Origin of the sequence: Pseudomonas indica NBRC 103045 (assembly GCF_002091635.1) — a bacterium.
GTDB lineage: Bacteria > Pseudomonadota > Gammaproteobacteria > Pseudomonadales > Pseudomonadaceae > Pseudomonas_M > Pseudomonas_M indica.
In genome coordinates this window covers 1-48,679 of the sequence record NZ_BDAC01000034.1, presented here as the reverse complement: position 1 = coordinate 48,679, position 48,679 = coordinate 1, and the positions used below count along the sequence as shown (strand labels likewise).

The 48,679-nt window shown below is 64.3% G+C and carries 47 protein-coding genes and 1 pseudogene; 28 read left to right on the top strand and 20 right to left on the bottom strand.

Annotated elements, in window-relative coordinates:
* Positions 1-13: 13 nt before the first annotated feature.
* On the bottom strand, positions 14-349 hold the full coding sequence (locus PIN01S_RS25095) for a four-helix bundle copper-binding protein (RefSeq protein ID WP_084339644.1): 336 nt from the start codon (positions 347-349) through the stop codon (positions 14-16).
* A gap of 147 nt (positions 350-496) precedes the next feature.
* On the opposite strand from PIN01S_RS25095, the gene PIN01S_RS25090 reads away from it, so the two are divergent.
* From PIN01S_RS25090 to PIN01S_RS25065, 7 genes are all read left to right on the top strand, one after another.
* Positions 497-910: a MarR family winged helix-turn-helix transcriptional regulator gene (locus PIN01S_RS25090; protein ID WP_084339643.1), complete on the top strand. Its 414-nt coding sequence runs from the start codon at positions 497-499 to the stop codon at positions 908-910.
* Between the two features lie 79 nt (positions 911-989).
* Positions 990-2,198 carry an MFS transporter gene (locus PIN01S_RS25085; RefSeq protein WP_084339642.1) on the top strand — a complete coding sequence of 403 codons (1,209 nt, stop codon included), beginning with the start codon at positions 990-992 and terminating at the stop codon, positions 2,196-2,198.
* Positions 2,195-2,320: a hypothetical protein gene (locus PIN01S_RS27390; protein WP_277225383.1), complete on the top strand. Its 126-nt coding sequence runs from the start codon at positions 2,195-2,197 to the stop codon at positions 2,318-2,320. Before PIN01S_RS25085 ends, PIN01S_RS27390 begins: the two co-directional genes overlap by 4 nt.
* A gap of 104 nt (positions 2,321-2,424) precedes the next feature.
* Entirely contained in the window at positions 2,425-3,456 is a 1,032-nt protein-coding gene (locus tag PIN01S_RS25080) for a DUF2167 domain-containing protein (protein ID WP_084339641.1), read from the top strand.
* 171 nt (positions 3,457-3,627) lie between these two features.
* On the top strand, positions 3,628-4,557 hold the full coding sequence (locus PIN01S_RS25075; protein ID WP_084339640.1) for an esterase/lipase family protein: 930 nt from the start codon (positions 3,628-3,630) through the stop codon (positions 4,555-4,557).
* 43 nt (positions 4,558-4,600) lie between these two features.
* The gene (locus PIN01S_RS25070) at positions 4,601-5,644 is read left to right on the top strand and encodes a lipase secretion chaperone (RefSeq protein WP_084339639.1); all 1,044 of its coding nucleotides are present in this window, start codon (positions 4,601-4,603) and stop codon (positions 5,642-5,644) included.
* Positions 5,645-5,662: 18 nt separating this feature from the next.
* Complete coding sequence (locus PIN01S_RS25065; protein ID WP_084339638.1) at positions 5,663-7,465, top strand: hybrid sensor histidine kinase/response regulator; 1,803 nt, start codon at positions 5,663-5,665, stop codon at positions 7,463-7,465.
* Here PIN01S_RS25065 and PIN01S_RS25060 read toward each other — a convergent pair.
* The 5 genes from PIN01S_RS25060 to PIN01S_RS25040 all read right to left on the bottom strand — a co-directional run bounded on the left by PIN01S_RS25060 (position 7,434) and on the right by PIN01S_RS25040 (position 12,333).
* Positions 7,434-8,051: a response regulator transcription factor gene (locus PIN01S_RS25060; RefSeq protein WP_084339637.1), complete on the bottom strand. Its 618-nt coding sequence runs from the start codon at positions 8,049-8,051 to the stop codon at positions 7,434-7,436. The genes PIN01S_RS25065 and PIN01S_RS25060 overlap by 32 nt on opposite strands.
* A 114-nt stretch (positions 8,052-8,165) precedes the next feature.
* Positions 8,166-9,455 carry an outer membrane protein transport protein gene (locus PIN01S_RS25055; protein WP_084339636.1) on the bottom strand — a complete coding sequence of 430 codons (1,290 nt, stop codon included), beginning with the start codon at positions 9,453-9,455 and terminating at the stop codon, positions 8,166-8,168.
* A 159-nt stretch (positions 9,456-9,614) separates the two neighbouring features.
* A complete protein-coding gene (locus PIN01S_RS25050) occupies positions 9,615-10,094 on the bottom strand; it encodes a hypothetical protein (RefSeq protein ID WP_084339635.1) in 480 nt (159 codons plus the stop codon).
* Positions 10,095-10,346: 252 nt separating this feature from the next.
* Positions 10,347-11,201: a sulfurtransferase gene (locus tag PIN01S_RS25045; RefSeq protein ID WP_084339634.1), complete on the bottom strand. Its 855-nt coding sequence runs from the start codon at positions 11,199-11,201 to the stop codon at positions 10,347-10,349.
* A 70-nt stretch (positions 11,202-11,271) separates the two neighbouring features.
* On the bottom strand, positions 11,272-12,333 hold the full coding sequence (locus tag PIN01S_RS25040) for an SMP-30/gluconolactonase/LRE family protein (RefSeq protein WP_084339633.1): 1,062 nt from the start codon (positions 12,331-12,333) through the stop codon (positions 11,272-11,274).
* A 123-nt stretch (positions 12,334-12,456) separates the two neighbouring features.
* Between PIN01S_RS25040 and rnd the strand changes: the two genes are divergently transcribed.
* From rnd to PIN01S_RS25015, 5 genes are all read left to right on the top strand, one after another.
* Entirely contained in the window at positions 12,457-13,584 is a 1,128-nt protein-coding gene (gene rnd, locus PIN01S_RS25035) for a ribonuclease D (protein WP_084339632.1), read from the top strand.
* The gene (locus PIN01S_RS25030) at positions 13,581-13,874 is read left to right on the top strand and encodes a YcgL domain-containing protein (protein ID WP_084339631.1); all 294 of its coding nucleotides are present in this window, start codon (positions 13,581-13,583) and stop codon (positions 13,872-13,874) included. The genes rnd and PIN01S_RS25030 overlap by 4 nt, the downstream gene beginning before the upstream one ends.
* Before the next feature lie 33 nt (positions 13,875-13,907).
* Positions 13,908-14,840: a D-2-hydroxyacid dehydrogenase gene (locus tag PIN01S_RS25025; RefSeq protein ID WP_084339630.1), complete on the top strand. Its 933-nt coding sequence runs from the start codon at positions 13,908-13,910 to the stop codon at positions 14,838-14,840.
* 110 nt (positions 14,841-14,950) lie between these two features.
* Entirely contained in the window at positions 14,951-15,400 is a 450-nt protein-coding gene (locus PIN01S_RS25020) for a YcgN family cysteine cluster protein (RefSeq protein WP_084339629.1), read from the top strand.
* A gap of 90 nt (positions 15,401-15,490) precedes the next feature.
* A complete protein-coding gene (locus PIN01S_RS25015; protein WP_084339628.1) occupies positions 15,491-16,720 on the top strand; it encodes a hypothetical protein in 1,230 nt (409 codons plus the stop codon).
* A gap of 9 nt (positions 16,721-16,729) precedes the next feature.
* On the opposite strand, the gene PIN01S_RS25010 is transcribed toward PIN01S_RS25015, so the two are convergent.
* Positions 16,730-17,083 (bottom strand): YgaP-like transmembrane domain, encoded by a 354-nt coding sequence (locus PIN01S_RS25010; RefSeq protein ID WP_084339627.1) that lies wholly within the window; start codon positions 17,081-17,083, stop codon positions 16,730-16,732.
* Positions 17,084-17,168: 85 nt separating this feature from the next.
* Positions 17,169-17,681, bottom strand: a complete 513-nt coding sequence (locus PIN01S_RS25005; RefSeq protein ID WP_084339626.1) for a GNAT family N-acetyltransferase — start codon at positions 17,679-17,681, stop codon at positions 17,169-17,171.
* Between the two features lie 110 nt (positions 17,682-17,791).
* Here PIN01S_RS25005 and PIN01S_RS25000 point away from each other — a divergent pair, with 110 nt between their 5' ends.
* Positions 17,792-18,664, top strand: a complete 873-nt coding sequence (locus PIN01S_RS25000; protein WP_084339625.1) for a YihY/virulence factor BrkB family protein — start codon at positions 17,792-17,794, stop codon at positions 18,662-18,664.
* 31 nt (positions 18,665-18,695) lie between these two features.
* Here the strand turns inward: PIN01S_RS25000 and PIN01S_RS24995 are convergent, their stop codons facing one another.
* Positions 18,696-20,726 (bottom strand): S9 family peptidase, encoded by a 2,031-nt coding sequence (locus PIN01S_RS24995; RefSeq protein ID WP_084339624.1) that lies wholly within the window; start codon positions 20,724-20,726, stop codon positions 18,696-18,698.
* 100 nt (positions 20,727-20,826) lie between these two features.
* Here PIN01S_RS24995 and PIN01S_RS24990 point away from each other — a divergent pair, with 100 nt between their 5' ends.
* The 4 genes from PIN01S_RS24990 to PIN01S_RS24975 all read left to right on the top strand — a co-directional run bounded on the left by PIN01S_RS24990 (position 20,827) and on the right by PIN01S_RS24975 (position 23,173).
* The gene (locus tag PIN01S_RS24990; RefSeq protein WP_084339623.1) at positions 20,827-21,300 is read left to right on the top strand and encodes an MFS transporter; all 474 of its coding nucleotides are present in this window, start codon (positions 20,827-20,829) and stop codon (positions 21,298-21,300) included.
* Between the two features lie 86 nt (positions 21,301-21,386).
* Positions 21,387-21,833 (top strand): HIT family protein, encoded by a 447-nt coding sequence (locus PIN01S_RS24985; protein ID WP_084339622.1) that lies wholly within the window; start codon positions 21,387-21,389, stop codon positions 21,831-21,833.
* A gap of 2 nt (positions 21,834-21,835) precedes the next feature.
* Entirely contained in the window at positions 21,836-22,639 is an 804-nt protein-coding gene (locus tag PIN01S_RS24980) for a class II glutamine amidotransferase (protein WP_084339621.1), read from the top strand.
* A 9-nt stretch (positions 22,640-22,648) separates the two neighbouring features.
* A complete protein-coding gene (locus PIN01S_RS24975) occupies positions 22,649-23,173 on the top strand; it encodes a DUF2937 family protein (protein WP_084339620.1) in 525 nt (174 codons plus the stop codon).
* 38 nt (positions 23,174-23,211) lie between these two features.
* Here PIN01S_RS24975 and PIN01S_RS24970 read toward each other — a convergent pair whose 3' ends face one another.
* The gene (locus PIN01S_RS24970; protein WP_084339619.1) at positions 23,212-24,636 is read right to left on the bottom strand and encodes an aminotransferase-like domain-containing protein; all 1,425 of its coding nucleotides are present in this window, start codon (positions 24,634-24,636) and stop codon (positions 23,212-23,214) included.
* 102 nt (positions 24,637-24,738) lie between these two features.
* On the opposite strand from PIN01S_RS24970, the gene PIN01S_RS24965 reads away from it, so the two are divergent.
* The 5 genes and pseudogenes from PIN01S_RS24965 to PIN01S_RS24945 all read left to right on the top strand — a co-directional run bounded on the left by PIN01S_RS24965 (position 24,739) and on the right by PIN01S_RS24945 (position 30,269).
* The gene (locus PIN01S_RS24965) at positions 24,739-25,692 is read left to right on the top strand and encodes a DMT family transporter (RefSeq protein WP_084339618.1); all 954 of its coding nucleotides are present in this window, start codon (positions 24,739-24,741) and stop codon (positions 25,690-25,692) included.
* Positions 25,693-25,694: 2 nt separating this feature from the next.
* A pseudogene (moeB, locus tag PIN01S_RS24960) lies at positions 25,695-27,575 on the top strand (molybdopterin-synthase adenylyltransferase MoeB).
* Positions 27,576-27,593: 18 nt separating this feature from the next.
* The gene (locus PIN01S_RS24955; protein WP_084339617.1) at positions 27,594-28,508 is read left to right on the top strand and encodes a PLP-dependent cysteine synthase family protein; all 915 of its coding nucleotides are present in this window, start codon (positions 27,594-27,596) and stop codon (positions 28,506-28,508) included.
* Between the two features lie 17 nt (positions 28,509-28,525).
* The gene (locus tag PIN01S_RS24950) at positions 28,526-29,524 is read left to right on the top strand and encodes a serine O-acetyltransferase (RefSeq protein WP_084339616.1); all 999 of its coding nucleotides are present in this window, start codon (positions 28,526-28,528) and stop codon (positions 29,522-29,524) included.
* A 1-nt stretch (position 29,525) separates the two neighbouring features.
* Positions 29,526-30,269 (top strand): alanyl-tRNA editing protein, encoded by a 744-nt coding sequence (locus PIN01S_RS24945; RefSeq protein WP_084339615.1) that lies wholly within the window; start codon positions 29,526-29,528, stop codon positions 30,267-30,269.
* Positions 30,270-30,318: 49 nt separating this feature from the next.
* On the opposite strand, the gene PIN01S_RS24940 is transcribed toward PIN01S_RS24945, so the two are convergent.
* The 4 genes from PIN01S_RS24940 to PIN01S_RS24925 form a co-directional block, all read right to left on the bottom strand.
* The gene (locus tag PIN01S_RS24940; RefSeq protein WP_084339614.1) at positions 30,319-31,497 is read right to left on the bottom strand and encodes a vWA domain-containing protein; all 1,179 of its coding nucleotides are present in this window, start codon (positions 31,495-31,497) and stop codon (positions 30,319-30,321) included.
* A gap of 43 nt (positions 31,498-31,540) precedes the next feature.
* Positions 31,541-31,933, bottom strand: a complete 393-nt coding sequence (locus PIN01S_RS24935; protein ID WP_084339613.1) for a GFA family protein — start codon at positions 31,931-31,933, stop codon at positions 31,541-31,543.
* A 51-nt stretch (positions 31,934-31,984) separates the two neighbouring features.
* Positions 31,985-32,830, bottom strand: a complete 846-nt coding sequence (locus PIN01S_RS24930; protein WP_084339612.1) for an AAA family ATPase — start codon at positions 32,828-32,830, stop codon at positions 31,985-31,987.
* A gap of 126 nt (positions 32,831-32,956) precedes the next feature.
* Positions 32,957-34,039, bottom strand: coding sequence for a DUF748 domain-containing protein (locus tag PIN01S_RS24925; protein WP_084339611.1), 1,083 nt, complete (start codon positions 34,037-34,039; stop codon positions 32,957-32,959).
* A 112-nt stretch (positions 34,040-34,151) separates the two neighbouring features.
* Between PIN01S_RS24925 and cysK the strand changes: the two genes are divergently transcribed.
* Positions 34,152-35,126 carry a cysteine synthase A gene (gene cysK / locus PIN01S_RS24920; protein ID WP_084339610.1) on the top strand — a complete coding sequence of 325 codons (975 nt, stop codon included), beginning with the start codon at positions 34,152-34,154 and terminating at the stop codon, positions 35,124-35,126.
* Between the two features lie 347 nt (positions 35,127-35,473).
* Positions 35,474-36,367 carry a DMT family transporter gene (locus tag PIN01S_RS24915; protein WP_084339609.1) on the top strand — a complete coding sequence of 298 codons (894 nt, stop codon included), beginning with the start codon at positions 35,474-35,476 and terminating at the stop codon, positions 36,365-36,367.
* Between the two features lie 46 nt (positions 36,368-36,413).
* On the opposite strand, the gene PIN01S_RS24910 is transcribed toward PIN01S_RS24915, so the two are convergent.
* Positions 36,414-37,352 carry a DMT family transporter gene (locus PIN01S_RS24910; protein ID WP_084339608.1) on the bottom strand — a complete coding sequence of 313 codons (939 nt, stop codon included), beginning with the start codon at positions 37,350-37,352 and terminating at the stop codon, positions 36,414-36,416.
* Between the two features lie 191 nt (positions 37,353-37,543).
* Here PIN01S_RS24910 and aceK point away from each other — a divergent pair, with 191 nt between their 5' ends.
* The 4 genes from aceK (at position 37,544) to PIN01S_RS27395 (ending at position 41,810) form a co-directional block, all read left to right on the top strand.
* Complete coding sequence (gene aceK, locus PIN01S_RS24905; RefSeq protein WP_084339607.1) at positions 37,544-39,268, top strand: bifunctional isocitrate dehydrogenase kinase/phosphatase; 1,725 nt, start codon at positions 37,544-37,546, stop codon at positions 39,266-39,268.
* A 439-nt stretch (positions 39,269-39,707) separates the two neighbouring features.
* The gene (locus PIN01S_RS24900; protein ID WP_084339645.1) at positions 39,708-41,162 is read left to right on the top strand and encodes an NCS1 family nucleobase:cation symporter-1; all 1,455 of its coding nucleotides are present in this window, start codon (positions 39,708-39,710) and stop codon (positions 41,160-41,162) included.
* Positions 41,163-41,304: 142 nt separating this feature from the next.
* Positions 41,305-41,565 carry a hypothetical protein gene (locus PIN01S_RS24895; RefSeq protein ID WP_084339606.1) on the top strand — a complete coding sequence of 87 codons (261 nt, stop codon included), beginning with the start codon at positions 41,305-41,307 and terminating at the stop codon, positions 41,563-41,565.
* Positions 41,566-41,696: 131 nt separating this feature from the next.
* Positions 41,697-41,810 carry a PA1414 family protein gene (locus PIN01S_RS27395; protein WP_303621432.1) on the top strand — a complete coding sequence of 38 codons (114 nt, stop codon included), beginning with the start codon at positions 41,697-41,699 and terminating at the stop codon, positions 41,808-41,810.
* On the opposite strand, the gene PIN01S_RS24890 is transcribed toward PIN01S_RS27395, so the two are convergent.
* The 5 genes from PIN01S_RS24890 to speB form a co-directional block, all read right to left on the bottom strand.
* Positions 41,807-42,535 (bottom strand): MBL fold metallo-hydrolase, encoded by a 729-nt coding sequence (locus tag PIN01S_RS24890; RefSeq protein WP_084339605.1) that lies wholly within the window; start codon positions 42,533-42,535, stop codon positions 41,807-41,809. The genes PIN01S_RS27395 and PIN01S_RS24890 overlap by 4 nt on opposite strands.
* Before the next feature lie 82 nt (positions 42,536-42,617).
* Positions 42,618-43,958 (bottom strand): purine-cytosine permease family protein, encoded by a 1,341-nt coding sequence (locus PIN01S_RS24885; protein ID WP_084339604.1) that lies wholly within the window; start codon positions 43,956-43,958, stop codon positions 42,618-42,620.
* A 227-nt stretch (positions 43,959-44,185) separates the two neighbouring features.
* Positions 44,186-45,787 carry a 5-guanidino-2-oxopentanoate decarboxylase gene (locus tag PIN01S_RS24880; RefSeq protein ID WP_084339603.1) on the bottom strand — a complete coding sequence of 534 codons (1,602 nt, stop codon included), beginning with the start codon at positions 45,785-45,787 and terminating at the stop codon, positions 44,186-44,188.
* An 87-nt stretch (positions 45,788-45,874) separates the two neighbouring features.
* Positions 45,875-47,269: a YjiH family protein gene (locus PIN01S_RS24875; protein WP_084339602.1), complete on the bottom strand. Its 1,395-nt coding sequence runs from the start codon at positions 47,267-47,269 to the stop codon at positions 45,875-45,877.
* An 82-nt stretch (positions 47,270-47,351) separates the two neighbouring features.
* Positions 47,352-48,311, bottom strand: coding sequence for an agmatinase (speB, locus tag PIN01S_RS24870; RefSeq protein WP_084339601.1), 960 nt, complete (start codon positions 48,309-48,311; stop codon positions 47,352-47,354).
* Positions 48,312-48,679 lie beyond the last annotated feature (368 nt).

The window sequence follows — 48,679 nt, the reverse complement described above, 5'->3', positions numbered from 1 at the left end:
TACCTTGCGGGACTCAAGCCGCCTTCGCCATCGACTCGCACTCTTCGGCACAACGTTCGCACGCCTGGGCGCATTGCTGGCAGTGCTCGTGCAAGTGCTTGGCGCATTCCTGGCCGCAGGCGCGGCAGGCGATGGCGCAGAGGCGGCAGATTTCATCGACCAGCGCGCTCTCGCGGCACATCAGGCGCGAGGCGAGGCGGCACATGTCGGCACAGTCGCGATCCAGTCGTATGCAGGTCACCAAGTCCTTGACCATGGCCTCCTGGAGGCAGGCGGCGGCGCAGTGCTCGCAGGCCACCGCACAGGCATTGCAGGTTTGGATGCAGGATGCGTAGCGTTGAGTGCTCATGAATACTCCTTCGTGGATTTCGGGCATAAAGGGTTGACCCGAGTCCGCTGGCGGGGTTCTCGGCAATGGACGGATGGGGAAGGGCAACCCTTGTTCCACTTTGGTCGTGGTTGACGCGTCGACAGATGCGGGTATATACACGCATTCATGTTGCCGACCCAATGCCTCTGTACCAAGCTGCGCCGCGCCGCGCGCAACGTCACCAAACGCTATGACGATGCCCTCGAAGGCGCCGGCCTCAAGGCTGCCCAATATTCGCTGCTGCGCCATCTGGAACGGCTGGACAAACCCTGCATCACCAACCTGGCGGAAGCCATGGGCCTCGACCGCAGCACCCTCGGACGCAACCTGCGGGTACTGGAGAGCGAAGGGCTGATTCGTCTCGGCGCCTGCAGTGACCAGCGCAATCGCGTGGTGCTGATGACCGACGAGGGCAGGGCGCGCCTGCAACGGGCCCGCGAAGCCTGGGAGGTCGTGCAGGCGGAGCTGGCCGAGCGCCTCGGTGCGGAAAAACGTGCGGCACTGATGGCGCTGCTGGAAGAGTTGGAAACCCTGGATTGACTGGAGCGCCGCAGCACGCGGCGCCGTATAAGCCCGTCCTGGTCTGCGGCAGACCGGGAGCGGCAATAAGGAGAGTGCGATGAACGCTGTCTGGCGTGCGAGTGTCTGGGTGCTGCTGGGTGGGTCCCTGATCCTTGCCCTGTCGCTGGGAATCCGCCATGGCTTCGGCTTGTTCCTGCCGCCGATGAGCGCGGAGTTCGGCTGGGGGCGCGAAGTGTTCGCCTTCGCCATTGCCTTGCAGAACCTGATCTGGGGCCTGACCCAGCCTTTCACCGGCGCCCTGGCCGACCGCCTGGGTGCGATGCGTGTCGTGGTGGTCGGCGGGGTGCTCTACGGGCTGGGTCTGCTGCTGATGGGCTTCGCCGATTCGCCCTGGTCGCTGTCGCTGAGTGCCGGGCTGCTGATTGGTTTCGGTCTGTCCGGGACCACCTTCTCGATCATCCTCGGCGCAGTCGGCCGCGCGCTGCCGCCGGAGAAGCGCAGCATGGGCATGGGCATCGCCGCGGCGGCCGGCTCGTTCGGCCAGTTCATCATGCTACCGGGGACCCTGGGGCTGATCGGCTGGCTCGGCTGGTCCTCTGCGCTGATCGCCCTCGGCCTGCTGGTGGCGCTGATCGTTCCCCTGGCGGCCATGCTGCGCGACCGGCCGCTGCCGGTGCAGGCCCATGAACAGAGCCTCGGCGAGGCGCTGCGCGAGGCCTCCAGTCACAGCGGGTTTTGGCTGCTGGCTCTGGGCTTCTTCGTCTGCGGCTTCCAGGTGGTGTTCATCGGCGTCCACCTGCCGGCCTATCTGGTCGACCAGCACCTGCCGGCGCAGGTGGGGACCACGGTCCTGGCACTGGTGGGGCTGTTCAACATCTTCGGCACGTACATCGCCGGCTGGCTCGGCGGACGAATGTCCAAGCCGCGCCTGCTGACCGGCCTCTATCTGGTACGCGCGGTGGTGATCGCGGCATTCATCATGACGCCGCTGACCGTCTGGAGCGCCTATGCCTTCGGTATCGCCATGGGCCTGCTGTGGCTCTCCACGGTCCCACTGACCAACGGCACCGTCGCCACGCTGTTCGGTGTACGCAACCTGTCCATGCTGGGCGGCATCGTCTTCCTGTTCCACCAGATCGGCGCGTTCCTCGGCGGATGGCTGGGCGGCTACCTGTACGACCACACCGGCAGCTACGACTTGGTCTGGCAGCTATCCATCCTGCTCAGCCTGATGGCTGCGGCGCTCAACTGGCCGGTGCGCGAACGGCCGGTGGCGCGCCTGCAGGCGGCGGGTAACGCGGCATGAAAGCCGGCCACCTGTGGTTGGCCAGCGTGCTGTTGCTGGGTGTGGCCCTGCTGGCGCTGGCCTGGTGGGGCTGGCGCCACAGCGGCCTGGCGTTGTTGCAGTTGGGGTTGGGGAGCTGCTGAGGCGTCGCTGATAAAAGCGTGAGCTATTTTGCAAAATGTTTCCGCGCTGACGGGTGGCCTTTTGCTAGACTAGCCGCCTTTATCCCTACCCTTAGGAAGTTCCGATGATCAAGGAATTGATCCTGGCCAGTCTGTTGGCCGTCAGCGTTTCCCCTGCGTTTGCCGATACCGCCGCCGAAGAGCCTCAGGAAAGCCACGAGGAAATCCTCGTCGACGCCGATGAGGCAGCCGCCGAAGAGGCGGAATACCCCAGCCCCGAAGAATTCCTCGCCAGCCTGAAGTTCCAGCAGGGCAAGATCGTCATCGGCGATAACCTGGCGACCCTCAACGTCTCTGACCGCTTCGTATTCCTCGATGGCCCGGATGCCGAGCGCGTGCTGGTCGAGGCCTGGGGCAACCCGCCGAGCGATACGCTGCCGCTGGGCATGATCCTGCCGGCCGGCATTTCCCCGTTCGCCGAGGAATCCTGGGCCGTCACCGTCGAATACGAGGAAAGTGGCTACGTCTCCGACGAAGACGCCGCCGACATCGACTACGACGAAATGCTCGAGGGCATGAAAGAAGACACCGTAGCCGACAACACCTGGCGCAGCGAGAACGGCTACGAAAGCGTCGAGCTGGTCGGTTGGGCCGCCAAGCCGCACTACGATGCCGCCGGCAAGAAACTGCACTGGGCCAAGGAACTCAAGTTCGGCGAGGCCGAGGAAAACACCCTCAACTACAACATCCGCGTGCTCGGCCGCAAAGGCGTGTTGGTGCTGAACTTCATCGCCAACATGAACCAACTGCCGGACATCGAGCGCAACCTGCCGGAAGTCCTGGCCATGACCGAGTTCAACCAGGGCAGCCGCTACGCCGACTTCAACCCCGACCTCGACGAAGTCGCCGCCTACGGCCTGGGCGCGCTGATCGCCGGCAAGGTCGCCGCCAAGACCGGCCTGCTGGCCATGCTCCTGATCCTGCTGAAGAAGTTCTGGATCATCCCCGTCGCCATCGGCGGCTGGGTCATGTCCCGTCTGCGCGGCAAGAAGAGCGAGCCAGCACCGGTCGTGACACCGAAAGAGCCCGAGCCGGTTCAGCCCGTCACACCCGCACAGAGTGTGATGGACTTGAACAAGGATGAGCCGAAGGCTTGAAACTGCCGAGGCTGTCGCTGAAAGGAAAGGCCGGACTTTATGTCCGGCCTTTTCGTTTGTATTCGTTCACCCATCTGGGCGATAGGTCGGGGAAGTATGCTTCCCTAGACTGCCTCCACGCCCGGATGCCGTTCCCCTGGCGTGCCACAACAAAAACAAAGGAGGCACTCCATGCGTCGAGTCATTTCCACTGCTTTGGCCGCCCTGGCCCTGGCGGGCGCCGTCGAAGCGCAAGCCAGCGGTTATACCCAGACCAAATACCCCATCGTGTTGGTGCACGGCATCACCGGTTTCGACACCATCGGTGGCCTGGTCAATTACTTCCACACCATTCCCTGGAACCTGGAGCGCGACGGCGCCAAGGTATATGTCGCCAGCGTGGCCGCGTTCAACGATAGCGAGCAGCGTGGCGCGGCACTTGCGCAGCAGATCGTGCCCTGGGCGACGGCCAATGGCGGCAAGGTCAATCTGATCGGTCACAGCCAGGGCTCGCCGACCTCGCGGGTGGCGGCTTCGCTGCGGCCGGACCTGGTAGCGTCGGTGACTTCCGTCAACGGGGTGAACAAGGGTTCGAAAGTGGCGGATGTGATACGTGGTGCCATTCCTGCGAACGGTGCCATCGAGGGCGGGGCTGCTGCCCTGGCGAATGCGTTGGGAGCGATGATCAATCTGCTCTCCGGCAGCAGCAATCCGCAGAATGCCATCGCTGCGCTGGGAACGCTGACGACTGCGGGTACTGCCGCGCTGAACAGCCGTCATCCGTGGGGCGTGAATACCTCCAGCTACTGTGCGAAGTCCACCGAAGTGCACAACGTGCGTGGTTATGACATCCGCTACTTCTCCTGGACCGGCAATACCTCCTACACCAACGTGCTGGATGCCGTGGACCCGTTCCTGGCGATCACCGGGCTGGCCTTCGGCAGCGAGAAGAACGATGGCCTGGTGGGCGTCTGTTCCACCTACCTGGGGTCGGTGTTGGGTGACACCTACAACATGAACCACGTGGATGCGATCAACCATCTGTTCGGCCTGCGCGGCTGGACCGATCCGGTCTCGCTGTATCGCCAGCATGCCAATCGCCTGAAGAACAAGGGCGTCTGAGAATGACGGAGGGTCCGTGTGGCCCTCCAGTGGAGCGATTCCCATGTTTCCACGAGTCTGGTTTCTGGCCAGCGCCGCCCTGGCCCTGGTTTGTGCCGGTGCGGTGCTGTACTGGCAATGGCCTGCGACGCCGGAAGTCGCGACGCCGAGTCGGATGGTCGCCAGCCCCGCGCCGGCGCCGCTTGGCGTCGTACCGTTGCCATCCCGGGCGCAGGACGCGCCGTCCGTGCAACGACCGACGATACCGGCGACGGCGGACACCGAGGTCGATGGCGAACTGACGATGGACGCCGCCGGCAATCTGGTGCTGAGTCTGCGGGTACGTGATTACCTCGACTATTTCCTCAGCGCTGCCGAGCGGATCGGGCTGGAGGCCGCCGTGGCGGCGATGGTGGACGATGCCGGCCGGCGCCTGCGTGAGCCGGCGCTCGGGCAGTTTTCCCGGCTGCTGGCCGATTACATGGACTACAAGCGCGCCAGCCTGGCGCTCATGCAGCAGCCGCTGGACCCGTCGCAGAGCCAGCCGCAGGCGCTGGAGGACGCTTTCCAGCGTCTTGCCCGGTTGCGCCGGGAGCACATGGATGCGGCAGCGGTGGAGGCTTTCTTCGGCGCCGAGGAAGCCTACGCGCGCTACACCCTGGACAGCCTCGCGCTGCAGGCACGCGATGACCTCTCCGGCGAAGACAAGGCCCGGGCCATCGAGGCGTTGCGCACACAACTGCCGGAGGCCATGCGTGCCAGCGAAGTGCGGCAGAGCGAGGCGCTGGCCGTGCAGGCGGAAAGCGAGCGGCTGTGGCAGGAGGGAGCGGGCGAGGAACAGGTGCGCGATTTCCTCGCCATGACCTATGATCCGCCCACGGTCGAGCGGCTGCTCGCCGAGCAGCAGGCCGAGCGGCTCTGGCAGCAGCGCTATGCGGCGTACCGGAGCGAACTCGCCGGCCTGCGTGGCAACGGACTGAGCGAGGCGGACCGGGAGCGGGAAAGCCGGCTCCTGCGCCAGCGGCTGTTCAGCGCCGATGACCTGCACCGGGTGGAGACCTATGACGCGATTGCCGCCAAACAGGAGCTTGCCGATTCCGGCCGTTGATGCGGATGGCCCTCGGTCATGACGGGCGCTGACGAGGCGCCGACGCCGGAGCAGTTGGAGCGGCTCCTGCTGGCCCAGCAGCGCCGGGGGCATGCCCGGCTGCGTTTCGTGCCGACGCTGGAACGCCTGTTCGTCGAGCACCGGGTACGCCGCCTGCGTCGTCGCCTGCCGCTGATTGCGACGACCGCGGTGCTGTTCCAACTGATCTACACCTTTCTCGATTTCGCCCTGATGCCGCCAGCGGTTGCCGGCTCGGTGCTGCCGCTACGCCTGCTGGCGCTGGGCGGGCTTGCGGTCGGGTTCTTCTACTGCCGGCGCCCGCACGCTCCTCCCAAGGCGACGCACGCTGTCTATGCCACGGTGTACGCGCTGAACGGCGGATGCGTTGCGCTGATCGTCCACTTCTGTTGGGCTCAGGGCGTGCCGATGCCGTACGAAGGGTTGTTTCTGATCCTGCTGTTCGGCTACGTGCTGCTTGGTTTGTCGTTCCGTGCGGCATCCCTCTCGGCTTGGGGATTCTGCGGCCTGTTCCTGTTGCCCGGCCTGTGGTTTTCCGAAACCCGGGCGAGCCTGGCCTATCCGGGGCTGTTCCTGGTCTGCGCCAACCTGATCGGCAGTGTCGGTGCCTACTTGCAGGAGCATGGCCAGCGCAGCGCCTGGCTCAACCTGCGGCTACTGGACTTGGCCCGCCTGCGCGCCGAGGCGGACGATGCGCGCAAGCTGCGTCTGCTCGCTGCCGCCAGCCACGACCTGCGCCAGCCGCTCAATGCCATGGGGCTGTATGCCCAGCACTTGCTCGAGCAGACCCGCGAGCCGCTGACCCGGCAGGTCGGCGAGCGTCTGGTGATCTCGGTGGAGCAGCTCAGCCGCCTGCTGCAATCCTTGCTCGACTTCACCCGCCTGACCCTACCCGGTGGCGTGCAGGCGCGTCCGGAGAACCTGCCGCTGCGCCCATTGCTGGCGCGATTGGTGGACGAGGCGCAGGCCGAGATCGAGCAGAGCGATTGTCAGTTGCGCCTGGAGTGCGGGGAGCTTTGGGTGCGCAGCGATGCGTTGCTGCTGGAGCGCCTGCTGCGCAACCTGCTCAACAATGCGCTACGCCATGCCGGGGCCCGACACGTCTGGCTGCGGGCCGAGGCGCAAGGCGACGAGGTGCTGCTGGAGGTGGGCGACGACGGGCGTGGCCTGTCGGTGGAGGAACAGGAGCTGATCTTCGAAGAGTTCCGTCAGTTGGACAATCCGGGACGCAACGCCGAGCGCGGACTGGGGCTCGGCCTGGCCATCGTCCGGCAACTGGCGGCGTTGCTTGAGCATCCGTTGCGTCTGGATTCCCGTCCGGGTGAGGGTGCCCGGTTCAGTCTGCGTCTGCCCGCGGTGGCGCCGGGCGCCGAGGTTTCGCAAAGCGCCGCGCCGGCCAAGGTGTTGGCCGGGCGGATTCTGTTGCTGGAAGACGACCCAGCGGGTCGCGAGGCGTTGCAAGGGCTGTTGCAGCGTTGGGGATGCGAAGTGGAGGTCTGCGCCGACCTGCCGCAAGCCTTGGGCCGTCAGGCCGCTTTTCGGCCACAGGTGCTGATCAGCGATTACCGGCTGGCCGGGGAAGAGGATGGCCTCAAGGCCATTGAGCGTTTGCGCGAAGCGGCCGGGCAGATGCTGCCGGCACTGCTGATCAGCGCGGACGTCAGCCCCGAGTTGCAGGAGCGCTGTATGCCGGCGCATGTCACCCTACTGGCCAAGCCCTTGTTGCCGGCCCGCCTGCGCCGGGCGCTGGCGTTGTCGCTGCCGGAGGCGGTCACAGCCAGCCGCGCTGCCGCGCCGCACTGACGCAGGCGGTTCGGGTATGCACGTCGAGTTCCTGGAACAAGGCTTTCAGGTGCGTCTTGACGGTGTCTTCGGAGAGCCCCAGGCGACGGCTGATGGCCTTGTTCGGCAGGCCCTCGGCGAGCAGCAGGAGGATTTCCCGTTGCCGGGGCGTCAGATGCGGGCGCTCCGTCGTTTGCGGCATCGGCAGGACTTCGCCGAGGAGGACGCGGGTCACCGCCTGGCGCAGGTCCTCGCTGTCGGCGCTTTTCGGGATGAATCCCAGCGCGCCGGCTGCCAGTGCGGCTTGGGCATCCTGGCTGGAATCGCTGCCACTGAGAATCGCCACCGGCGTCGGCAGGCCCTGGCGCTGCCAGCGTTGCAGCAGCTCCAGGCCGGGCATGTCGGGCAGGCGCAAGTCGAGAAGGATCAGGTCGAAGCTGCCGTGCTGCAGGCACTGCTCGGCTTCGGCGGCGGTCTGTGCGGTCTGGATGCGTAGGTCGGGACAGAGTGGGCCGAGCGCCAGGGCCAGGCCGTCGAGGAATATCCGGTGGTCGTCCACCAGAAGCAATGAAAGTCGCTCGGGAAGAGCGGTGCATAGCGCGGTCATGGGCGTCTCACGCGGCGTTTTTGTTGTGATTATCGCCGCGCGAGTCTAGCGCATTCGTGCACACCAGAACCTGCTAACGGTCTCGCCGACGGGTGGCAGACCGTAAACAGGCTCTTAGAAGCGGTAGGTCACTTGTGTACCGATACCATGGGCGCTGTTGCGGTACTCCGCGTTGTAACCCGGCTGCAGGGTGAACGGGCCGATCTGGCCGGAGCTTTCCTGGTTGACCGACGCCTTGCTTTCACGCAGGTAGGAGTAGGCGACGTCGATGGTCAGGTCTTCGTTCGGCGACCAGCCCGCACCCAGGGAGAACACCTTGCGGTTGCCCACCGGGATGCGCACGGTACGGTCGGCATTGCTGGTGGGGGAGGCGTCCAGGGCGAAACCGGTGCGCAGTACCCACTGGCGATTGAGCTGGTAGGCCGCGCCGATGGCATAGGACCAAGTGTCTTCCCAGTGCATTTCTTCGGTCAGGGTGCTGAACTGGCCGGAAACCAGGGCTGGAATGCCCTCGTTCTCCACCACGATCTTGTCCAGGCGGCTCCAGCGGGTCCAGGTGGCGCCGCCGTAGAGAGTCCAGCGGTCGTCCAGCTTGTAGGTGATGGAAGTATCGACCGACTCCGGCGTGGTGAAGTCCAGCTTGGCGTCGTAGCTGCCGTCGAGGCCGAGCAGCGCGGGAGAGTTGCTGACCTTGGTGCGGCCCTCGAGGGTGTAGTCGACCTTGGAGTGATAGGTCAGGCCCCAGGTGGTGCGGTCGTTGATGTCGACCAGCACACCGATGTTGTAGCCGAGCGCGGTGTCGTCGCCCTTGATGTTCAGCTTGGTGTCACCGTTGCCGCCGTTCAGGGCATTGGTGGCGAGCATGTTGGTGAGCTTGCCGTCGATCCTGTTGATCGTCGGGCCGAAACCGACCGATACGCGGTCGTTGATCTGGTAGCTCAGGGTCGGTTGCAGCGTGACCACCTGCACCTTGCTGTAGAGGCCCTTGTAGCGCCCCTGGAAGCTCTTTTCGTAATCGCTGATGAGGGCGAAAGGCGCGTACACGCCGATACCGAAGTGCCAGTCGTCATTCAGCGGGGTGGCGAAATAGCCGAACGGGACGCTGGCGAAGGGCACCATGTCGCCGTCGTTGGTGCCGCTGGCGCTGCTGGACGCATCGTCGATCTCGACCTTGGCCTTGATCGCCGCCAGGCCGCCGCTGACCTCGCTGCGCTTGAGCTTGGACAGGCCCGCCGGGTTGCCATAGAGGGTGCTGGCGTCCTGCGCGGAAGAGGAGCGCCCGGCAAACGCGGTACCCATGCCGCTGACGCTTTGCTCGTTGATCGCGATGCCGTTGGCCAGGGTCTGGGTGGAAAGGGCAGTAAGGGCCAGGGCGATGGAGGTCTTGAGACAGACTTTTCTCATTGTTGGGGTAACTCCGTGCACGTGGGGCGGGGGACGGCACGCTACCCGATTTGACCAACCTTGCCAAGCTGGAAGCCGCGGAATAGAGCGGTTTGTAGGACAATCTGACACTCTGGCGAGATGCCATTTCCTGATCGTTTGGATGGCTTTTTAAGGCGGTCAGGCGACTTGGCTGAGCGCACCTATCCAGCGGGTCCATGCCGCGATGAAATCGCCGGATTTGCCTTGAGGTTTAAACACTTGCCGCCAGACGCTCGCCAGGCCGGGCAGGTCGTCAGCGGCGGGGAGGTTGCTGATTTCCGCCTCCACCAGCAGCCAAGCGATGGCGGTGGCGTAGCGCAGGTTCACGGTGAGTTCCAGATGAGGGGCCGCGAGGAAGGCATGCTGGCTGGCCAGGCCGCGCACCAGGCTGGCGAGGTCCGGGTCCTTGGCCAGGTACAGGTCCCAGAGCCGCTGGTGGCTGGCCTCGTCGATGCGGTAGAGGCCATGGCCCTGACGATCGTCGAGGGCCGCGCCGAGCGCGGATTGGCTGGCGGCCACTCCCAGCAGCAGGGCTTCGGCGGAGACGGATGGGCGCCCCAGGTAGAGCAGGGTAGGGCGGATGACGTGCTTGCACAGTTCGCTTGCGGCAATACCCATGACAGCCCTCGCGACATCGATGGCCGGCGGGGGCCTGGGCGCTTGGCAGCTTCTCGTTCTGTGAGGGCCCCGCCGGGAGCGAACTTAGCCGCTCGATTTGAAGTGTAGTGCGATAAGTTGGCTGTAAAGGGCTGTTTTTAAATCATTTCCACACATTGGTTATGAGCCATATGTCGTTCGGTAGTAAGCCGTGGCAGGCAGGGTGTCGGGCAACCGGAACGCTAAAGGGCTCGCATCCGATGCGCGAATGGCTCAGTCGCCGGTCGCCACCGGGCGCGCAGGATCGGTGATCCATTCGCTCCAGGACCCGGCATAGAGCGGTGCGAGGGGATAGCCGGCGAGACAGAGGGCGAACAGGTTGTGGCAGGCGGTGACGCCGGAGCCGCAGTAGGCCACCAGCCGTTCCGGGGAGCGGCCCTCGAGCAATGCCGCGAAGCGCTGGCGCAACTGATCGGTCGGAAGGAAGCGGCCATCGCTGCCCAGGTTGTCGGTGAACGCTGCGCAGCGCGCGCCGGGAATATGGCCGGCCACCGGGTCGATCGGCTCCACCTCGCCGCGGAAACGGGGCAGGGCACGGGCGTCCAGCAGGGCCAGTTGCGGGTCGTCCAGGCTCTGCCGAAGGGTCGTGGCATCCACCACCAGGGTCGGGTCGGGCTGTCCTTCGAAATGCCCCTGGCGTACGGCAGGCGTCTCGGTGGTGAGGGGAAGACCGGCCTCGCGCCAGGCTTTGAGTCCGCCATCGAGCAGGAAGACGCCGTCGCGCTTGCCGAGCCAGGCCAGCAGCCACCAAGCCCGTGCGGCAAAGGCGCCGGGGCCGTCGTCGTAGAGCGCCACCTGGCTGTCGCTATCCAGACCGCAATCGCGCAGGCGTTGCAGTAGCTGCGCGGGGTTGGGCAGCGGATGGCGTCCGGTCACGCCTTTTTCCACCGGGCCGGACAGGTCCCGCTCCAGATCGACGAAATAGGCGCCGGGAAGATGCCCTTCGGCATAGCTGCGCTGGCCGTAGGACGGGTCTTCCAGGGCGAAGCGGCAATCCAGGATCACCAGGCCGGGTTGGTCGAGGCGGTCGGCCAGTTGCTGCGGGCTGAGCAGTTGTGCGAGGGGCATGCGGACTCTCCTGTCGTCGGTCGGGCAGTGGACAGCATAGCGACGCCGGCAGCGGGCCGGCGTCGGCGAATCAATGGATCTTCAGCTTGCCGATACGGTCGTTTTCCAGGCTGCCGAGGTAGAGGTAGTCGCCCACCGGCTTGGCCGAGGTGATCAGGCGCAGGTGACTGCCGCTGGTGTCGTGCAGGCTGCGGACGATCTTGCCGTTCTCGTCGAGGGCGATAACCAGTCCGTAGGCGACGGCTTTCGGCCAGAGCGCGCGCGGCAGCTTGGCCAGTTGCGCTTTCAGCCAGGGGTTGCGGTGGAGGAAGTCCGCGTCGCTCTTGCGCGGGCTGGGCAGCGCCACCCAGAAAGTACCGGCGCGATCGCCCTGGAGGTTGTCCGGCAGGCCCGGCAGGTTGTCGATGAACACATCGTGCTGGCCGGCTTTCTCGCCCTTCAGCCAGTAGCGGGTGATGCGGTAGCGGTAGGTTTCGTTGACCAGCACGAAGTCTTCGTTAGCCGAGAGCGCGACGCCATTGGCGAAGTACAGGTCATCGAGCAGGACCTCGGTGACGCCGGTGGCCGGGTCATGGCGCAGCAGGCGGCCGTGGGGGCGGGCTTCGAGCAGGTCCAGCAGGTAGTCGGGTTGCTCGAATTTCGAGGAAGCGTCGGTGAAGTAGATGCGCCCGTCGCTGGCGATGTCGAGATCGTCGGTGAAGCGGAAGGGAACGCCGCCGGCTTCGGTGGCGAGCACCTTGATCTGTCCTTGCGGGTCGATGCTGAGCAGGCCCTTGTAGGCGTCGGCGAGGATCAGGTTGCCGGCGGCGTCGAAATCCATGCCCAGCGGGCGGCCGCCGGTTTCGACGAAGGTCTCCACCGCGCCGTCGGTGCCGATGCGCACCACCCGGCCATCGTGCAGACCGGCGTAGACCCGGCCTTGGGTGTCCACGGCGGTGTCTTCGGGGCCATGGATCTGACCCTGGCCGAGCAGTTCGGCCTTCATCAGGGTGTCGTTGGGCTCCAGGACGCCGGTCATGGTCGGCGCCGTGGGTGCCTCCCAGGCCAATGGGTCGATGGGGCTGGGGGTGGCGGCAAGATAGAGCGCGGCGGCGGCGATCAACACGACGACGAGGCCCAGGAACTTCTTCATGGCATTCCCTTAGCGTGAGAAAAAACGCCGCAGCATAGGAGGCCGGCGGGCCTCTCGGCAAGCCACGAATACCCGCCAACGATCCGGGTCGATATACTGGCCACTATTGTTAAGGAGTGCCGTGTGGCTATCGATATTCATTGGATCCGTGACGACGCCAGTCTGGCGCAGCGGTGCGCCGAGTGGCGGCGCCTGTCTTTTGTGGCCCTCGATACGGAATTCATGCGGGTCGATACCTTCTATCCCATGGCCGGCCTGGTGCAGATCGGCGATGGAGACAGTGCTTATCTCATCGATCCGCTACTGATCCGCGACTGGAGCCCGTTCGCCGCCCTGCTGGAAGACACGGCGGTGGTGAAGGTGCTTCATGCCTGCAGCGAAGACCTGGAAGTGTTGCTGCGCCTGACCGGTAGCCTGCCGGCGCCGCTGTTCGACACCCAGTTGGCGGCCGCCTACCTCAACCTGGGTTTTTCCATGGGCTATTCGCGGCTGGTCCAGGCCGTGTTGCAGATCGACCTGCCCAAGGACGAGACCCGTTCCGACTGGCTGCAGCGCCCGCTGACGGAAATGCAGGAGCGCTACGCCGCCGAGGACGCCAAGCACCTGGCCGAACTCTACGAAGCGTTGAATCCCCGCCTGTCCGACGAGAAACGCGCCTGGCTGCTGGAGGACGGTGCCGAACTGGTGGCCGGGCTGCGCCGGGAAGTCGACCCGGACGAGCTGTACCGCGAAGGCAAGCTGGCCTGGAAACTCTCCCGGGCCCAGCTCGGCGTACTGCGCGATCTCTACGCCTGGCGTGAGCGCGAGGCGCGCCGGCGCAACCTGCCGCGCAACCGCATCCTGAGGGAGCACACCCTGTGGCCGTTGGCCCGCTTCCAGCCGAGCGATCTGGTGGCCCTGGCGCGTATCGAAGACATGCATCCGCGCACCGTGCGCCAAGATGGCGAAACCCTGCTGAAACTGATCAAGAGCGCCGCGGCACAGCCGCCTGAGGCCTGGCCCGAGGCGCTGCCGGAACCCCTGCCACTGGAGGCTTCGGCGCTGATGAAGCGGCTGCGTGCCGTCGGCCAGCGCGAGGCGGAACGCCTGCAGATAGCGCCGGAACTGATGCTGCGCAAGAAAGTACTCGAGGCCCTGCTGAAGAGCGGCTACCCCAACGGTCCCTACCATCTGCCCGAATCGCTGCGCGGCTGGCGTCGCGAGCTGATGGGACAACAGCTGCTCGACACCCTGACCGGAGACCAGCCATGAAACGTATCTGCTCGATCTACAAGAGCCCGCGCAAGAACGAGATGTACCTCTATGTCGACAAACGCGAAGCGCTGAGCCGCGTGCCCGAAGGGCTGCTGGCGGCGTTCGGTCCGCCGCAGCACGCCTTCGACCTGCTGCTGACGCCGGAGCGCACGCTGGCGCGGGAGGATATCGACAAGGTCCTGGCGAATATCGAGAACCAGGGCTATCACCTGCAGATGCCGCCGGCGGAAGAGGAATACATCGAGCACCTGCCGGAAGAACTGCTGCGCATGAACGATCCGGTCTGAGCCGCGTTCTCCTTGTCTCCGTCGGATCTCGCCATGTCCATTCTGATTGCCGAACACCAGCACGCCCTTTACCGCGATTTACTGGCGGCTGCCGCGCCTGATCTGGTGCTTCGCAGCAGCGCCGATCCCGAGGAGCTGGCCCGGCTGGCCGGGGACTGTCCGATCTGGCTGGGCTGTCCGGACCTGCTGGTGCCCCTGCTGCGGCAAGGGCTGAAGCCGGCGTGGCTGCAGTCCACCTGGGCCGGGATCACGCCGATGCTGGCGTCCGAGTTGCCGCGGGACTATCGCTTGAGCCGGGCGGTGGGAATTTTCGGCCAGGTGATGGCGGAGTATGTCCTGACCTACATCCTGGCCCATGAGCGGCAATTGCTGGCGCGTCTGGCCAGCCAGGTCGAGCGGCGCTGGGACAACCGCCTGCCGCATAGTCTGGCAGGGCGTCGGGTCCTGATCGTCGGCAGCGGCGACATCGGCCAGAGTGTTGCGCGCTTCCTCCAGCCTTTCGGCGTCGAGCTGCACGGCATCGCCCGTGAGCCGCGCCCGCTCGAGCCGTTCCGGGAAGTCGCCGGGCTGCCGGAGCTGGCCGGGCAGGCGGCACAGGCGGACTACCTGATCAATCTGCTGCCGGATACCCCGGCGACCCGCGATCTGTACGATGCCGCGCTGTTCGCCCAACTGAAGCCCAGCGCCTTGTTCATTAATGCCGGGCGAGGAGTGGCGGTGGTCGATGCCGATCTGGTCGCGGCGCTGGAAGAAGGCCGGCTGGCGGGCGCGGTGATCGATGTCTGTCGCGAAGAGCCGTTGCCGGCGGAGCATCCGTTCTGGAACGCGCCACGCCTGCTGCTCACCGGCCACAGTTCGGCGCCGACCCTGCCGGGCCCCATGGCGGAACTGTTCCTCGACAACCTGCAGCGTTACCGCCGCGACGAGCCCTTGCGTGGCCAGGTGGATTTCCAGCGCGGCTATTGAGATACGGGTCATTGGCTGCCAATCGCAAGGCCCATTTGTCGTGCCCATCCTTGGCGTCGGCCGGGCTGGCCGTTAGACTGCGCGCCTTCCGCCCCGCCGTCCGATGTGCCATGGCCGCCAAAGTCGAACCCTTCTGGAAACGCAAGACCCTCGCCCAGCTCGATCAGGATGAGTGGGAGTCGCTGTGCGACGGCTGCGGCCTGTGCTGCCTGCAGAAGCTCGAGGATGAGGACGACGGCAGCGTCTACTACACGCGCATCGCCTGCAAGCTGCTCGACCTCAAGACCTGCCGCTGCACCGACTACCCGAACCGTCGGCAGAGCGTGCCCGACTGCATCCAGCTCACTCCGGCCCAGGCCGACCAATTCCAGTGGTTGCCGCCGACCTGCGGTTATCGTCTGGTGGCCGAAGGCAAGGACCTGCTGCCCTGGCACCCGCTCGTCTGCGGCGACCCCGAGGCGGTGCACAAGGCCGGCATTTCCCAGTCCGGCAAGATGCTCAGCGAAAACAGCGTCTCCGAGGACGACTGGGAAGAGCATCTGATCTTTCGCGCCGGCTGAGCACGCGGTCGAGCCGGTTCGATTCCGACCGAGCCGTTCTGTATCCTGCCTTGTCTATGGATTGATCCTCCTCATCAAGGAACCACCTCCATGCCCGTTTGCCCGAAGTCCCTGCTGTCTGTCGTGTTGCTGGCACTGAGCAGCCCGTCGTGGGCGGCCAAGAAAGTCGATCTGGATTATCACGTGCGCTTTCTGCCCGAAAGCGACCAAGCCGAGGTCCGTCTGACCCTGGAACGTGGCGAGGCCGTCACCAGCCTCGATTTCGACCTGGGCGACAAGGGTTACTACAGCGATTTCCAGGCCGATGGCCAATGGCAGCCGAACGGCGACAGTCGCGGTGTCTGGCTGCCGGCGAAAGGCAAGGCCAGTCTCAGCTACCGGGTGAAGGTCAGTCATCCGCGGCAGGACGACCGCTTCGATGCCCGCATGACGGAAAACTGGGCCTTGCTGCGGGGTGACGATCTGGTGCCGAGCGCTCGCTTGAAGCAGCAGGACGGCATCGAGCTGGTCTCGCGTCTGACTTTCGAATTACCCAAGGGCTGGAAGAGCGTGGAAACCGGCTGGCCGCGCATCGGCAAGAACCGTTTCCGCATTCATAACCCGTCGCGCAAGTTCGATCGCCCGACCGGCTGGATGCTGGCCGGCAAGCTCGGCACTCGTCGGGCGCGGTTGGGCGATACCGAAATCGCCGTGGCGGCGCCGGTGGGCGAGGGCATGCGGCGGATGGATGTGCTGACCTTGCTCACCTTCGTCTGGCCTGAAGCCCAGGCGGTATTCCCGCGCGACCCGGACAAACTGCTGATCGTCGGCGCCGGCGACCCCATGTGGCGGGGCGGACTGTCGGCGGGCAACTCATTGTTCATGCATGCCGACCGACCGCTGGTGAGCGAGAACGGCACCAGTTCGCTGGTGCATGAACTGGTGCACGTGTTCAGCCGCATCTCGGATACCGATCGCAGCGACTGGATTACCGAAGGGCTGGCCGAGTACTACGCCATCGAACTGATGCGCCGCGCCGGCGGGCTGGGCGAGGACCGTTACCAGAAGGGCCGCGAGCACCTGATCAAATGGAGCCGCGATGTGAAGAGCCTGCGCGGCGAGAACGCCACCGGTCCGGTCACCGCCCGCGCGGTACTGCTGTTGCAGGACCTGGACCGGGAAATCCGCCAGCGTACCCGGGAACATGGCGAGCGCTCCTTGGACGATGTCACCCGTGGCCTGATGCGCCTGGACAAGGCCAGCACCAAGGACTTCATCGAGATCAGCGAAAACGTCATGGGGGCGCCGTCCAAGGTGCTCGATACGCGTCTGCTTCGCTGAGGAAAGACCTCAGAGGCCGGCGCGCGGGCTGGTCAGCGAATCGTTGCCGGTCACCGTGGCGGTGGAGGTGGCGGCTTCGGCGCTGCTCCGCAAGGCACCCAGGTCGCTTCCCCGGACGTCCAGTTGCGCGTCGTGCAGGTGATCGCGTGCCTCGCTGATGGCGCGTTTCACGGCGCAGCGGCCGGTCAGCCCGCGTAGCAGCGTCATGCCGCCCATGGCCGCCTGCACCATTCCCACGATACCGCCTTTGCGCAATCCCTTGCCGAGCAGGACCAGCCCGCCGGCGATGGACGCGGTGCGCTCCCAGCCATGCACGTTGGGTTCGAAGGTATGCCGTTGGCCGGGCAGGCTCGAAGTCTTCATGGGCAGCTCCTGAAAAAGGGGTGTCACTAAGAAGTGACTGCTTGCGGGCGTAGCCGTTCGATTCCGCTCGAGTCGTGAAGGGATTTCACGATGGCTGGTGCGCTCCCGAAAAGAGAGGAAGGTTGAAGCGCCGCTCGAGGCCGAGGCGCCCCTGGTACGTCTGCCCGCTATCCAGCCAGCCACTGCGGACATAAAGAGCCATGGCCGCAGCGTTATGGGCGTCCACCGAGAGAGCCAGGCATCGCGCCTGTGGCCATGCGCGCATGGCGAGGCTGGGCAGCGCCGCCAGAGCCGACCGGCCGTATCCGCGACCTTGATGGCTCAGGTCGATTTGCAGCGCATGCAGGGTGATCGCGTCGTCCGGTGCCCAGGCAGGCGATAACGGCGGACGTTTGAGCAGCAGGAAACCTACCGGGCGCTCGTTGTGCAGTACGGCGAGTCCACGCAAATGACAGGGCGCCGCCTGTTCGCAGGCGCGGATGGCATCATCGATTCGCCCGGCAAAGGTTTGTTGTTCATTGTCGATCCGCAGTTCGGTAACGGCGAGGCGCTGGCGTGCCGACAGCTCATGCCAATCGCGTAGAACGATGTCATCCATGGGTTTCTTCCTGTAGGTCTGATCCGGGCCTTTCCGCGCGGGGTGGGGCGAACTCCGGATCGTCTGGGTCGTCCGAATCTGTAATCGACCCAGGATAGAAGGAGCAGCATATGTTTTCACGCTATCTGCGAGGGCTTGGGCCGCTGGAGGTGATCAAGCGCAGCGTCAAGGACTTCATCGACGACGAAATGCCGACCTATTCGGCCGCGCTGGCGTTCCAGATGTTCTTCTCGCTGTTCCCGTTCCTGATCTTCCTGATCGCCCTGCTGAGCTTCCTCGATCTGCAGAACTTCTTCGAGTGGCTGCGCCAGCAGGCGGCCCTGTTGCTGCCGCAGCAGGCCATGGATGAGGTGAACGCGGCCATCGACAAGATCATGGAACAGAAGAGTGGACTGTTCTCGATGGCGATCATCGTAGCGTTGTGGACGGCCTCGTCCGGGGTGCGCTCGGCCATGGACGCGATGAACAAGGCCTATGACGTGGAGGAGGGACGGCCGGCCTGGAAGCGTTTTCCCTTGTCGATCGTCTATACCGTCGGCATCGCCCTGATGCTGCTGATGGCGGCGGGCTTCATGATCATCGGGCCGGAGGTGATGAACTGGCTGGCCCACTACTTGGGGCTGGAGCAATTGATGGTGGTGATCTGGGCCTGGGTGCGCTGGCCCGTCGCGGTTCTCCTGCTGATCATGGCCCTGGCCCTGGTCTATTACGTGGTGCCCGACGTGAAGCAGCGCTTCCGTTTCATCACGCCGGGCTCGGTGCTGGCGGTACTGGTGTGGATCGTGGCATCGCTGGGGTTCGGCTTCTACGTGAAGAACTTCGGCAAGTACGACGCCATGTACGGCAGCATCGGCGCGATCATCGTCCTGCTGCTGTACTTCTACATTTCCGCCGCGGTGCTGCTGATGGGGGCGGAGCTGAACGCGGTGATCGAGCATCACCATCCCGAGGGCAAGGACCCGGGAGAAAAAACGCCGCCCTGATCGGCCCCGGCGTTACCGGGGCCGCTGTCGCTCATTCTCGTCCGAGCACCTTGAGCAGGAAACCGTATTCCAAGGCGACGTCGCGCAGCGCCTGGTAACGTCCGCTCATGCCGCCGTGGCCCGCGCCGAGGTCGGTCTTCAGCAGGAGGAGATTGTCGTCGGTCTTGTGGGCGCGCAGCTTGGCTACCCATTTCGCCGCTTCCCAATATTGCACGCGGCTGTCGTGGTAGCCGGCCACCGCGAGAATGGCGGGGTAGGCCTGGGCCCGGACGTTCTCGTAAGGGGCGTAGCCCTTGATCCGCTCGTAGACGTCCGGCTCGCGCGGATCGCCCCATTCCTCATACTCGGCGATCGTCAGCGGCAGGTCGGGGTTCTGCATGCTGTTCAGCACATCGACGAAGGGCACTTCGGCAATGGCCGCGGCGAACAGGTCGGGCCGCTGGTTGAGCACCGCGCCGATCAGCAGGCCGCCGGCGCTGCCGCCGCTGATGGCCAGCTGCGCGGGCATGGTGTAGCCCTCGGCAACGAGGAATTCCGCGCAGGCGATGAAGTCGCCGAAGGTGTTCTGCTTGTGTTCCAGCTTGCCGGCCCGGTACCAGGCTTCTCCCAGTTCGCCGCCGCCGCGCACATGGGCGACGGCGAAGACGAAACCGCGCTCCAGCAGGCTCAGGCGGGCATGGGAGAACCAGGGGTCGAGGCTCTCGCCATAGGCACCGTAGCCGTACAGGTACAGCGGCGCGGGCTGTCCCAGGGTATCGCGGCGGGCGACCAGGCTGATGGGAATCCGCGTGCCGTCCGCTGCCGTCGCCCAGAGCCTCTGGCTGACATAGGCATCGGCGTCGAACGGTCCTTCCACCGGGGTCTCCTTAAGCACCTGTTGTTCGCCATTGGCGAGGGCCAACTGGCGGATCTGCGCCGGCCGGTTGAGAGCTTCGTAGCGCAGGCGGATGACTGCGCTTTCGAACTCCAGGGTGTCCTGGACGTGCAGGCTGTAGGCGGCGTCGGGAAGCTGTACGCGGTAGGCAGGGGCACCCTGTGGATGGACTTCGATGATCGGCAAACCGCCTTCGCGCAGGCTCAGGGTCAGGGCTTCGGCGTTGAGGCTGAGGCCCTCCATGGTCACCGTGTCGCTGTGCGGAACCAGCGTCTGCCAGTGCTCGCGGCTCGGGGTTTCTTCGGCGGCGCGATAAAGGGCGAAGTTGATGCCGGCCTGGTTGCTGCGGATCAGCCAGGCCCAGTCGCCGCCCTGGCGGCCGTGGTCGGGGTAATACTCGTGGCCATCTTCGCGCGGTGCCAGGCAGACGAAGGCGTCGTGCGGCCGGTCGGCATCGAGGACCCAGGCTTCGCAGGTGGTCTTGCTGTTGCTCAGCAGGATCAGTTTGCGCTCGGAACTGGAGCGGTAGCAGTGAATGAAAAAGCGTCCGTCCGGCTCGTTGAAGATCAGCTCCGCCTCCCGCTCGCCGAGGCGGTAGCGGTACAGCTTGTGCGGCCGGTGGGTGTCATCCAGCTCGCCGAAGAACAGCGTCTGGTGGTCGTTGGCCCAAGTCATGCTGCCGTCGCAGTCATCGAAGGGCAGCTCCTCGACGTCGCCGCTGTGCAGGTCCTTGACGAACAGCCGGTAGATCTCGTCGCCGTTGGTGTCCAGGCTGTAGGCGAGGCGGTTGTGGTCGCGGGTGATGGTGAAGGCGCCGAGGGACAGGTAGCCGCCATTGGCCAGGGCATTAGGGTCGAGCAGCAGTTCCTCGCGGCTTTCGTCGACCATCAGCGAGCCGTCCGCCGGGCGCGGGCAACGATAGTGGCGCGGGTATTCGTCGCCCACGGTGGTGCGCTGGTAGTACAGGTAAGGCCCCCAGGGCGAGGGCAGGGACAGGTCGGTCTCGCGGATGCGGCCCTTGATTTCCTGGAACAGCGTTTCGCGCAGTTCGGTCTGGTCCGCGAGAACGGTATCGAGGTAGGCATTTTCGGCCCTGAGGTAGTCGAGCACCTCGTCGCTGTCGCGGTTCTCCAGCCAACGGTAGGGATCGTGGCTATCGTTGTCGATACGGGCGATGGGTGCTTGCATGCGTAAACTCTCCTGGGACGAACGACGGCGGACGCGCCGGACCGGTCAAAAGCCGTTATCATAAGCGCCCCTTTGTCAGCCCTGCCATGAATCGCCGCCGATGATCGAGAACGACTACACGCTTGCCTGGGCCGCCTACGGAGTCGCCGCGCTGGGCTGTCTCCTGGTCTGGTTCCGCCTTACCGGCTGGATGTGGCGGTGGTTGCGTGAGCCGCTGTGGCTGATCGGGGCTGTGTTGCTGCTGACCCCGACCATCGTCGAGCCGACCAAGGAGTTGTATGCGCCGGCGGTTGCGGTGCTCGCGCTGGACCTGCTGTTCAAGGTAGGCAACAACGCCTGGTACGCGGTTTCCGACTTGGCGATATTCGGCATGGTCGCGTTCGCCTGCTACCTGCTGCTGGTGGCCCTGCGCTGGCCGCTGGAGCGTTGGTTGAAAGGACGCCGCCAACCGGCACCGGCCGACGAGGACGAGCCGACCCTGCGCGAGATGATGAGCCGCGACGGTGCCGACGACGCGGATGTGCGCTACGACCGCAACGGCGACCGGCGGATGCGTTTGGAGCCCAAGCTGTAATTCCGCTTTCGTGAGGGCGTTCCGGCCGGGCACTTGCACCTCCGGAGCGAGCCGTTCAGCATGGGCCACTCGCTCAAGGAGGACCCATGAATTGCCCTTTCTGCGCTATCGCCGCCGGTCAGTTGCCCGCCCACCTGCTGCATGAGGACGAGCACTTCCTGGTCATTCTCGATATCTACCCGATACGCCCGGCCCATGTGCTGCTCGTCAGCCGCGAGCATGCGCCGCACCTGAGCGATCTCCCGCTGCCGGCGCGTGAGCGCCTGGTGGCGCTGGCGGAGCGAGTCCAGCGGGCGCTGCGGGCCTGCGGCCATGGGCGCGACGGGATCAACATCATGATCAACGACGGGCCGGCCTCCAATCAGCATGTCCCGCATTTCCATCTGCACCTGGTGCCGCGCCGGCTGGGCGATCTGCCCTGGTTGCTGTGGCGCATGCTGACGCGCTTCCTGCCGCTGGGCCGGAAAACCCTCCAGCGCCGTCTGGAAGGCGAGGCCGACGCCCTGCGCCAGGCGCTGCAGCGCGAGGCCTGACCATGTGCGAACTGCTTGGCATGAGCGCCAACGTACCCACCGATATCGTGTTCAGCTTCACCGGGCTGATGCAGCGTGGCGGCCGTACCGGCCCGCATCGGGATGGCTGGGGCATCGCCTTCTACGAAGGCAAGGGGCTGCGCCTGTTCCAAGACCCGGCGGCCAGCGCCGAGTCGGAAGTCGCCCGGCTGGTGCAGCGCTATCCGATCAAGAGCGAAGTGGTGATCGGGCATATCCGCCAGGCCAACGTCGGGCGCGTCTGTCTGGCCAATACCCATCCTTTCATCCGCGAGCTGTGGGGGCGCAACTGGTGTTTCGCCCATAACGGCCAGTTGGCGGGGCTGGACACCACGCCGGGGTTCTACCGGCCGGTGGGGGATACCGACAGTGAGGCGGCCTTCTGTGACCTGCTCAATCGGATTCGCTCGACCTTTCCCGAGCCGGTGCCGGTCGAGGCGCTGTTGCCGACGCTGGTCGAGGCTTGTGCCGACTATCGCCGCAAAGGCGTATTCAACTGCCTGCTGAGCGATGGCGACTGGCTGTTCAGCTTCTGCACCACCAAGCTGGCACACATCACCCGGCGCGCGCCGTTCGGGCCGGCCCGGCTCAAGGATGCCGAACTCACCGTGGACTTCCAGGCGGAGACCACGCCGAACGACGTGGTCACGGTGCTGGCCACCGAACCGCTGACCACCAACGAAACCTGGTCCCTCTACCAGCCCGGCGACTGGAGTCTGTGGCGCAACGGCGAATGCATCGCCCAGGGGCGGCGCGAGCCGGATGCCATTTCCGAGACGACACCATAAGGATCATCCATGCTGCGAAGCTATCTGCGTCTGCTGCTGTTCGGCCTGGGGCTGCTGGTCGGGGTCCAGGTTCCGGGGTTCATCGATGATTATGCCAAGCGGGTGGAGGCGCACCGGCTGGAGGCGCAGCAGGGGTTGAGCGGGTTCGAGGAAACGGCGCGGCGTTTTTTCAATGGTGATCTGAACGCGCTGGTGGCCCATTACCGGGCCAGTGACGATCCGGTTTTCCGCAACGATGCGCAGAGCATCGGGCGGCTGGTGGAGCGGGTCCGGTTGCTGGACCGCGAATCGCAGGCCATGCAGGGGCCTTGGTATGCGCAGGCCTGGCATGTGCTGGTCGATGCCGATCGCGCATTGCTCGACGAAACCTATCGAGCCTATCGCTATCAGGTTTTACTGGCGCCGCAAGCCATCGCCTGGGGGCTGGGGTGCGCCTTGTTGTTGGCCTGGCTGGTGGAAAGCCTGGTCCTGCTGCTGGCCATGCCCTTTTCCATGGGGCGCAGCAAACAGGTGCAGCAGCGACATTGGCGCTGACCATCGTTGCCCTGGCGTTCAGGGCTTCTCCATCACCCTCACATGGCGAACTGTCCGGCTTCCTCCTTCAGCGTCCTGGCCAGGGCCTGGAAGCCGTCGCTCAACAGCTGATCATTGCTGGAGGCATTGCTGACGCTGGCGCGCACATACTGCGGTACGGCACTGCGGCCGACGGCGAAGGCTTCGGCGGCGGTGATCAGGTAGTTCTTCTGCTTCAGATCGGCTTCGATCTCCGAGGCGCGCCAGGGCTCGGGTACTTCGATCCAGAAGTGCGGGCTCTGCGGGTGGGTGCGGTAGTTCAGGCCGAACAACAGGCCTTCCACCAGCGACTTGCGTCGGCTGATTTCGTGCACCTGCTGGCGGCGCAGCCTGTCGGCGGTACCGTCGTCGATCCAGTGGGTGGCGAGTTCCAGGGCCAGGGGCGTAGCCATCCAACAGGTCGCCCGCAACGAGGCCGCCAGCCGGCTCTGTAGCGAATTCGGCGCATGCAGATAGCCGACCCGCAATCCCGCCGCTACCGCCTTGCTCAGACTGCTGATGAGGATGGTTCGCTCCGGGGCATGACAGGTCAGCGGCAATGGGCGGTCTTCCACCAGCACGCCGTGGGCTTCGTCTTCGATGATCAGCAGGTTGTTGTCCCGGCAGACGCGGGCCAGTTCCTCGCGACGCTGCGGTGACAACACGGCGGTGGTCGGGTTCTGGATGGTCGGGGTGCAATACAGCGCGGAGATCCGGTTGCTGCGGCACAGCTCCTCCAGGGCGGCGGGAATGATGCCCTGTTCGTCCATGTCCACGCCGAGAATCTTGATCCCCAGGAAGCGCGCCGCAGTGATCAGCCCCGGATAGGTCAATTGTTCGGTGGCAATGGTGTCACCGGCGCGGAGCAGGGCGAGCAGGGCGCACAGCAGGCCATGTTGGCCGCCGTTGGTGCAGATGACCTGGTCGGCCTGGGGCTCGAAGCTGTCGTGGCCGAGCCACCGCGCACCGGCCATGCGATAGCGCGGCAGGCCCACGTCCGGCGTGTACAACGTCAGGTCCTGGAGGGTCTTCGGGTCGCTGGCGAAGGCCATCAGGCTTTCGGACAGGTAGTCGATCTCGTGCCCCGGAATGTGCATGTTCCGGCTCATGTCGTAGTACTGCTGGGGCTCATCGATGAAGTTGCGGAAACCCTCGTCGCGCTTGCGTTCCAGCCCGCGCCGGCGGACGAAGGTACCGTCGCCGACCCGCGCCACCACCAGGCCCATCCGCTCCAGTTCCGCGTAGACCCGGCTCACCGTGCCGATGGTGATGCCCAGGCGGTCGGCGAGTGCGCGATGGGGCGGCAGCTTGGCACCGGCTTCGATGGTGCCGTCGAGAATCTTCACTTCCAGTGCTTCGGCGAGCTTCTTGTACTTGGCACCCAGCCCGGATTCCAGAGCGCTCTGCAGTATTGACACCGTGTCAATAATTGGTTTGACAGCCATTTTTCGTCCTAATAGCCTGATTTGCACTGTATCAATAGATGGTTATAACCCGCTTGTAAACGGTCATTGCCACCCACTGAAAAAGGAATTGTCATCATGCCAATGTCCGCTGTAATTGGGAACACTGAGAAAACTCAGAATTTGTGGTTAGCAAAACTGATTACAGCGGCATTGTTTCTGGTGGTTTGCCTGAGCTGGGGAACGACTTGGCTGGGCATCAAGGTGGCGGTGGAAAGTGTGCCGCCGCTGACGTCGGCGGGATTGCGCTTCTTGATCGCTTTTCCGCTGTTCCTGATTTTCGCGCTGGTGCGTCAGGACCCGATCTTCTTTCCGCGCAAGCAAACCGGGTTCTTCGTGTTCGTGACGCTGACGTATTTCAGCATTCCCTATTACCTGCTCAATTACGGCGAACAGCATGTTTCTTCCGGATTGACCGCATTGCTGTTCAGCAGCATGCCGGTGTTCATCCTGATCTTCTCGTCGATGTTCCTGAAAGAGCGGATCTACACCTCGCAGATGGTTGGTATCGCCATCGGTTTCGCCAGCCTCTTCATGATCATCAAGACCCAGGGGTTGCACCTGGGGCATACCGGTATCTTCGGCGTGGCGGCGATCCTGGTGGCGGCGATCATGCATGGCTTCTGCTACGTGATCACCAAGCAGAAGGGCTCGGCGATCAGCGTGCTCACCTACAACACCCTGCCGATCGGCGTGGCCGGATTCCTGCTGTTCGTCAGCGGCCTGTGGCTCGAAAGCCCGGACCTGGGCGCGGTGACCCTGCGCTCCTGGACGGCCCTGGCCTACCTGGGCGTCATCGCGTCGGTGGGCGGCTTCATCGCCTACTTCATCCTGCTGAAGCGGCTCAGCCCGGTCATTCTGTCCTTCGTTTTCATCATCTTCCCGGTGTTCGCGGTGATCTTCGGCTCCTGGTACGAAGGGCAGCCCATCTCGTCGGACCTGGCCACCTATTCCGCAATCCTTCTCGCGGGTTTCGCCATCACCAAACTACCGGTGGAAAAGTTGCTGTCGAAAAATGCCAAGGAGCATTTGGGTTAACCATGGACTTTCTGAATAAAGAAAATCTCGAACGAATTTATCGCCATGCATCCCGTGCCTATCCCGAGGAATGTTGTGGATTCGTCTTCGCCAATGGCGGCGTGCATGAGGGAATGAATATTCAGAACGAACTGAATGCGCGCGATCCCGACATTTATCAGCGCACGGCGAGTACCGGTTACACCTTTTCGGTGTCTGACACGCTGATGCTGAACAAGAGTTTCCGCAGCGATAACCCGGTGACCGTCATCTACCACTCGCACCCGGACGTCGGCGCCTACTTCAGTAAAGAGGACGAAGACAAGGCGCTGTTTCTCGGGCAGCCCATCTACCCGGTGAAGTACCTGGTGGTGGATGTCCGCGAGGCCCGGCCTTGCGGCGCCAAATTGTTCGAGTGGGCGAATGACGGCTTTGTCTGTAGCCAGGAATTTTCTTGCTGATCAACGACCCTGCAAAAGGAGTTGTACATGAAGACGGTGATTTTTCCGGAAGTGTTGGCACGCGTAGCCAAGCTCCCGGGAACGGCCATTCCGGCCGAGGGGCGCACCCTGCGCGAGCTGGTCAACGCCATCTGTGAACGCCATGCCGAGCTGCGCGCTCATCTTTTCTACCAGAACGACAGTTTCAAGGAGCACTTCCTGCTGACCGCCAACGGTGGGTTGGTCGATCCGGACAGCGAGCTGCCGGAGGGCTGCGAAGTGGACATCATGCTGGCGACGTCCGGCGGGCTGGATGTGGACCAGTTGTCCAACGAGGAAATCAAACGCTACGTCCGCCATATCACCTTGCCGAACGTCGGCCGGGAAGGGCAGTTGCGCCTGAAGAAGGCCCGCGTGCTGATGATCGGCACCGGCGGGCTGGGTTCGCCGATTTCCCTGTACCTGGCGGCCGCCGGAGTCGGCACCCTGGGCCTGATCGATTTCGACGTGGTCGAGTCGAGCAACCTGCAGCGGCAGATCGTCCATGGCACCAGCACCCTGGGCCTGCCCAAGGTGGAGTCGGCGAAGCGACGGCTGCTGGACATCAACCCGGACATCCGGGTGATCCCCTACAACTGCGCGCTGAATGCCGATAACGCCTTGCCGCTGATCGCCGAATACGATCTGGTGGTGGACGGCTCGGACAATTTTGCCACCCGCTACCTGATCAACGATGCCTGCGTGATGTTGAACAAACCCTTCGTGTACGGGGCGATCTACCGGTTCGACGGGCAGATCAGTGTATTCAACCATCAGGACGGGCCTTGCTACCGCTGCCTGTTCCCCAAGAGCCCGCCTCCCGAGCTGGCGCCGAATTGCAGCGCCGGCGGGGTCATCGGCGTGCTGCCCGGCGTAGTCGGCATGATCCAGGCCACCGAGGCGGTCAAGCTCATCCTCGGCATCGGCGAACCGTTGTCCGGCCGCCTGATGCGTTTCGATGCGCTGTCCATGCGTTTCAATGAAATCCGTTTCGCCAAGCGCGCCGATTGCCCGGCCTGTTCGGCGAACCCCAGCATCACCTCGTTGCGCGAAGAGCAGCAGGTCTGCGCCAGCAGCCTGCCTTCGCAGCCGCTGCTGGCGGCGGACGCCTACATCGAACCCAAGGCCCTGCAGCGGATTCTCCATGAGCGCCGCGAAGACGCCGTGCTGCTGGACGTGCGGGACGCCAACGAATGCGAGGTCTGTTCCCTGGAGGGATCGCTGAACATCCCGTTGAGCGAGCTGGACCAACGCCTCGACGAACTGGACAAGGACAAGACCTACTACGTGGTCTGCTACGGCGGCAGCCGGGCGGAGCGCGCGGCGAGCAGGATGCTGGAGGCATCCATCGGCAACACCTTCGTGCTGGAGGGCGGGATCAAGCGTTGGGTGAGGGATGTCGATCCCTCGATGCCCATCTACTGACGGAGGGGCTTCGACGCGATGATCTACAACTCCTTGCTCCAGGCCATCGGCCAGACCCCCATCGTGCGCCTCGGTGCGTTCTCCGAAGAAGTGGGGCTGAATGTCTTCGCCAAGCTGGAGTCGCTCAACCCCGGCGGCAGCCACAAGGTGCGCATCGCTCTGGGCATGATCCAGGATGCCGAGCGCAAGGGCATCCTGGTGCGCGGCAAGCGCCAGACCATCATCGAGCCCAGCGGCGGCAACACCGGCATCGGTCTGGCCATCGCCGGCAACATCCTCGGCTATCGGGTGGTGCTGGTGATTCCGGACAACTACAGCCCGGAGAAACAAAAGCTGCTCAAGCTCTACGGTGCCGAGGTGGTGCTGTCGGACAGCCGCCTGGGCAACAACTCCCACGGCCAGAAAGCCATGGAGATGCAACTGGAGAACCCCGAGTATGTGATGCTCAACCAGCAGCGCAACGGGGCCAATCCGGAAACCCATCGGCAAACCACGGCCAAGGAAATCATCCGTTCCTTCGGCGAGAAGAGCATCGACTATTTCGTCGGCGGCATCGGCACCGGTGGGCACATCACCGGTATCGGCGAGACGCTGAAGGCACGCTGGCCGGACCTGCGGGTGTTCGGCGTGGAGCCGGAGGAGTGTGACCTGCTCAACGATCGTCACGCCCCGCACGAGATTCAGGGGCTGTCGGTGGGCATCGTACCGAGCATCCTCAACGTCTCGATTCTCGACGGCATGCTGAAAGTCTCCAAAGCCGAATGCGTCGAACGGGTGCGCACCACCATGCGCAGCGATGCCATCAGCCTGGGCATATCGTCCGCGGCCAACCTGGTGGCCATCGCCAAGCTGGCCCAGGAAATAAAAAAGGATGCGGTCGTCCTGACCGTCATCTACGACTCGGTGGATTCCTATCTGTCCTACTTCAGCTGAAAGCCAAGGGAGGGCGTATGTGGGGTTTTCTGCATAAGATTCACGTGCACGACAGGCTGCTCGACCATCTGGTCGATGCGTTGGATTTCGCTGAGGTGGAGCGTCTGTTCGGGCACCTCGACGGCATTCTGAAGGAGGCGGTGAGCCGCGTCTCCGAGGATCTCGAAGCCTATGCCTCGCGCGATCCGGCATCGGCCGGGCGCGAGGATGTCATCTTCGAAGCCTACGCCTCGTTCAAGGCTGTTCTTTATTACCGGCTGGCCCATCAGATCTGGATGCTGGAGGATGGCCTGGGTGGCCTGCGTGAAATCATCGCCCACAAATTGACCAACAAAGGCAAGATCGCCTCGGGGGTGGAAATCCACCCGGCGGTGCGCATCGGCCGCCGCTTCGTGCTCGATCACGCCTACGGCACCGTAATCGGCGAGACCTGCGAGATCGGTGACGACTGCTACATCCTCAGCGGCGTGACCCTGGGCGCCTCGGGTATCGCCAACAACCCGGAAACCAAGCGTCACCCGACGCTGGGCAACAACGTCGAGGTGGGGGCAGGGGTGCGGATACTCGGCCCCGTGCGCATCGGCGACAACGTGTTCATCAGCCCGTCTTGCGTGATCACCCAGGACATCCCGGCGAACAGCAAGGTCAGCATCGTCAATCAGGTACAGACCCTGAAGCATGGCGACCCAGCCGAGCGGACCGGGTTCTACAGCGCCTTCGCGGTCAGCGACCGCCTGTTCCTGCTGGGCGAGAAACTGGAGTTCAACGATATCTCGGTGGTCGATGCCGATCACCAGGCGTTGCCATTCCTCGCCATGGACCGTGCCAGCCAAGACAAGAACCACATCGAATACCGCTTGCGCTGGGATGCGCTGGGCATGGATGGCCCGATCAACTTCCCTCTCAATTTGCGGATTTCCAGCGCGTTGCAGGAAGTGACGCTGCTCAGCCCACCGGGCCTGGATGCCCTGGTGCGCAGCGTCGTCGACCCTCGAATCCCGACCATAGGTGGCTGACATGGACCCCCGACTTGAAACGCTTTGCCTCTTCGACGATGCGCCTTACCTGCGCACCTTCACCGCCGACGTGGTAGCCGTAAGCGATCTCGGCGTAGCGCTCGACCGCACCCTGTTCTATCCCACCGGTGGCGGGCAACCAGGCGATGTCGGCAACTTCATCCTGGCCGACGGCTCCTATGCCATGGTGCTCGGTACCCAGCGCGACCCGGAACAGCGCTCGCTGATCTGGCATCAGGTGGACTGCGACCCGTATCGCTTCGCGGTCGGCCAGACCTTGCAAGGGTGCATCGACTGGGACCGGCGCTACCAGCACATGAAAATGCACACCTGCCTGCATCTGCTCTGCTCGATCATCGATGCGCCGGTGACCGGTTGCAGCATTTCCCCTGACAAGGGGCGCCTGGACTTCGATCTGCCGGAATCGACTCTGGAGAAGGACGCCATCACCCACGCCCTGAACGAGTTGATCCTGTGCGACTTCGAGGTGCTGGCCAAGCGGATGCCCGCCTCGGAATACGCGGCCATCCTGGAAATGGCGCGGACCAAATCCGTCGCGCCGCCGGTGTTCGGGGATTCGGTGAGGGTGATCGAGATTCCCGGCGTGGATATCCAGCCCTGCGGCGGGACTCATGTCGCGCACACCGGCGAAATCGGCCGGGTGGTTTGCGACAAGATCGAGAAGAAGAGCAAGCACAACCGCCGGGTGGTGCTGCGCTTCGCGGAAATGGCCGCGGCGGACTGACGGTAGCGGAGTAGGGCAAGGCGCCGAGGGATGGCGCCTTGTCCGGCGCTCACTTGGACAGGAAGCGCATGCCTTCTTCCAGGCCGCGCAACGTCAGCGGGAACATCTGATCGTGGATCAACTCGCGGACGATATTGGTCGAGGCGGTGTAGTTCCAGGTGTCCTTCGGATACGGGTTGATCCAGATGAGCTTCTTGTACTTCTCCATGAAGCGCTGCATCCACACGTAGCCGGCTTCTTCGTTCCAGTGCTCGACGCTGCCGCCGGCCTGGGTGATTTCGTAAGGCGCCATGGCCGCGTCGCCGACGAACACCACCTTGTAGTCCGGGCCGTACTTGTGCAGCAGGTCCATGGTCGAGGTGCGTTCGCTGGTACGGCGCAGGTTGTTCTTCCACACCGATTCGTAGATGAAGTTGTGGAAGTAGAAGTACTCCAGGTGCTTGAACTCGGTCTTGCAGGCCGAGAACAGCTCCTCGCAGACCTTCACGTGGGCGTCCATCGAGCCGCCGATATCCAGTAGCAGCAGGAGCTTTACCGTGTTGCGGCGTTCCGGGCGCATCTGGATGTTCAGCAGGCCGGCGTCCTTGGCGGTGTGATCGATGGTGCCGTCGATATCCAGCTCTTCCGCCGCCCCCTCGCGGGCGAACTTACGCAGGCGGCGCAAGGCGATCTTGATGTTGCGCGTGCCCAGCTCGACCTGGTCGTCGAGGTTCTTGTACTCGCGTTGGTCCCACACCTTGACCGCCTTGCCCTGGCGCTTGCCGGCATCGCCCACGCGGATGCCCTCGGGGTTGAAACCACCCGAGCCGAATGGGCTGGTGCCGCCGGTTCCGATCCATTTGTTGCCGCCGGCGTGCTTCTCCTTCTGCTCTTCGAGGCGCTTCTTGAATTCCTCGATCAGCTTGTCCAGTCCGCCCAGGCTCTGGATCTGTGCCTTTTCCTCGTCGGTCAGCAGGCGTTCGAATTCCTTGCGCAGCCATTCTTCGGGGATCAGCGCCTTCAGGTAGTCGTCAATCTTCTCCAGGCCTTTGAAATAGGCACCGAAGGCGCGGTCGAACTTATCGAAGTGGCGCTCGTCCTTGACCATGACGGTGCGGGCGAGGAAATAGAACTCGTCCATGTCGGCGAACACCACCTTGTGTTCGAGCGCATTGATCAGGTCGAGCAGTTCGCGCACCGAGACCGGTACCTTGGCGGCGCGCATTTCATTGAACAAGCCAAGCAGCATGTTGACCTCGGGTCGTGCCCGTCATGAGCACGAAAAAGGGAGTTCAGAGATCGCCCCGATGCTGGGGCAGGCCATCGCGGATCTCGTACCAGGCGGCCTTCGAGTCGACATAGATGTGCGACTGCTCCGGCACGCCCAGGGGCGAATCGAGGGTGCCCGCGGCAATGCCCAGTTCGTTCTCGCGGTTGTCGACGAACTGCAGCGTGGCGCCGCAGTTCTTGCAGAAGGTCCGCGTCACATGGGGAGAGGAGTGGTAGACGCCGAGCTGGTCCTTGCCCTTGGTGATGTGGAAAGCATCCAGCGGAACGCCGGCATAAGTGGCGAAGGCTGCACCGTGTGCCTTGCGGCACATGCTGCAATGGCAATGGGTAAGCGACGCGATGGGCGCATCGATACGGTATTTCACGCTGCCACAGAGGCAACTGCCGGTATACATGGCTCTTCCTCCTCTCCGATCCTGTCGTCCCGCCCCGTGGGGCGGCGTCAATCAGCGGCTGGCGCGACGGCTCATGAACGCCAGACGTTCGAGCAACTGCACATCCTGCTCGTTCTTCACCAGGGCACCGGCCAGCGGCGGGATCGCCTTGGTCGGGTCGCGCTCGCGCAGCACGGCCTCGCCGATTTCGTCGGCCATCAGCAGCTTCAGCCAGTCGACCAGCTCCGAGGTGGAGGGTTTCTTCTTCAGGCCGGGCACCTTGCGCACGTCGAAGAAGATGTCCAGTGCTTCGCTGACCAGCGACTGCTTGATGTTTGGGAAATGCACGTCGACGATCTTCTGCAGGGTGTCGCGGTCCGGGAAGGCGATGTAGTGGAAGAAGCAGCGGCGCAGGAAGGCGTCCGGCAGCTCCTTCTCGTTGTTCGAGGTGATGATGATGATCGGACGCTGCTTGGCCTTGATGGTCTCGTTGGTCTCGTAGACGAAGAACTCCATCTTGTCGAGTTCCTGCAGCAGGTCGTTGGGGAACTCGATATCCGCCTTGTCGATCTCGTCGATCAGCAGGATGACCCGCTCGTCGGCCTCGAAGGCCTCCCACAGCTTGCCCTTCTTGATGTAGTTGCGCACGTCGTGGACCTTGTCCACGCCCAGCTGGGAGTCGCGCAGGCGGCTGACCGCGTCGTACTCGTAGAGCCCCTGGTGCGCCTTGGTGGTGGACTTGATGTGCCAGGTGATCAGCCTGGCGCCGAAGGACTCGGCCAGTTGCTCGGCGAGCATCGTCTTGCCGGTGCCCGGCTCGCCTTTCACCAGCAGCGGACGTTGCAGGGTGATGGCGGCATTGACCGCGAGCTTGAGGTCATCGGTGGCGACGTAGGACTGAGTGCCTTCGAACTTCATCGGGTAATCCTCGAACGTGACGCCCGGCGGGAATACCGGCCGGTTCAGTAATTGGAAAAGGCGACTATAGCGCGAGGTCTGCGCGACTGTGAACGCAGACGGGGCATTCAGTCACTGAATGGCAAGTCACCCGCTGTCCGTATCGTTCTTTTCCAGTGCCCGTTCGAAACGCGGCGTGAACGCCTCGACGAATGCGTTGTGCAGGATCGCCAGGAAGGCCTGCAGCGGGCTGATTTCCTTCTGCTGGAGATTACCGGACAGTTCGATGCGGGTTGCGAACTGATCTTTCCGCTGGTTTTTCAGGATGGTCTCGCCGCCGCCGACCAGGGCTTCCCAAAGGCCGCGGAGGAAGCCTTTTTCCTCGTTGTCCATGTCCTGCTTCCAATTGAAGACTTCGACGTGACGCAGCAGCGGCTTGATGTAGCCGCTCAACTGGTTGTTCTCCGCCTCGGCTTCGATCACCAGGTCGCCGCGGCCGGCGGCGAAGTCGAAACGACCGTAGGCGCGGGCGAAATCGTTCAGGCGGGTGAGGTCGACGTCGGTGACGCGCAGCCGCAACTGGAAATCCTCCAGGTTGCTCAGCGGCTTGAAGTCCGCCTCGGCCTCCAGCGGGGCCTGCCCCAGCACTTGGGCGCGGCCTTCCAGATGGGCGACACGCTTGCCTTTCTGGTCCAGGTTGGTGAGGTTGTAGACGCTGGCATTGATTGCGGTGGCTTTCAGATCCACCGGTGGGTCGGACTTGAAGTTGCGGAAGCTGACCTGTCCATCCACCACTTTCAGTTCATGCAGCGTGATCGGCAGCAGCTTTTCCAACTGAGCCCGCCAGTTGACGCCTTCACCGGTCTGCGACTCTTCGCGGGTGCCGCCATCGACGAAGTTCAGCTCGGGGCGTTCGAATTCCACCCGGCCCACCACCGCGCGGTCATACCAGAGCGCGCGCCCGCTGATCGACAGGTCGATGCGCGGCGCATCGAGGAAGGGGACGGGGATGTCGCGGTCGATCTTGACGATCTTCAGGCCGTCGATCCGGTAGCCGCCGCGCCACCAGGCGAGGTCCACGTCTTCGATCCGGCCACGGTAATCGCCCATCACGGCGAGCTTGTCGTTCAGGTAGTCGCGGATCACATACGGCAGGATGAGGTGGGCCAACACCAGCAGCAGGGCCAGGCTCAGCAGGATCAGGATCGGCAGGCGATAGCGTCTCTTCATATTCTGGGTTGACCATCCGTGCGGTTACCGGTTCCGGCGCGCTGGACGGCGCCGGATCGGCGTCTTAGGCTTGAAGGCCACCGACAGAGCCTCTTCCGGAAAGGACACGACCATGAGCCGCATCTTCGCAGACAACTCCCAGTCCATCGGTAACACGCCGCTGGTCATGATCAACCGCCTGGGGCCCAAGGGCGTCACGCTGCTGGCCAAGATCGAAGGGCGTAACCCGGCCTATTCGGTGAAGTGCCGGATCGGCGCCAGCATGATCTGGGATGCCGAGGAGCGCGGGGTGCTCAAGCCGGGCATGACCCTGGTCGAACCCACCTCCGGCAACACCGGCATCGGCCTGGCCTTTGTCGCCGCCGCGCGGGGCTACAAGCTGATGCTGACCATGCCGGCCTCCATGAGCCTGGAGCGGCGCAAGGTGCTCAAGGCGCTCGGTGCCGAGCTGGTGCTGACCGAGCCGGCCAAGGGCATGAAGGGCGCCATCGAGAAGGCGGCGGAAATCGCCGCATCCGACCCCGCGAAGTACTACATGCCGCAGCAGTTCGATAACCCGGCCAACCCGGCGATCCACGAGAAGACCACCGGGCCGGAAATCTGGAATGACACCGACGGCGGCATCGATGTGTTGGTCGCCGGGGTCGGCACGGGCGGCACCATCACCGGTGTGTCGCGCTACATCAAGCAGGTCAAAGGCAAGAAGATTCTCTCGGTGGCGGTGGAGCCGATCAGCTCTCCGGTGATCAGCCAGACCATGGCCGGCGAGGAGGTCAAGCCCAGCCCGCACAAGATCCAGGGGATCGGCGCCGGTTTCGTGCCGAAGAACCTGGACCTGTCCGTCGTCGATCGCGTCGAGCAGGTCAGCGACGATGAAGCCAAGGCCATGGCCCTGCGGCTGATGAGGGAGGAGGGCATCCTCTGCGGGATTTCCTGTGGCGCCGCCATGGCCGCTGCGGTGCGCCTGGCCCAGCATCCGGAGATGCAGGGCAAGAACATCGTGGTGATCCTGCCGGACTCCGGCGAGCGCTACCTGTCGAGCATGCTGTTCGAGGGTCTGTTCAGCGAGCAGGAGATGGTGCAGTAAGGCCACTGCGTGCGAAATGCCGCTCCGGGCTGGCCAAGTGCGGCCTGGGCGGCTAGAGTCTTGGCATTCGCCGCCGCGAGCGGCTTTCACTCTGGCAATTCTCCATGACGATCGGACGACAATCACAGGCATTCGCTGCTGCACCGGAGCATTCCGGCGCCGTGCCGTCGTCGGTCGTTTCCAACCTCGCTCCGCCACCTGTCGGCGCGCCTCCGGCGCACCGTTCTCCGCCGCCGCCCGCCAGCTGCTGACGCTGGCCGGCTGAGCCGGCGTTCCCTTGCGAAATCATTGCCGTCGTCGGCTTGCCGACGGCGCGCTGTCGATTGACGTCTATCAGGTGACGATTCATGAACGAGTTGGACAGAAACGCCTGGGCCGGTTACGGCTCGACCAGTCTGTTCGTGCTGCTCTGGAGCAGCGGCGCGATCTTTTCCAAGTGGGGCCTGGCGTTCGCCTCGCCCTTTGCCTTCCTCGAAATCCGTTCGGCCATTGCCTTGCTCGGGCTGCTCCTGCTGGCGCCCTGGTTGCGCCTGCATTTGCCGGCCGGTCGGCGGGAGCGCCTGTATGCCCTGGCGACCGGTGCGGTGCTGCTCGGTGCCTACCAGATCTTCTATCTGCTGGCGCTGGAGCTGCAGGTGACGCCCGGTGTGATGGCTACGCTGCTGGGCGTCCAGCCAATCCTCACGGCGATCTGCCTGGAGCGCCGCCTGTCGCCGGCGCGCTGGTGCGGCCTGGGGCTCGGGTTGGGCGGGTTGGTGCTGGTGGTCTATGAACGCATCGGGCTGGCCGGCTTGTCCTGGGGCGGCATGCTCTGCGGATTGCTGGCGCTGGTCAGCATCACCCTGGGGGCGATCATGCAGAAGCGCATCCGGGAGAATCCCCTGGGTACTCTGCCGCTGCAGTACCTGGCGGGACTCCTGCTGTGCTCGGCCTTCGTGCCGTTCCAGTCTTTCCGGGTCGACTGGAGCCTGGGATTCCTCGTTGCGGTGGGCTGGATGGGGCTGGTCATTTCCCTGCTGGCGACCCTGCTGCTGTACCGGCTGATCGCCCGCGGCAACCTGGTGAACGTCAGCAGCCTGTTCTACCTGGTGCCCGCCGGGACGGCGATTCTCGATTACCTGGTGTTCGGCAACCGCTTGGCGATGCTCAGCCTGGTTGGCATGGGGTTGATCGTGCTGGGCCTGCTCTTCGTCTTCCGCACGCCGACGGAGGAGCGGGGCAAGGTCGCCGAGACGGCTTGAAGGTCCGGCCCGTGGGAGCGATACCGTTCGCTTCCACGGGCCGTGCTCATTGCCGTTCTTGTAGAAGTGGGCTCTCTTCGTCGGTTCGCTCCTTGGTCGCCTCGACCGGCGTCGGCTTCAGGACCAGCCAGAGCGCCAGGGCGATCAGCGCACCGCCGTAGAGGTAGGCCCAGGACAGCGGCTCGTCGAGCAGCAGAGCACCCCAGAGCACGCCGAAGGGCGGGATGAGGAAGGTCACGGTGCTGGCTTTCACCGGCCCGATATCGTCGAGCAGGCGGAAATACAGGATGTAAGCCAGCGCAGTGCAGAACAGACCGAGCCCGGCCAGACTGGCCCAGACCGCGCCGCCGCCCCAATTGGCCGGTGGTTGCACTGTGGTGGCGACGGCGAACAGTGGCAGCAGGAACAGGCTGGCGCCCACCTGGCTGCCAAGGGCCACCAAGCGGCTGTCCAGGCCGCCTTGCTGGTTGATCCAGCGCCGTGCGAGGAAACCGGCGAGGCCATAGCAGGCCGTAGCCACCAGACAGGCGAGGGCGCCTCCCAGCAGCGTCGTGTCGAAGGCCACCGGCCCGGTACGGGTCAGCACGGCCACGCCGAGCAGGCCGATCAGCACGCCGCTGGCCTTGGCCAGGGTCAGCGCTTCGGCGAAGAACAGTGCGCCGATGAGCACGCCCATGAGCGGCGTCGTGGCGTTGAAGATTGCCGAGTAGCCCGCCGGCAACAATTGTGCGGCGATAGCGTACATGGCGAAGGGAATGCCCGAGCTGAACACGCCAAGCAGCAGGCATTGCCTGAGTTTGCCGCGGAAATCCCAGCCCACGCGCAACACCAGCAGGATCGCCAGCAGCCCGAAGGTGGCCAGCAGCACCCGGAAGAAAGCGGTCGGCAAAACACCGATTACCGGTGCGATGATGCGCATGAACAGAAAGCTGGCGCCCCAGAGGGCTGCGAGGCTGAGCAGACGGAGAAAATCGGATGTTTTCACGGTGGTCTCCCTGACCGGCAGGAGAACGAAGTGTTGCCGCAGGGCCGGCGCTTGGCAATCCGAAACGCGCTTTTCAAGGGTTGAGGCCGTTTTTCGTCGAATGAGACGGCATTTTGCTACTTCCGACCGCTTTCCCTCGGCACGGCCACTGGCTAAGCTCGCCATTCCGAATTCGCAGCAGAGACTTCCCCATGGTGCAGCAATCGGCCGCAGAGATCGCCCGTCAGATTCTCAATGGCTTCGATGATTACCGTGAGCATTTCCGGCACATCACCGACGGTGCCCGCGCACGCTTCGAACAGGCGCAGTGGCAGGAAGCGCAGCGGGCCTCGGCGGCGCGGATCAACCTCTACGAGGAAAAGGTCGGCGAAGTGACGGCGCGGTTGCGCGAGACCTTCAACGAGGAGTTGCTGCTGAGCGTCGGGCTCTGGCCCCTGGTGAAAAGCGCCTACATTGCGCTGATCGACCTGCGTTTCGACGATGAGCTGGCGGAGACCTGGTACAACTCGATCTTCTGCGGGCTATTCAGCCACGATTGCATCAGCGACGGCACCATGTTCGTGCACACCACCCGCCCGTCGCTGCGCAGCCACGAGCGTGCCGCGCAAACCCGCAGCTACGACCCGCAGGGGCATCTGCAAGGCATGCTCGAGCAGATCTTCGAGGATTACCGTTTCGACGTGCCCTACGAGGACCTGCCCCGCGATATGACGCGCCTCGAAGGGCAACTGCGGCAGAACCTGCCGGACTGGGTATGCAAGGACCCGGAGCTGCGCGTGGAGCTGTTCTCCTCGGTGCTCTACCGCAACAAGGGGGCGTACCTGGTCGGGCGCATCTACACCCGCGACGAACAGTGGCCGCTGGTGATCCCGCTGCTGCACCGCGAAGGGAAGGGCATCCAGGTCGATGCGCTAATCACCGACGAGGCGGAGGTGTCGATCATCTTCTCCTTCACCCGTTCCTACTTCATGGTGGACGTGGCGATCCCGGCGGAGTTCGTCGGCTTCCTCAAGCGCATCCTGCCGGGCAAGCACATCGCCGAACTCTATACCTCCATCGGCTTCTACAAGCACGGCAAGTCGGAGTTCTACCGGGCGCTGATCAACCACCTGGCCACCACCGACGACCGTTTCGTCATGGCGCCGGGCGTGCGGGGCATGGTCATGAGCGTGTTCACCCTGCCGGGCTTCAATACCGTGTTCAAGATCATCAAGGACCGTTTCTCGCCATCGAAGAACGTCGACCGCGCGACGGTGATCGAGAAGTACCGGCTGGTGAAGAGTGTCGACCGGGTGGGGCGCATGGCCGATACCCAGGAGTTTTCCGACTTCCGCTTCCCGAAGAGCAAGTTCGACCCGGATTGCCTCGCCGAACTGCTGGAGGTGGCGCCATCCACCGTCGAGATGGAAGGGGATACGGTACTGGTGCGCCACTGCTGGACCGAGCGCCGCATGACCCCGTTGAACATCTACCTGGAACATGCCAACGAAGCCCAGGTGCGCGAGGCACTGGAGGATTACGGCCTGGCGATCAAGCAACTGGCGGCGGCGAATATCTTTCCTGGCGACATGCTGCTGAAGAACTTCGGCGTTACCCGTCACGGGCGGGTGGTGTTCTACGACTACGACGAGATCAGCTTCCTCACCGAGGTGAACTTCCGCCGCATCCCGCCGCCGCGTTATCCGGAGGACGAGATGTCCTCCGAGCCCTGGTATTCGGTGGCGCCCAACGACGTGTTTCCGGAGGAGTTCCCGCGTTTCCTCTTTGCCGACATCAACCAGCGCCGGCTTTTCGCCAAGCTGCATGGCGATCTTTATGACGCGGATTACTGGAAGAGCCTGCAGGACGCCATCCGCGCGGGCAAGGTGATCGACGTGTTCCCGTATCGACGCAAGGCCGAAGAAGCGGTGAGTTGAGGCGAAGGGCGGCCTTCCGGCCGCTCGGGCGAATGAATTCGCCCCTACACATAGCCGACCGTAGGGGCGAATTTATTCGCCCGATCATCGTTCTGTAGCCAGCCCTGCTCCGGGCCATGTACGCGGCTCGGTATACAAACCGTAGGCCGATCCGGCCATTCCTACCTGTTACCGCTGTTTCTCTTCCCCATGTGTCGAAACGCACCGCCACGGTGCGCGGCTGCACTCGTTACGGGCATCTTCGGGTGTAGAAGGAACTTGTCCGGTTGGACGAATTTTTTATCAGGAGACTCTGCAAACCAATCGCTTAGCGCTTCCCGGTGGGAATGAAAAAGGCAGGTGGCACACATCATGCCTTTTATTTCGTATACAAAAACTGCCTTGACAGGTGCAAAGGCTGTATACGGCTGTCGGGCGATACCCAGGGAGAGCGTTCATGATCGAGCAGCAACGTCCGGCCGGTTACAGCCCGCGCCTGCACAACCACGATCTTGGTCCCGTGCCGCAAACATGGAACTGGTACAACATCTTTGCCTTCTGGATGAGCGACGTGCACAGCGTCGGCGGCTATGTTTTCGCCGCCAGCCTGTTCGCCCTTGGCCTGGCCAGTTGGCAGGTGCTCATCGCGCTGCTGGTGGGCATCTGCATCATCCAGGCGATCGCCAATCTGGTGGCCAGGCCCAGCCAGATGGCGGCGGTGCCGTATCCGGTGATCTGCCGGCTGGCCTTCGGCGTGTTCGGCGCGAACATCCCGGCGGTGATTCGCGGCCTGATCGCCGTCGCCTGGTACGGCATCCAGACCTACCTGGCGTCCAGCGCGCTGATTATCGTGGTGCTGCGCTTCTTCCCGGGGATGGCCAGCCTGCACGAGGTGACCTTCCTCGGCCTGTCCTACCTCGGCTGGTTCGGCTTCCTCTCGCTCTGGTTCGTCCAGGCGCTGGTGTTCTGGTGGGGAATGGAGGCGATCCGCCGTTTCATCGACTTCGCCGGCCCGGCCGTGTATGCCGTGATGTTCGTGCTGGCGGCCTGGATCGTCTGGAGGGCCGGCTGGGACAACATCAGCTTCACCCTGGCGGAGAAGGAGCTGTCCGGCTGGGCCGCCTTCGGCCAAGTGATCGTGGCCATCGCCCTGGTGGTGTCCTACTTTTCGGGGCCGACCCTCAATTTCGGGGACTTCAGCCGCTACTGCCGCAGCATGCAGGATGTCCGGCGCGGCAATTTCTGGGGCTTGCCGGTGAACTTCCTGGCCTTCTCCCTGGTGACCGTGGTGATCGTCTCCGGCACCCTGCCGATCTTCGGCGCGATGATCCACGACCCGATCGCCACGGTCGCGCGCATCGACAACACCACGGCCGTGCTGCTCGGCGCTTTCACCTTCGTCACTGCCACCATCGGCATCAACATCGTCGCCAACTTCGTCTCCCCGGCCTTCGACTTCGCCAATGTCGCGCCCAGCCGCATCAGCTGGCGAGCCGGCGGCATGATCGCCGCGGTGGCCTCGGTGTTCATCACGCCCTGGAACCTGTTCAACAACCCCGAGGTGATCCACTACACCCTGGATGTGCTGGCGGCCTTCATCGGCCCGCTGTTCGGCATCCTGCTGGTGGACTTCTACCTGGTGCAGAAGCAGACGATCGACGTCGATGCGCTGTTCGACGACAGCCCCAACGGGCGCTACTGGTACCGCAACGGGGTCAATTGGCTCGCGGTGCAGGCGCTGGTGCCGGCAGCGCTGATCGGCCTGTGCTTCACCTTCGTGCCCTGGTTCCAGCCGATCGCCAACTTCGCCTGGTTCACCGGTTGCTTCCTCGGCGGGGCGTTCTTCTACGCACTCAGCCGATTTGCTCCCCGCAGCGCTTCTGCGACCGGGCAGGAAGCCGCGTCGTTGGGCTGAGGCGAGCCTATCTTTCGTTGTGCCGGAGGCGGGTTTTCCCTTGGGAAGGCCCGCCGCGCATTTTCCCCTCCGCTCCGTTAGAACTATCCGCGAGCGGGGCCGTCGATCCTGTATTGGCTGCCTGTCGATAAGGATCGCTCCCATGGATCAGCAAAACCCTCTCGGAACGGTGTTGGTGGTGTTCGCCGGGTTGTTCCTGTGCATCGTGCTCGCCGGTTTCGCCCACGGCGCCGTGCCGCTCACGGCAAGTCCCTTCGCGTCGATCAAGCGTGACGCCGGTTTTGCCGGCAAGGCCTCGCCGATGCCATCCGCTGTCAGCCGCGCGTACCAGCCGGCCCGCTCGGGTCGCGAGGTCGGTTTCGTCGCCGGCCGCGATCCGCATGAGGCCAAGGTTCAGCCCTAGTCCTGGTGGGGTCGACTGAACTGTCGTTCGTCAGGCAAATCGCCATGACGCAAGGCAAAACGGCAGGCAGCATCTAGGCTGTGAAGAGAGGGCAGGGCCCTCGTCCCCAGCTCATCAGAGGAGTGCAGTCGATGAAAGCATGGTTTGAACGTTGGGTCTGGAATCTGAGCGTCGCCCTTGGGCTGGTCGAGCCGCCGCGTCCGATCGAAGTCCGCCAGGAGGCGCAGCCCCGGCAACGGCGTTAAGGCTTGTGGCTGCGCAGCCAGTCGTCGATCAACTGGTGCAGGCGCTCGCCGGAAAAGCTCGGGAAATGCCCGCCATGCACGGTGCGCACCGGTAGCTGACGCAGCCGGAGCAGGCTGTTGGCGTAGTCGTTCCGGTTCGAATGGTAGGCGTCGTCTATCAGCGGACCGTCATAGACGATATCGCCCGAGAACAGCGTTTGCGTCTTCTCTTCCCACAGGCTGATGCCGCCCGGCGAATGGCCGGGGGTATGCAGCACCTGCAATACCCGGTCGCCCAGGTCGAGCACGTCGCCCTCGTCGATCAGCCGCGTCGCCGGCGCCGCCTTCACCTGATATTCCGCATAGCACAACGGGCAGTCCGGGTGGGCTTCGAACATCTCGTCATCGACATAGGGATCGGCCAGGGTGTTGGACCGGGTCGGGGCGGCGAGGATGTCCGCCTCCGCCGGGTGCACTAGGCGCTCGGGAAACTCATGGTGCCCGGCGATGTGATCGAAGTGCGTATGGCTGGCCACTGCCAGCAGTGGGCGTTCGGTTAGCCAGGGTAACTGCTCGCGCAGGCTGACCAGCCCGGAACCGGAGTCGATCAGCACATCGCGGTCGCGGCCCTGCACGTGCCACAGGTTGCAGCGGTAGAACGGGCGGATGTAGGGCTCGTGGATCAGGCTGATGCCGTCGTAACGGTGTTCCACCTCGAACCAGAGGTCGCGGCTGACGATCTTCATGGCGTTCCCTCGTGGACTGTCGGCTCATTGTAGGAGCGGCGCTGCCCACGCACATGCGTCGCGGGCAGCATCTCTCCAGCCGTCAGGCCACTTGCGCCCTCGGTACCAGCACCCAGCGGCGCAACACCAGGTAGCTGGCGGCGGTGAGCAGGAACACCGGCAGCGAGGCCCCGTAGGCCAGCGGCGAGACCCAGCCCCAGTAGTAGGCCAGCACGGCGCCCAGTCCGTAGGCCGCGAAGGCGGCCGGATTGATGCCGTTCAGGTAGCGGTAGCGGCCGCCGCGTTCGTCGAGCAGCTCGCTCACCGCGTATTGCCCGCGGTGGATCACGAAGTAGTCGGCGATCAGCACGGCGAAAGCCGGGATGAACACACTGCCGATCACCAGCAGGAAGTTCTGGAAGTTATCCAGGATGCCGGGAATCTGCGAGCCCAGGATGGACAGCACGCCGATGGTCAATGCCGGCTTCCAGAAGCGCGTCTGCGGGCGCATGTTCAGGTAGGAGAGGGTGGCCGAATACACGCACATCACGTTGGTGGTCATCACCGAGAGGAACACCACGATGGCCGCCGGCAGGCCGAAACCGAACCCGGCCAGCAGCACGGCCGGGTCGTAGGTCTGTTCCATGCCGGTGAGCACGCTGAAGCCGGACACCGTAGCGCCCAGCCCCATGGCCAGCAGCGTGGCGGCGACGTAGCCGACCCAGGTGCCCACCGCCGCCACGCCCTGGCTGCGGCAGTTGCGGTTGTAGTCGGCGGCCAGGGGAATCCAGGAGAAGGCGGTGGCGATCACGATGTCGAAGGCAATGCCGGGGCTGATCTCGTTACGCGGCTGCACCGGCATGCTCAGCAGTTCGCCGAACTGGAAGTTACGGCCCATGGCATAGAACACCGCCGCGGCGAGCAGCAGCATGCCGATGGCGGCCCAGCGTTCGACCCGCTCGATGCCCAGGTGCCCGCGCAGGGCGATGAGCACCACCAGGGTTTCGCAGAGCACAGTGAACAACGGCAGGTTGGAATAACCGGTGGTGGCTTCCAACGCGTAGTTCAGGCTCATCCCGGCCAGCAGTGCCTGGATCCAGCTCCAGGCCAGCAGCGTCAGCAGGTTGACCAGGGACGGCAGCTTGGCGCCGTGGATGCCGTAGCTGCCCCGCGCCAGCACCATGGTGGTGAGGCCACTGCGTTGACCCATCAATCCGACCAGCACCAGCGGCAGGATGCCGAGCCCGGAGCCGACCAGGACAATGAGCATGGCCTGCAGGAAGGGCAGGTCGGGTACCAGCAGCATGCCGGTGAGGATGGTGGTCACCACCACGTTGGCGCCCAGCCAGAGCGCGGTGGTGCCGCCCAGGCCGAGGCTGCGGTGATCGCTGGCGGTGGGTTCCAGGCCGTCCCGGCCGAAGTGTTGGGTGATCTGCTCGAACATGTGACGACTCCCCGTATTGGCTTTATTGGTCTTGGTTGGAACGTGGCAGTCAGGTGAAGCGTTTCGGTGTTGTTGTTCTATGGGCGCCGTTCGGCGCCTTGGGCGAATGAATTCGCCCCTACGATTTGAATTGCGACCCTGCTTGTAGGAGCGGGCTCTGCTCGCGATCCGGCGTCACTCGGGTCGAGCAATCGCCAGCAGAGCTGGCTCCTACGGGTTATCGGGCCTCAGGGGTGAAACGGCGGCGCCTCCAATATCTCGATGAGCAACGGGCGATCCAGAGGTGCGCTGCGCAGCAGATCGGCCAGGTGGGCGTGGTCCCGGGCGCGCTCCGCCGCGCAGCCGAAGCCGCGGGCAATGGCGAGGAAGTCGGGGGTGAAGATGTCCACGCCCAGCGGGGTGATGTCGCGGCGCTGCATGTAGCGCTTGATCTCGCCATAGCCCTGGTTGTTCCACAGCAACACGATCACCGGCACCTGCGCCTCCACGGCGCTGGCCAGCTCGGGCAGGCTGAACTGGATGCCGCCGTCGCCGATCAGGCACACCACCGGACGGTCCGGCTCGGCCAGTCGGGCACCGATGGCCGCCGGCAGGCCGTAGCCGAGGGTGCCGTAGCCGGTGGAGCTGTTGAACCAGCGACGCGCGCCGTCCAGCTCCACCAGATGGTTGCCGCTGTACACGGTCTGGGTGGAATCGCCGACGAAGCGGGCGGCCGGCAAGGCGTCCAGCACGGTGGCGAACAGCGTGCGGTAATGCGCCCAGCCGGCGAAGTCCTCGGCCAGTTGTGCCTGTACCGCCGCAGTGCGCCGGGCGCCGGGGCTCTGTGGGTCCACCGCGCGTGTCGGCAGCTCTTCCAGCAATAGGCGCATGGCCTCGCGGGCGTCGCTCTGGATCGCCAGGGTCGGCGTGAAGTTGCGTTGCAACTGCCGGGCGTCGATATCGATGCGGATCAACTCGCCAGCCAGTTTGAAGTTGCCGTCGAACACCACGTCGTAGTCGGTTTCGCTCAGCTCGGTGCCGATGGCCAGCACCACGTCGGCCTCCAGCGCCAATTGGCGTACCGGCACCAGCGACTGGTTGCTGCCGAGCAGCAAGGGGTGGCCCGGAGGCAGCAGGCCCTTGGCGTTGATGGTCAGCGCCGTCGGTGCGTCCAGCGCGGCGGCCAGGACACGCGCCTCGGCCTGGGCCTCGATGCAGCCGCCACCGAGCAGCAGGAGCGGCCGTTCGGCCCGGCGCAGCTTGTCCGCCGCTTCGCGCAGCAGGGCGGCCGGTGGGGCCGAGCGGCTGGTGCGTGGCTTGGCTTGCACGTGCAGGTGATCGGCGGGGGCGGTGATGATGTCCAGCGGCAACTCGATGTGCACCGGGCGCGGTCGTTCGCCCTCGAACACAGCGAAGGCGCGGGCCAGCACCGCCGGCAGTTCCTCGACGCTCATCAGCGTGTAGCTGAAGGCGGTGACGCCGGCGGTCAGGCCGCGCTGGTCCGGCAGTTCGTGCAGGTAGCCCTTGCCCAGGCCGAGGCGGTCGCGTTCGTTGACGCTGGAAATCACCAGCATGGGAATGGAATCCGCGTAGGCTTGGGCCATGGCGGTGAGGATGTTGGTCATCCCCGGTCCGGTGATGATGAAGCACACCCCGGGCTTGCCGCTGGCACGGGCATAGCCGTCGGCCATGAAACCGGCGCCCTGCTCGTGGCGTGGGGTGATGTGACGGATACCGCTGTGGGGCAGGCCACGGTACAGCTCGACCGTGTGCACGCCGGGAATGCCGAAGACGGTATCCACGCCCCAGGCTTCCAGTTGCTTGACGAGAAACTCGCCGCAGGTGGTCATGGTTCGAAATCCTCAAAAGGCGGGGCCGGGTACAGGCCAGCCCCTTTCCGTAAGGGCGAATTCATTCGCCCGTCCCGGTCGCGTCTCTCAACCCACGATCCAGTGCGCCATCAGCGCGATGATCGGCAGGGTGATCAGCGTACGGATGATGAAGATCACGAACAGCTCCAGCAGGTTCAGCGGCAGCTTGGCCTTGAGGATCAGCACGCCCACCTCGGACATATAGATCAACTGGGTCAGCGACACGCAGGCCACCACGAAGCGGGTCAGCTCGCTCTCGATGCCCTTGCCCAGCACGGCCGGCAGGAACATGTCGGCGAAGCCCACCAGCATCGCCGGCGCGGCCTTGGCGGCGTCCGGCAGTTGCAGCGCTTCCAGCAGCGGCACGAAGGGGTAGGACAACCAGGTGAACACCGGGGTGTACTCGGCGATGGCCAGGGAAACCGTGCCGATGGCCATCACCAGCGGCAGCAGGCCGAGCCAGATGTCCACCACGTTGTGCACGCCGATCCGCACCATCTCCACGGGCGAGGGATTGCTGTTGGCGCGCTTGACCGCTTGCACCAGACCCCAGCGCAGCAGCGAGGTGTCGCTGGGGACATCCTCCTTGATCTGTTTGCCGACGCCCGGCATGTACTCATCCTTCTTCCACGACAGCGGCGGGATGCGCGGCGTGATGATGGCGGCGGCGAGGCCGGCGACCACCACGGTGAGGTAGAAGGGCACGAACAGGTGGTCCAGCTTCATGAAGCTGGTGATCAGCAGGCTGAAGGCGATCGAGGCGATGGAAAAGTTGGTGGCGATCACCGCCGCCTCGCGGGCGCTGTAGAAGCCCTTCTGGTACTGCTGCGCAGTGATGAGCACGCCGACGGTGCCCGAGCCGAGCCAGGAGGCGATGGCATCGATGGCCGAGCGACCGGGCAGACCGAAGATCTTGCGGAACACATTGCGCACCAGGGTGCCGCAGAACTCCATCAGACCGTAGTCGGTGAGCAGCGGCAGGACCAGGCCGGCAACCAGGAAGAAGGTGATCAGCACCGGTGCCAGGTCCTTCAGCACCACGCCGCCGGTGTTGGCGTTCCAAACCCAGGCCGGGCCGAATTCCCAGAAGGTCATCGCGGCGAACACCGCGCCGATCACCCGCAGGGCGAGCCAGAACGGGTGCAGGTTGAACAGCTCGTTCAGTGCGCGGCGCTCGGTGATCCAGCGCGGCTTGGCCAGGCTGCCGACCAGGCCGAGTACCGACGAAAACACCAGCAGGCCCACGGCAATCGCCGGCAGCCAGGCACCCACGGCCGCCTTCAGGCCGTCGGCGAGCAGGCCGAGGCCGATGGTGACCTTTTCCTCATAGACGATGGGGGTGAGGAACAGCAGCACGCCGAGCAGCGACGGGATCAGGAAGATCAGCAACTGGCGCAGGTTGAAGGAAGCGTCCGCCGGTGGCTGGTCGTCCATCAGGAGCATGGGTTCGTCACGGTTCATGGTTAACACCCTGATTATTGTTGTTGAGCGTTGCGGGTGCGCCGGAGAGCGCACCCGCCAGGATAAAAAGCCCGGTCGCGCCTCAGCGGCGCTGTACCCCGGGCAGCACGCAGAGCATTTCGTACAGCAGGTTGGCTCCCAGCAACGAGGTGTTGCCGGTGGTGTCGTAGGGCGGGGAAACCTCCACCAGGTCGCAGCCGATCAGGTCCAGGCCGTGGCAGCCCCGGATGATCTCCATCGCCTGGATGGTGGTCAGGCCGCCGATTTCCGGGGTGCCGGTGCCGGGGGCCCAGGCCGGGTCGATGCCATCGATATCGAACGACAGGTACACCGGACCGCCGCCGACCTTTTCGCGCACCTCGGCCATCAGCGGTTCCAGCGACTTGTGCCAGCACTCCTCGGCCTGCACCACGCGGAAACCCTGCTTGCGGCTCCAGTTGAAGTCCTCGGCGGTATAGCCCTGGGCACGCAGACCGATCTGCACCACGCGGTCGCAATCCAGTAGCCCTTCCTCGACGGCACGGCGGAAGGTGGTGCCGTGGGCGATCTTCTCGCCGAACATGTGATCGTTGACGTCGGCGTGGGCATCCACGTGGACCAGCCCGACCTTGCCGTGCTTCTTCTTGATCGCACGGAGAATCGGCAGGGTGATGGTGTGGTCGCCACCCAGGGTCAGCGGCAGGATGCCGTGTTCGAGGATGTCATCGTAGGCGGCCTCTATGATGCGGATTGCCTCGGCCATGTTGAAGGTATTAATCGCCACGTCGCCGATGTCGGCCACATTGAGCGAGTCGAAGGGCGCGGCGCCGGTGGCCATGTTGTACGGGCGGATCATCACCGACTGGGCGCGGATCTCGCGGGGACCGAAGCGCGTGCCGGAGCGCAGCGAGGTGCCGATGTCCAGCGGCACGCCGACGAAGGCGGCGTCCAGGGCACGTTTTTCTTCGGGGGTCTGGATGTGCGGCAGGCGCATCATGGTGGCGATGCCGCCGAAGCGGGGCATTTCATTGCCGCCCAGGGGCTGGTGGAAGGTCTTCTCCACGGGGTGGCCTCACGGTTCTTGTGGTTGTAGGAATCGTTGGGCCGGATTCTTCGTCAGTCGGCGAAACGGAAAAATCGCTGGCGGCAAATACTTAGTTCAGGAATTTATGAAGTAATGGGAGGTATCAAGTGAGGGGTGAGGATGATCGTCCCTCGGTGACGTTTTTCAACGGGTAAGCGTAGCCCGGGCGCAAGCCGGGCTACGGAACGCCACGCATAGGGGCGAACTCATTCGTCCGCTTCAGCGCAACCAGCGCCTCAACAACCCGCTCCCGGTGTCTTGCAACGGACGAGTTCCGAACCATGGCAGGCTGTCCAGCGGTATCCACAGCTTGCCTTGCCATTCCAGCAGACTCACCCGTTGCGAGG

Excerpts from the sequence above, each read along its gene's own strand:
- PIN01S_RS25095 (WP_084339644.1), bottom strand. The coding sequence starts at position 349 with ATGAGCACTCAACGCTACGCATCCTGCATCCAAACCTGCAATGCCTGT.
- PIN01S_RS25090 (WP_084339643.1), top strand. The coding sequence starts at position 497 with ATGTTGCCGACCCAATGCCTCTGTACCAAGCTGCGCCGCGCCGCGCGC.
- PIN01S_RS25085 (WP_084339642.1), top strand. The coding sequence starts at position 990 with ATGAACGCTGTCTGGCGTGCGAGTGTCTGGGTGCTGCTGGGTGGGTCC.
- PIN01S_RS27390 (WP_277225383.1), top strand. The coding sequence starts at position 2,195 with ATGAAAGCCGGCCACCTGTGGTTGGCCAGCGTGCTGTTGCTGGGTGTG.
- PIN01S_RS25080 (WP_084339641.1), top strand. The coding sequence starts at position 2,425 with ATGATCAAGGAATTGATCCTGGCCAGTCTGTTGGCCGTCAGCGTTTCC.
- PIN01S_RS25075 (WP_084339640.1), top strand. The coding sequence starts at position 3,628 with ATGCGTCGAGTCATTTCCACTGCTTTGGCCGCCCTGGCCCTGGCGGGC.
- PIN01S_RS25070 (WP_084339639.1), top strand. The coding sequence starts at position 4,601 with ATGTTTCCACGAGTCTGGTTTCTGGCCAGCGCCGCCCTGGCCCTGGTT.
- PIN01S_RS25065 (WP_084339638.1), top strand. The coding sequence starts at position 5,663 with ATGACGGGCGCTGACGAGGCGCCGACGCCGGAGCAGTTGGAGCGGCTC.
- PIN01S_RS25060 (WP_084339637.1), bottom strand. The coding sequence starts at position 8,051 with ATGACCGCGCTATGCACCGCTCTTCCCGAGCGACTTTCATTGCTTCTG.
- PIN01S_RS25055 (WP_084339636.1), bottom strand. The coding sequence starts at position 9,455 with ATGAGAAAAGTCTGTCTCAAGACCTCCATCGCCCTGGCCCTTACTGCC.
- PIN01S_RS25050 (WP_084339635.1), bottom strand. The coding sequence starts at position 10,094 with ATGGGTATTGCCGCAAGCGAACTGTGCAAGCACGTCATCCGCCCTACC.
- PIN01S_RS25045 (WP_084339634.1), bottom strand. The coding sequence starts at position 11,201 with ATGCCCCTCGCACAACTGCTCAGCCCGCAGCAACTGGCCGACCGCCTC.
- PIN01S_RS25040 (WP_084339633.1), bottom strand. The coding sequence starts at position 12,333 with ATGAAGAAGTTCCTGGGCCTCGTCGTCGTGTTGATCGCCGCCGCCGCG.
- PIN01S_RS25030 (WP_084339631.1), top strand. The coding sequence starts at position 13,581 with ATGAAACGTATCTGCTCGATCTACAAGAGCCCGCGCAAGAACGAGATG.
- PIN01S_RS25025 (WP_084339630.1), top strand. The coding sequence starts at position 13,908 with ATGTCCATTCTGATTGCCGAACACCAGCACGCCCTTTACCGCGATTTA.
- PIN01S_RS25020 (WP_084339629.1), top strand. The coding sequence starts at position 14,951 with ATGGCCGCCAAAGTCGAACCCTTCTGGAAACGCAAGACCCTCGCCCAG.
- PIN01S_RS25015 (WP_084339628.1), top strand. The coding sequence starts at position 15,491 with ATGCCCGTTTGCCCGAAGTCCCTGCTGTCTGTCGTGTTGCTGGCACTG.
- PIN01S_RS25010 (WP_084339627.1), bottom strand. The coding sequence starts at position 17,083 with ATGAAGACTTCGAGCCTGCCCGGCCAACGGCATACCTTCGAACCCAAC.
- PIN01S_RS25005 (WP_084339626.1), bottom strand. The coding sequence starts at position 17,681 with ATGGATGACATCGTTCTACGCGATTGGCATGAGCTGTCGGCACGCCAG.
- PIN01S_RS25000 (WP_084339625.1), top strand. The coding sequence starts at position 17,792 with ATGTTTTCACGCTATCTGCGAGGGCTTGGGCCGCTGGAGGTGATCAAG.
- PIN01S_RS24995 (WP_084339624.1), bottom strand. The coding sequence starts at position 20,726 with ATGCAAGCACCCATCGCCCGTATCGACAACGATAGCCACGATCCCTAC.
- PIN01S_RS24990 (WP_084339623.1), top strand. The coding sequence starts at position 20,827 with ATGATCGAGAACGACTACACGCTTGCCTGGGCCGCCTACGGAGTCGCC.
- PIN01S_RS24985 (WP_084339622.1), top strand. The coding sequence starts at position 21,387 with ATGAATTGCCCTTTCTGCGCTATCGCCGCCGGTCAGTTGCCCGCCCAC.
- PIN01S_RS24980 (WP_084339621.1), top strand. The coding sequence starts at position 21,836 with ATGTGCGAACTGCTTGGCATGAGCGCCAACGTACCCACCGATATCGTG.
- PIN01S_RS24975 (WP_084339620.1), top strand. The coding sequence starts at position 22,649 with ATGCTGCGAAGCTATCTGCGTCTGCTGCTGTTCGGCCTGGGGCTGCTG.
- PIN01S_RS24970 (WP_084339619.1), bottom strand. The coding sequence starts at position 24,636 with ATGGCTGTCAAACCAATTATTGACACGGTGTCAATACTGCAGAGCGCT.
- PIN01S_RS24965 (WP_084339618.1), top strand. The coding sequence starts at position 24,739 with ATGTCCGCTGTAATTGGGAACACTGAGAAAACTCAGAATTTGTGGTTA.
- PIN01S_RS24955 (WP_084339617.1), top strand. The coding sequence starts at position 27,594 with ATGATCTACAACTCCTTGCTCCAGGCCATCGGCCAGACCCCCATCGTG.
- PIN01S_RS24950 (WP_084339616.1), top strand. The coding sequence starts at position 28,526 with ATGTGGGGTTTTCTGCATAAGATTCACGTGCACGACAGGCTGCTCGAC.
- PIN01S_RS24945 (WP_084339615.1), top strand. The coding sequence starts at position 29,526 with ATGGACCCCCGACTTGAAACGCTTTGCCTCTTCGACGATGCGCCTTAC.
- PIN01S_RS24940 (WP_084339614.1), bottom strand. The coding sequence starts at position 31,497 with ATGCTGCTTGGCTTGTTCAATGAAATGCGCGCCGCCAAGGTACCGGTC.
- PIN01S_RS24935 (WP_084339613.1), bottom strand. The coding sequence starts at position 31,933 with ATGTATACCGGCAGTTGCCTCTGTGGCAGCGTGAAATACCGTATCGAT.
- PIN01S_RS24930 (WP_084339612.1), bottom strand. The coding sequence starts at position 32,830 with ATGAAGTTCGAAGGCACTCAGTCCTACGTCGCCACCGATGACCTCAAG.
- PIN01S_RS24925 (WP_084339611.1), bottom strand. The coding sequence starts at position 34,039 with ATGAAGAGACGCTATCGCCTGCCGATCCTGATCCTGCTGAGCCTGGCC.
- cysK (WP_084339610.1), top strand. The coding sequence starts at position 34,152 with ATGAGCCGCATCTTCGCAGACAACTCCCAGTCCATCGGTAACACGCCG.
- PIN01S_RS24915 (WP_084339609.1), top strand. The coding sequence starts at position 35,474 with ATGAACGAGTTGGACAGAAACGCCTGGGCCGGTTACGGCTCGACCAGT.
- aceK (WP_084339607.1), top strand. The coding sequence starts at position 37,544 with ATGGTGCAGCAATCGGCCGCAGAGATCGCCCGTCAGATTCTCAATGGC.
- PIN01S_RS24895 (WP_084339606.1), top strand. The coding sequence starts at position 41,305 with ATGGATCAGCAAAACCCTCTCGGAACGGTGTTGGTGGTGTTCGCCGGG.
- PIN01S_RS27395 (WP_303621432.1), top strand. The coding sequence starts at position 41,697 with ATGAAAGCATGGTTTGAACGTTGGGTCTGGAATCTGAGCGTCGCCCTT.
- PIN01S_RS24890 (WP_084339605.1), bottom strand. The coding sequence starts at position 42,535 with ATGAAGATCGTCAGCCGCGACCTCTGGTTCGAGGTGGAACACCGTTAC.
- PIN01S_RS24885 (WP_084339604.1), bottom strand. The coding sequence starts at position 43,958 with ATGTTCGAGCAGATCACCCAACACTTCGGCCGGGACGGCCTGGAACCC.
- PIN01S_RS24880 (WP_084339603.1), bottom strand. The coding sequence starts at position 45,787 with ATGACCACCTGCGGCGAGTTTCTCGTCAAGCAACTGGAAGCCTGGGGC.
- PIN01S_RS24875 (WP_084339602.1), bottom strand. The coding sequence starts at position 47,269 with ATGAACCGTGACGAACCCATGCTCCTGATGGACGACCAGCCACCGGCG.